This window comes from Blautia argi (assembly GCF_003287895.1).
In the GTDB taxonomy this organism is placed as follows: domain Bacteria; phylum Bacillota; class Clostridia; order Lachnospirales; family Lachnospiraceae; genus Blautia; species Blautia argi.
This window is the reverse complement of sequence record NZ_CP030280.1, coordinates 2,477,844-2,535,121: the sequence shown is the minus strand read 5'-3', so window position 1 is coordinate 2,535,121 and position 57,278 is coordinate 2,477,844. Positions and strand designations below refer to the sequence as shown.

55 protein-coding genes, 1 tRNA gene, 2 pseudogenes and 1 other annotated feature (2 of these 59 cut by a window edge) are annotated in these 57,278 nt (G+C 43.0%); of the genes and pseudogenes, 49 read left to right on the top strand and 9 right to left on the bottom strand.

All coding sequences use genetic code 11. The features are described from left to right. From dnaK to thiI, 7 genes are all read left to right on the top strand, one after another. A protein-coding gene (gene dnaK / locus DQQ01_RS12275; protein WP_111920277.1) for a molecular chaperone DnaK crosses the window boundary here: on the top strand, window positions 1-1,113 show its 3' portion. Its footprint begins 765 nt before the window's first position; the window shows 1,113 of its 1,878 coding nt (coding positions 766-1,878); its start codon lies off the left edge, out of view; it ends in the stop codon at window positions 1,111-1,113. A 98-nt stretch (window positions 1,114-1,211) separates the two neighbouring features. Further along, window positions 1,212-2,381, top strand: coding sequence for a molecular chaperone DnaJ (gene dnaJ / locus DQQ01_RS12270; protein WP_111920276.1), 1,170 nt, complete (start codon window positions 1,212-1,214; stop codon window positions 2,379-2,381). Window positions 2,382-2,539: 158 nt separating this feature from the next. Further along, the gene (locus DQQ01_RS12265; protein ID WP_111920275.1) at window positions 2,540-3,457 is read left to right on the top strand and encodes an AEC family transporter; all 918 of its coding nucleotides are present in this window, start codon (window positions 2,540-2,542) and stop codon (window positions 3,455-3,457) included. A gap of 22 nt (window positions 3,458-3,479) precedes the next feature. Continuing rightward, on the top strand, window positions 3,480-4,466 hold the full coding sequence (gene prmA, locus DQQ01_RS12260; protein WP_111920274.1) for a 50S ribosomal protein L11 methyltransferase: 987 nt from the start codon (window positions 3,480-3,482) through the stop codon (window positions 4,464-4,466). An 8-nt stretch (window positions 4,467-4,474) separates the two neighbouring features. Then, the gene (locus DQQ01_RS12255; protein WP_111920934.1) at window positions 4,475-5,215 is read left to right on the top strand and encodes a 16S rRNA (uracil(1498)-N(3))-methyltransferase; all 741 of its coding nucleotides are present in this window, start codon (window positions 4,475-4,477) and stop codon (window positions 5,213-5,215) included. A gap of 2 nt (window positions 5,216-5,217) precedes the next feature. Beyond that, the gene (locus DQQ01_RS12250; RefSeq protein WP_111920273.1) at window positions 5,218-6,372 is read left to right on the top strand and encodes a cysteine desulfurase family protein; all 1,155 of its coding nucleotides are present in this window, start codon (window positions 5,218-5,220) and stop codon (window positions 6,370-6,372) included. A gap of 16 nt (window positions 6,373-6,388) precedes the next feature. Beyond that, complete coding sequence (gene thiI / locus DQQ01_RS12245; protein WP_111920933.1) at window positions 6,389-7,567, top strand: tRNA uracil 4-sulfurtransferase ThiI; 1,179 nt, start codon at window positions 6,389-6,391, stop codon at window positions 7,565-7,567. Window positions 7,568-7,637: 70 nt separating this feature from the next. Here the strand turns inward: thiI and DQQ01_RS12240 are convergent, their stop codons facing one another. After that, a complete protein-coding gene (locus DQQ01_RS12240; RefSeq protein ID WP_111920272.1) occupies window positions 7,638-7,871 on the bottom strand; it encodes an HPr family phosphocarrier protein in 234 nt (77 codons plus the stop codon). A 166-nt stretch (window positions 7,872-8,037) separates the two neighbouring features. Here DQQ01_RS12240 and mtaB point away from each other — a divergent pair, with 166 nt between their 5' ends. The 9 genes and pseudogenes from mtaB to DQQ01_RS12195 all read left to right on the top strand — a co-directional run bounded on the left by mtaB (window position 8,038) and on the right by DQQ01_RS12195 (window position 14,921). Continuing rightward, a complete protein-coding gene (mtaB, locus tag DQQ01_RS12235; protein ID WP_111920271.1) occupies window positions 8,038-9,342 on the top strand; it encodes a tRNA (N(6)-L-threonylcarbamoyladenosine(37)-C(2))-methylthiotransferase MtaB in 1,305 nt (434 codons plus the stop codon). A 79-nt stretch (window positions 9,343-9,421) separates the two neighbouring features. Further along, entirely contained in the window at window positions 9,422-9,691 is a 270-nt protein-coding gene (locus DQQ01_RS12230; protein WP_111920932.1) for an IreB family regulatory phosphoprotein, read from the top strand. 3 nt (window positions 9,692-9,694) lie between these two features. After that, window positions 9,695-10,129 carry a Holliday junction resolvase RuvX gene (gene ruvX / locus DQQ01_RS12225; protein WP_111920270.1) on the top strand — a complete coding sequence of 145 codons (435 nt, stop codon included), beginning with the start codon at window positions 9,695-9,697 and terminating at the stop codon, window positions 10,127-10,129. A 100-nt stretch (window positions 10,130-10,229) separates the two neighbouring features. Beyond that, window positions 10,230-10,496, top strand: a complete 267-nt coding sequence (locus DQQ01_RS12220; RefSeq protein ID WP_111920269.1) for a DUF1292 domain-containing protein — start codon at window positions 10,230-10,232, stop codon at window positions 10,494-10,496. 27 nt (window positions 10,497-10,523) lie between these two features. Then, on the top strand, window positions 10,524-12,191 hold the full coding sequence (locus DQQ01_RS12215; RefSeq protein WP_111920268.1) for a ribonuclease J: 1,668 nt from the start codon (window positions 10,524-10,526) through the stop codon (window positions 12,189-12,191). A gap of 2 nt (window positions 12,192-12,193) precedes the next feature. After that, on the top strand, window positions 12,194-12,535 hold the full coding sequence (locus DQQ01_RS12210) for a YlbF/YmcA family competence regulator (RefSeq protein ID WP_111920267.1): 342 nt from the start codon (window positions 12,194-12,196) through the stop codon (window positions 12,533-12,535). A 15-nt stretch (window positions 12,536-12,550) separates the two neighbouring features. Then, window positions 12,551-13,033: an endolytic transglycosylase MltG gene (locus tag DQQ01_RS12205; RefSeq protein WP_111920266.1), complete on the top strand. Its 483-nt coding sequence runs from the start codon at window positions 12,551-12,553 to the stop codon at window positions 13,031-13,033. After that, window positions 13,030-13,684 (top strand): annotated as a pseudogene (locus tag DQQ01_RS12200) (O-methyltransferase). The gene DQQ01_RS12205 and the pseudogene DQQ01_RS12200 overlap by 4 nt, the downstream one beginning before the upstream one ends. A 1-nt stretch (window position 13,685) precedes the next feature. Further along, window positions 13,686-14,921 (top strand): peptidase U32 family protein, encoded by a 1,236-nt coding sequence (locus tag DQQ01_RS12195; protein WP_111920265.1) that lies wholly within the window; start codon window positions 13,686-13,688, stop codon window positions 14,919-14,921. On the opposite strand, the gene sigK is transcribed toward DQQ01_RS12195, so the two are convergent. Then, complete coding sequence (gene sigK / locus DQQ01_RS12190; protein WP_111920264.1) at window positions 14,895-15,521, bottom strand: RNA polymerase sporulation sigma factor SigK; 627 nt, start codon at window positions 15,519-15,521, stop codon at window positions 14,895-14,897. The genes DQQ01_RS12195 and sigK overlap by 27 nt on opposite strands. Before the next feature lie 238 nt (window positions 15,522-15,759). Here sigK and DQQ01_RS12185 point away from each other — a divergent pair, with 238 nt between their 5' ends. The 9 genes from DQQ01_RS12185 to DQQ01_RS12145 all read left to right on the top strand — a co-directional run bounded on the left by DQQ01_RS12185 (window position 15,760) and on the right by DQQ01_RS12145 (window position 26,705). Continuing rightward, the gene (locus DQQ01_RS12185; protein ID WP_111920263.1) at window positions 15,760-17,286 is read left to right on the top strand and encodes a YifB family Mg chelatase-like AAA ATPase; all 1,527 of its coding nucleotides are present in this window, start codon (window positions 15,760-15,762) and stop codon (window positions 17,284-17,286) included. 15 nt (window positions 17,287-17,301) lie between these two features. Then, a complete protein-coding gene (gene dprA / locus DQQ01_RS12180; RefSeq protein ID WP_111920262.1) occupies window positions 17,302-18,198 on the top strand; it encodes a DNA-processing protein DprA in 897 nt (298 codons plus the stop codon). 1 nt (window position 18,199) lies between these two features. Continuing rightward, window positions 18,200-20,293 carry a type I DNA topoisomerase gene (gene topA / locus DQQ01_RS12175; RefSeq protein WP_111920261.1) on the top strand — a complete coding sequence of 698 codons (2,094 nt, stop codon included), beginning with the start codon at window positions 18,200-18,202 and terminating at the stop codon, window positions 20,291-20,293. Between the two features lie 247 nt (window positions 20,294-20,540). Then, entirely contained in the window at window positions 20,541-21,329 is a 789-nt protein-coding gene (codY, locus tag DQQ01_RS12170; protein ID WP_111920260.1) for a GTP-sensing pleiotropic transcriptional regulator CodY, read from the top strand. A 376-nt stretch (window positions 21,330-21,705) separates the two neighbouring features. Further along, window positions 21,706-21,990 (top strand): co-chaperone GroES, encoded by a 285-nt coding sequence (gene groES, locus DQQ01_RS12165; protein WP_111920259.1) that lies wholly within the window; start codon window positions 21,706-21,708, stop codon window positions 21,988-21,990. A gap of 34 nt (window positions 21,991-22,024) precedes the next feature. Then, window positions 22,025-23,647: a chaperonin GroEL gene (gene groL / locus DQQ01_RS12160; RefSeq protein ID WP_111920258.1), complete on the top strand. Its 1,623-nt coding sequence runs from the start codon at window positions 22,025-22,027 to the stop codon at window positions 23,645-23,647. Window positions 23,648-23,769: 122 nt separating this feature from the next. Continuing rightward, entirely contained in the window at window positions 23,770-24,270 is a 501-nt protein-coding gene (locus DQQ01_RS12155; protein ID WP_111920257.1) for a DUF6106 family protein, read from the top strand. Window positions 24,271-24,329: 59 nt separating this feature from the next. Beyond that, a complete protein-coding gene (guaB, locus tag DQQ01_RS12150; RefSeq protein ID WP_111920256.1) occupies window positions 24,330-25,784 on the top strand; it encodes an IMP dehydrogenase in 1,455 nt (484 codons plus the stop codon). A gap of 180 nt (window positions 25,785-25,964) precedes the next feature. Then, the gene (locus DQQ01_RS12145; RefSeq protein WP_111920931.1) at window positions 25,965-26,705 is read left to right on the top strand and encodes a peptidoglycan recognition protein family protein; all 741 of its coding nucleotides are present in this window, start codon (window positions 25,965-25,967) and stop codon (window positions 26,703-26,705) included. Window positions 26,706-26,792: 87 nt separating this feature from the next. Here DQQ01_RS12145 and DQQ01_RS12140 read toward each other — a convergent pair whose 3' ends face one another. From DQQ01_RS12140 to DQQ01_RS12130, 3 genes are read right to left on the bottom strand one after another with little or no spacing between them, the layout of a single operon-like run. After that, window positions 26,793-27,653: a hypothetical protein gene (locus DQQ01_RS12140; RefSeq protein WP_111920255.1), complete on the bottom strand. Its 861-nt coding sequence runs from the start codon at window positions 27,651-27,653 to the stop codon at window positions 26,793-26,795. Continuing rightward, the gene (locus DQQ01_RS12135) at window positions 27,647-28,345 is read right to left on the bottom strand and encodes an ABC transporter ATP-binding protein (protein WP_111920254.1); all 699 of its coding nucleotides are present in this window, start codon (window positions 28,343-28,345) and stop codon (window positions 27,647-27,649) included. The genes DQQ01_RS12140 and DQQ01_RS12135 overlap by 7 nt, the downstream gene beginning before the upstream one ends. Continuing rightward, on the bottom strand, window positions 28,342-28,716 hold the full coding sequence (locus tag DQQ01_RS12130; protein WP_111920253.1) for a GntR family transcriptional regulator: 375 nt from the start codon (window positions 28,714-28,716) through the stop codon (window positions 28,342-28,344). The genes DQQ01_RS12135 and DQQ01_RS12130 overlap by 4 nt, the downstream gene beginning before the upstream one ends. A 155-nt stretch (window positions 28,717-28,871) precedes the next feature. Between DQQ01_RS12130 and DQQ01_RS12125 the strand changes: the two genes are divergently transcribed. Further along, entirely contained in the window at window positions 28,872-29,636 is a 765-nt protein-coding gene (locus DQQ01_RS12125; RefSeq protein ID WP_111920252.1) for a nitroreductase family protein, read from the top strand. A 15-nt stretch (window positions 29,637-29,651) separates the two neighbouring features. Here DQQ01_RS12125 and DQQ01_RS12120 read toward each other — a convergent pair whose 3' ends face one another. Beyond that, window positions 29,652-30,986 carry an amidohydrolase gene (locus DQQ01_RS12120; RefSeq protein WP_111920251.1) on the bottom strand — a complete coding sequence of 445 codons (1,335 nt, stop codon included), beginning with the start codon at window positions 30,984-30,986 and terminating at the stop codon, window positions 29,652-29,654. Between the two features lie 157 nt (window positions 30,987-31,143). Here DQQ01_RS12120 and DQQ01_RS12115 point away from each other — a divergent pair. The 9 genes from DQQ01_RS12115 to DQQ01_RS12075 all read left to right on the top strand — a co-directional run bounded on the left by DQQ01_RS12115 (window position 31,144) and on the right by DQQ01_RS12075 (window position 39,353). Next, window positions 31,144-31,216: transfer RNA gene (locus tag DQQ01_RS12115), tRNA-Gly, on the top strand. 199 nt (window positions 31,217-31,415) lie between these two features. Further along, entirely contained in the window at window positions 31,416-31,754 is a 339-nt protein-coding gene (locus tag DQQ01_RS12110) for a cyclic-di-AMP receptor (protein WP_111920250.1), read from the top strand. 142 nt (window positions 31,755-31,896) lie between these two features. After that, entirely contained in the window at window positions 31,897-32,283 is a 387-nt protein-coding gene (locus tag DQQ01_RS12105) for a 4Fe-4S binding protein (RefSeq protein ID WP_111920249.1), read from the top strand. Between the two features lie 109 nt (window positions 32,284-32,392). Further along, window positions 32,393-33,319 carry an alpha/beta fold hydrolase gene (locus DQQ01_RS12100; protein WP_111920248.1) on the top strand — a complete coding sequence of 309 codons (927 nt, stop codon included), beginning with the start codon at window positions 32,393-32,395 and terminating at the stop codon, window positions 33,317-33,319. Window positions 33,320-33,433: 114 nt separating this feature from the next. Next, complete coding sequence (locus DQQ01_RS12095; protein ID WP_111920247.1) at window positions 33,434-34,627, top strand: BMP family ABC transporter substrate-binding protein; 1,194 nt, start codon at window positions 33,434-33,436, stop codon at window positions 34,625-34,627. Window positions 34,628-34,821: 194 nt separating this feature from the next. Continuing rightward, window positions 34,822-36,342: an ABC transporter ATP-binding protein gene (locus DQQ01_RS12090; protein ID WP_111920246.1), complete on the top strand. Its 1,521-nt coding sequence runs from the start codon at window positions 34,822-34,824 to the stop codon at window positions 36,340-36,342. Then, the gene (locus DQQ01_RS12085) at window positions 36,342-37,427 is read left to right on the top strand and encodes an ABC transporter permease (RefSeq protein WP_111920245.1); all 1,086 of its coding nucleotides are present in this window, start codon (window positions 36,342-36,344) and stop codon (window positions 37,425-37,427) included. Before DQQ01_RS12090 ends, DQQ01_RS12085 begins: the two co-directional genes overlap by 1 nt. Further along, window positions 37,427-38,374: an ABC transporter permease gene (locus tag DQQ01_RS12080; protein WP_111920244.1), complete on the top strand. Its 948-nt coding sequence runs from the start codon at window positions 37,427-37,429 to the stop codon at window positions 38,372-38,374. Before DQQ01_RS12085 ends, DQQ01_RS12080 begins: the two co-directional genes overlap by 1 nt. A 16-nt stretch (window positions 38,375-38,390) precedes the next feature. Then, window positions 38,391-39,353 carry a biotin--[acetyl-CoA-carboxylase] ligase gene (locus DQQ01_RS12075; protein WP_111920243.1) on the top strand — a complete coding sequence of 321 codons (963 nt, stop codon included), beginning with the start codon at window positions 38,391-38,393 and terminating at the stop codon, window positions 39,351-39,353. An 87-nt stretch (window positions 39,354-39,440) separates the two neighbouring features. On the opposite strand, the gene DQQ01_RS12070 is transcribed toward DQQ01_RS12075, so the two are convergent. Next, complete coding sequence (locus DQQ01_RS12070; RefSeq protein WP_111920242.1) at window positions 39,441-39,935, bottom strand: VanZ family protein; 495 nt, start codon at window positions 39,933-39,935, stop codon at window positions 39,441-39,443. A gap of 208 nt (window positions 39,936-40,143) precedes the next feature. Next, window positions 40,144-40,426: a binding site (T-box leader), on the top strand. Window positions 40,427-40,474: 48 nt separating this feature from the next. On the opposite strand from DQQ01_RS12070, the gene DQQ01_RS12065 reads away from it, so the two are divergent. The 3 genes and pseudogenes from DQQ01_RS12065 (at window position 40,475) to DQQ01_RS12055 (ending at window position 43,461) form a co-directional block, all read left to right on the top strand. Beyond that, a complete protein-coding gene (locus tag DQQ01_RS12065; protein WP_111920241.1) occupies window positions 40,475-41,815 on the top strand; it encodes a sodium-dependent transporter in 1,341 nt (446 codons plus the stop codon). A 283-nt stretch (window positions 41,816-42,098) separates the two neighbouring features. After that, entirely contained in the window at window positions 42,099-42,950 is an 852-nt protein-coding gene (thyA, locus tag DQQ01_RS12060; protein WP_111920240.1) for a thymidylate synthase, read from the top strand. Window positions 42,951-42,965: 15 nt separating this feature from the next. After that, window positions 42,966-43,461: pseudogene (locus DQQ01_RS12055) on the top strand (dihydrofolate reductase). A 71-nt stretch (window positions 43,462-43,532) separates the two neighbouring features. On the opposite strand, the gene DQQ01_RS16670 reads toward DQQ01_RS12055, so the two are convergent. Beyond that, on the bottom strand, window positions 43,533-43,877 hold the full coding sequence (locus tag DQQ01_RS16670) for a substrate-binding domain-containing protein (protein ID WP_242980371.1): 345 nt from the start codon (window positions 43,875-43,877) through the stop codon (window positions 43,533-43,535). Beyond that, window positions 43,861-44,595 (bottom strand): LacI family DNA-binding transcriptional regulator, encoded by a 735-nt coding sequence (locus DQQ01_RS12050; RefSeq protein WP_242980369.1) that lies wholly within the window; start codon window positions 44,593-44,595, stop codon window positions 43,861-43,863. The genes DQQ01_RS16670 and DQQ01_RS12050 overlap by 17 nt, the downstream gene beginning before the upstream one ends. 220 nt (window positions 44,596-44,815) lie before the next feature. Here DQQ01_RS12050 and DQQ01_RS12045 point away from each other — a divergent pair, with 220 nt between their 5' ends. The 11 genes from DQQ01_RS12045 to DQQ01_RS11995 all read left to right on the top strand — a co-directional run. Further along, window positions 44,816-45,640, top strand: coding sequence for a sugar phosphate isomerase family (locus tag DQQ01_RS12045; RefSeq protein ID WP_111920239.1), 825 nt, complete (start codon window positions 44,816-44,818; stop codon window positions 45,638-45,640). A 2-nt stretch (window positions 45,641-45,642) separates the two neighbouring features. After that, window positions 45,643-46,818 carry an N-acetylglucosamine-6-phosphate deacetylase gene (gene nagA, locus DQQ01_RS12040; RefSeq protein WP_111920238.1) on the top strand — a complete coding sequence of 392 codons (1,176 nt, stop codon included), beginning with the start codon at window positions 45,643-45,645 and terminating at the stop codon, window positions 46,816-46,818. Beyond that, window positions 46,809-47,960, top strand: a complete 1,152-nt coding sequence (locus DQQ01_RS12035; RefSeq protein WP_111920237.1) for a class II fructose-bisphosphate aldolase — start codon at window positions 46,809-46,811, stop codon at window positions 47,958-47,960. Before nagA ends, DQQ01_RS12035 begins: the two co-directional genes overlap by 10 nt. Before the next feature lie 266 nt (window positions 47,961-48,226). Continuing rightward, window positions 48,227-49,024, top strand: a complete 798-nt coding sequence (locus DQQ01_RS12030) for an ABC transporter permease (RefSeq protein ID WP_111920236.1) — start codon at window positions 48,227-48,229, stop codon at window positions 49,022-49,024. Then, window positions 49,000-49,791 carry an ABC transporter ATP-binding protein gene (locus DQQ01_RS12025; RefSeq protein ID WP_111920235.1) on the top strand — a complete coding sequence of 264 codons (792 nt, stop codon included), beginning with the start codon at window positions 49,000-49,002 and terminating at the stop codon, window positions 49,789-49,791. Before DQQ01_RS12030 ends, DQQ01_RS12025 begins: the two co-directional genes overlap by 25 nt. 57 nt (window positions 49,792-49,848) lie before the next feature. Beyond that, window positions 49,849-50,913, top strand: a complete 1,065-nt coding sequence (locus DQQ01_RS12020) for an ABC transporter substrate-binding protein (RefSeq protein ID WP_111920234.1) — start codon at window positions 49,849-49,851, stop codon at window positions 50,911-50,913. A gap of 227 nt (window positions 50,914-51,140) precedes the next feature. Then, complete coding sequence (locus DQQ01_RS12015) at window positions 51,141-52,319, top strand: diphosphate--fructose-6-phosphate 1-phosphotransferase (protein ID WP_111920233.1); 1,179 nt, start codon at window positions 51,141-51,143, stop codon at window positions 52,317-52,319. Window positions 52,320-52,361: 42 nt separating this feature from the next. After that, window positions 52,362-53,216, top strand: coding sequence for a triose-phosphate isomerase family protein (locus DQQ01_RS12010; RefSeq protein WP_111920232.1), 855 nt, complete (start codon window positions 52,362-52,364; stop codon window positions 53,214-53,216). Between the two features lie 4 nt (window positions 53,217-53,220). Further along, window positions 53,221-54,708 carry a lactate racemase domain-containing protein gene (locus DQQ01_RS12005; RefSeq protein ID WP_111920231.1) on the top strand — a complete coding sequence of 496 codons (1,488 nt, stop codon included), beginning with the start codon at window positions 53,221-53,223 and terminating at the stop codon, window positions 54,706-54,708. Window positions 54,709-55,406: 698 nt separating this feature from the next. Then, entirely contained in the window at window positions 55,407-56,135 is a 729-nt protein-coding gene (locus tag DQQ01_RS17710; RefSeq protein WP_330407486.1) for a phosphoglucose isomerase-related protein, read from the top strand. A gap of 97 nt (window positions 56,136-56,232) precedes the next feature. Continuing rightward, window positions 56,233-57,278 carry the start of a glycoside hydrolase family 31 protein gene (locus DQQ01_RS11995; RefSeq protein ID WP_242980368.1) on the top strand. It continues 1,120 nt past the right edge of the window, so the window shows 1,046 of its 2,166 coding nt (coding positions 1-1,046); the start codon lies at window positions 56,233-56,235; its stop codon lies off the right edge, out of view.

Genomic DNA, 57,278 nt, shown 5'->3' with positions numbered 1-57,278 from the left:
TTTATCAGCATGAATGCAAATGGACCGTTGCACTTTGATATGAACCTGACAAGAGCAAAATTCGATGAACTGACACATGACCTGGTAGAGAGAACAGCAGAGCCGGTAAAACGCGCTTTATCTGATGCAGGACTTTCTGCTTCTGAATTAGGTCAGGTATTGTTAGTAGGTGGTTCTACCCGTATCCCGGCTGTACAGGATAAAGTAAAACAGCTGACAGGAAAAGAACCAAGCAAGAGCTTGAACCCTGATGAATGTGTAGCTCTCGGAGCTTCTGTACAGGGCGGTAAGCTTGCAGGTGATGCAGGTGCCGGAGATATCCTTCTTCTGGACGTTACTCCGCTTTCTCTGTCCATTGAAACCATGGGCGGTATTGCAACAAGACTGATTGAGAGAAATACAACTATTCCTACAAAGAAGAGTCAGATTTTCTCTACAGCAGCAGATAACCAGACAGCCGTTGATATTAACGTTGTACAGGGTGAAAGACAGTTTGCAAGAGATAACAAATCTCTTGGACAGTTCCGTCTGGACGGTATTCCGCCAGCAAGAAGAGGTGTTCCTCAGATTGAAGTTACCTTTGATATTGATGCAAACGGTATTGTAAATGTATCTGCAAAGGATTTAGGTACAGGAAAAGAGCAGCATATCACAATCACAGCAGGTTCCAACATGTCTGACGATGAAATCGATAAGGCAGTAAGAGAAGCTGCAGAATACGAAGCACAGGATAAAAAACGTAAAGACGCAGTCGATACAAAGAATGATGCAGACGCTATGGTATTCCAGACAGAAAAAGCTATGGAAGAAGCAGGCGACAAAATTGATGCAAATGACAAGACTGCAGTAGAAGCTGACTTAAACGCATTAAAAGACGTTCTTGCAAAATGTGCAAACGTAGATGAAATCACAGATGCACAGGTAGAAGAAATCAAAGCAGGAAAAGAAAAATTAATGCAGAGCGCTCAGAAACTGTTTGCAAAAATGTATGAACAGGCTCAGGCGCAGGGTGGCGCACAGGCTGGTTCGGATATGGGAGCAGGCGCACAGGGCGGTTCTTCAAATGAAGCATATGGAGATGACGTAGTAGACGGAGATTACAGAGAAGTTTAATCTGCGGCGTATAAAGTAAATCAGCAAAGGCATGGACATGGGGTGTTTTCGGGCAGCCCATGTCTGTGTGCTTCGATATACAGAAAGGGACAAAACCAATGGCAGAAAAAAGAGATTACTACGAAGTCCTGGGCGTAGACCGGGGCGCAGATGACTCTGCAATTAAAAGTGCATATCGTAAGCTTGCCAAAAAATATCACCCCGATGTAAATCCGGGAGATAAAGAAGCCGAAAAGAAGTTTAAAGAGGCGACAGAAGCATATGGTGTTTTAAGCGACCCTCAGAAAAGACAGCAGTATGATCAATTTGGTCACGCAGCATTTGAACAGGGCGGCGGCGGTGCCGGAGGCTTTGGCGGTTTTGGCGGCTTTAACGGCGCAGATATGGGAGATATTTTTGGAGATATCTTCGGTGATTTGTTTGGAGGCGGCGGAAGAAGACGTCCGAACAACGGTCCTATGAAGGGCGCAAATGTTCGAGCTGCTGTTCATATTACTTTTGAAGAAGCGGTTTTTGGCTGTGAGAAAGAATTAGAACTGAATTTAAAAGATACCTGTAATACCTGTCATGGAACCGGTGCAAAGCCGGGGACATCTCCGGAAACCTGTTCCAAATGCCATGGCTCAGGACAGATTGTATACACACAGCAGTCCATGTTCGGAACCATTCAAAATGTGCAGACCTGTCCGGACTGTCAGGGAACCGGTAAGGTCATCAAAGAGAAATGTCCGGATTGCCGCGGCACAGGCTTTATCTCCAGCCGCAAAAAAATCAAAGTTACCATTCCGGCAGGTATTGACAATGGACAGAGCATTCGTATTCGGGATAAAGGCGAGCCCGGCTTAAACGGAGGTCCAAGAGGCGACCTGATGGTAGAAGTGATTGTTGCCCGCCACCCGATTTTCCAACGGCAGGATATGAATATCTTCTCCACAGCTCCGATTACTTATGCACAGGCTGCTTTGGGCGGCGAGGTGCGCATCAGTACTGTAGACGGTGATGTGATGTACGATGTAAAACCGGGAACTCAGACAGATACCAAGGTAAGACTGAAGGGCAAAGGCGTTCCTTCTCTGCGTAATAAAAATATCAGAGGAGATCATTATGTTACTTTAGTTGTTCAGGTTCCAACAAAATTAAATGAAGAGGCAAAAGAAGCTTTGCGGAAATTTGACGAAGCCTGTGGAAACCGTCCTGCAAGTGGAAAGAAAAAGAAAAAATTCGGTGAACAACTGAAACAGGATATTAAAGATATTTTTGAAAATTAAAAGAGAAGAGCAGACTGCTGTTTTGACAGAAAAACTGTCAGGCGGCAGTCTTTTTTCTGTGCCTTTCCATATTGCAATTCGGATTTTTTTCCTCTATAATAAATATCATGCGTTTTTCGTATAAAAAGATACGAAAACAGAGGAGAAAATGAGAATTTATGAGTGGCTTTGTTGTTCTTCAGCAGATGATACTGATTTTTCTTTTGATACTGACAGGCTTTGTTTTGTATAAGAAAGGCATTATTTCTGCATATGCATCAAAGGATTTATCAGCATTGGTTGTGAATATCTGTTCCCCTGGTCTGATTATTGTCAGTATGTTTGAGGACTTGTCCTCTGTATCCAGGGACAGTGTGATTTTAGTGGGAATCATTGGGATTTGTTTCTTTCTGTTTTTGAGTGTTTTGGGATTCTTGTTTGTGAAAATATTTAAGATTCCTGTTCAGGAGAGAGTGTCCTATATTCTCATGACCGTGTTTGGAAACCTGGGATTTATTGGTATCCCCGTAGCTCTGGCAATTATCGGACCGGAGTCCATGGTGTATGTCATTGTATTTAATTTTTTATTTAACGTGTACATTTACACTTTTGGCGTCATGCTTTTGAAAAAGGGAAGCAATGGGGTGAGAACTTCTCTGAAGGATATTTTAAGCCCCGGACTTTTAGCATGTATTGTGGCGTTTTGTATTTATTGGTTTGACATACAGCTTCCAAAAGAAGTGGAAACTGCCGCAGGGTATTATGGAAATGCCTGTACGCTGCTTTCTATGCTGGTAATCGGAATTTCCATGGCAGATATGAAGGTGAAAAGTGTGCTGAGAAATACCAGATTCCTTCTGTTTACAGTGTTGCGCTTCCTGGTATTCCCCATACTTTTGGCTTTGTTTTTAAAACCAGTGCTTCCAGATTTTACCATGCGGGCTACCATTGTTTTAATGGCCGCGCTTCCCGTAGGCAATCTTTCTGCCATGTTGGCAAACCAATACGGAAAAGACTCAAAAGTGATTGCAGAGGGCATTATTGTGACAACCCTGCTTTCTGTAGTTACGATTACTCTTACATTTATGTTTGTTTGAAGAAAGTAAAGGAGATAATGAAATGAAGTGGAAAAAATTCAGAATAAAAACAAGAACAGAGGCAGAAGACATTATTATCAGCTCTCTGTATGACATTGGGCTGGAAGGCGCTCAGATTGAAGATCATGTGCCTCTGACTGCCCTTGAAAAAGAACAGATGTTTGTGGATATTCTCCCGGATATGCAGGAGGACGATGGTATTGCCTATCTCAGTTTTTTCGTGGAAGAGAATGAAGCGGGTGAGCTTTTGATGAACGGAGAGGTCACCAGCCAGGACAGTATTGTAAAAGCTGTGGAGGAAGAACTGGAGAGCCTGAAAGCTTTTATGGACATTGGAGAAGGGTCTATCGAAATAGATGAAACAGAGGATATTGACTGGATTAATAACTGGAAGCAGTATTTTAAACAGTTTTATGTGGACGATATCCTGATTATTCCCTCCTGGGAAAAGGTAAAGGAAGAGGATAAAGGCAGAATGATTATCCACATTGACCCGGGTACTGCCTTTGGAACTGGTATGCATGAAACCACCCAGCTCTGTATTCGACAGTTAAAGAAATATGTGACAGAGGATACAGAACTGCTTGACGTGGGAACCGGAAGCGGAATTCTCTCTATTGCAGCTCTGAAAATGGGAGCAAAGCATGCGGTAGGTACGGATTTGGATCCCTGTGCTGTACCGGCAGTGGAAGAAAATAAAGAAGCAAATGAAATACCAACAGATTCCTTTGACATGATGATTGGAAATATTATTGATGATAAAGAGATTCAGGATACTGTAGGTTATGAAAAGTACGACATTGTAGTGGCAAATATTCTGGCAGATGTACTGGTACCGCTGACGCCGGTTATTGTAAATCAGATGAAAAAAGGTGGTATTTATATTACTTCAGGCATTATTGACAACAAAGAGGAAACTGTGGTGAATGCAGTAAAGGCAGCAGGTCTGGAAGTACTGGAAGTGACTTACCAGGGAGAATGGGTGTCTGTGACAGCCAGAAAGAATTAGGAGAAGCTATGCACCGTTTTTTTGTAGAACCTTGTCAGGTAGGAGAAAAGGAAATCCGTATTCAGGGCAGCGATGTAAATCATATAAAAAATGTGCTTCGCATGAAGCCGAAAGAAGAGATACTTATCAGCAGCGGAGAAAGTACGGAATATACCTGTTATATTGAAAAAATACAGGAAGAGGAAATTGTGGCACATATTATGTATGCCCAGAAAGCAGGATATGAGTTGTCCTCAAAGCTGTATCTGTTTCAGGGACTTCCAAAAAGCGATAAGATGGAGCTGATTATACAAAAGGCTGTAGAACTGGGAGTCTGCGAGATTATTCCTGTGGCATCAAAAAGAGCTGTGGTAAAGCTGGATAAAAAGAAGGAAGAAAAAAAGCTTGCCAGGTGGCAGGCAATTTCAGAAAGCGCTGCCAAGCAGTCAAAGAGAATGTATGTGCCAAAGATTCAAGGAGTGAAAACCTTTGCACAAGCAGCAGAATACGCCAAAACTCTTGACGTGGTGCTGCTTCCTTACGAACTGGCAAAGGGAATGGAACAGACAAAGGAAATTGTAGGGAATATTCAGAAGGGACAGTCTGTGGGCATCTTTATCGGCCCGGAGGGCGGCTTTGAGGAAGCTGAGGTAGAGCTGGCTGTGCAGAAGGCAGATGCCCGTGTGATTACCCTGGGAAAAAGAATTTTGCGGACAGAAACAGCAGGACTTGCGGTGCTGTCTGTGTTGATGTTTGCGTTGGAGGAATAAAAATGGAAGCATATCTGGATAATTCGGCAACTACCAGATGTTATAAGGAAGTAAAAGATATTGTGGTAAAAACCATGCTGGAAGATTATGGAAATCCTTCTGCCATGCATTTAAAGGGGGTAGAGGCAGAAGCTTATGTAAAACAGGCGGTAAAGGAGATTGCAAAGACCTTAAAGGTACAGGAAAAAGAAATCTTCTTTACCTCAGGAGGCACAGAATCTGATAACTGGGCAATTATAGGTACAGCACTGGCAAACAACAGGCAAGGCAGGCATATTATTACAACGCCTTTTGAGCATGCCGCAGTGTCTGCTCCGCTGGCATGGCTTCAGAAGCAGGGTTATGAGGTGACGGAAATTCCCGTGGATGAGAGAGGAAATCTGCTTCTGGATAAGCTTGCAGAGGCGGTTCGTGAGGACACCATTTTAGTGTCAACCATGTATGTAAACAATGAAATGGGTGCAGTGGTTCCGGTAGAGGAAGTGGGCAGAATTGTTCATGAAAAGAATCCGAAAACCCTGTATCATGTAGATGCGGTTCAGGGATATGGAAAATACAGAATCTACCCTAAAAAGATGGGGATTGATTTGCTGGCAGTCAGCAGCCATAAGATTCACGGGCCAAAGGGCGTAGGCTTTTTGTATGTCAGTGAAAAGGCAAAACTGCAGCCTCTGATTTTAGGCGGCGGACAGCAGAAAGGTATGCGTTCAGGAACCGATAATGTGCCGGGTATTGCCGGGCTGGGAGTGGCAGCAAAAAAGATTTATGAGAATCTGGAAGAAGATACTGCCCGTATGAGGGCATTAAAGGAGTATTTTGCGGCAGAGCTGAGAACAATCGACCAGGTGGAAATCAATGGTCCTGAGGTAAGCGATGGTGCGCCCCATATTTTAAATGTCAGCTTTTTGGGGGTGAGAAGCGAAGTTCTTTTGCATACTCTGGAGGATAGGCAGATTTATGTTTCAGCAGGAAGCGCCTGCTCCAGCCATAAAAGGGCAGGAAGCGCGTCTTTGGGAGCACTGAGACTTTCTCCTGAGAGAAAAGAGTCTGCTGTCCGTTTCAGTCTGTGCGAGTTTACCACAAAGGAAGAGCTGGATTATACCCTGGAAGCATTGAGGGAAATACTCCCCATGCTGCGGAGATATGCCAGAAAATAACAGAGAGGAAAAAAGTATGTATAGAGCATTTTTAATTAAATATGCAGAGATTGCCATTAAAGGAAAAAACCGCTATATTTTTGAGGACGCTTTGGTAGAGCAGATAAAATATCAGCTGAGAGAGGTAGAGGGCAAGTTTCGCATTGTAAAAGAAATGGGCCGCATTTTTGTGTATGCGGAGACAGATTTTGACTATGAGGAAACAGTAGAAGCTTTAAAGCGGGTTTTTGGTATTTTCAGTATTTGTCCTGCAGTTGTTCTGGAAGACCAGGGCTTTGACAAATTAGCAGAAGATGTGGCAGACTATGTGAAGAAGCTTTATGGAGATAAGGCACTTACCTTTAAGGTCAATACCAGAAGAAATAAAAAGACATACCCTATGCAGTCCATGGAGGTCAGCAGCGCCCTCGGAGGCGTGATTTTGGACGCCTGCCCAAACATGAAGGTTGATGTGCATAAGCCTGATGTGTTTGTGAATGTAGAAATTCGGAGCAAAATTTACCTGTATTCTGAAAATATTCCGGGACCTGGAGGAATGCCTCTTGGAACAAACGGAAGCGCCATGTTGCTGCTTTCCGGTGGTATTGACAGCCCGGTAGCAGGCTATATGATTGCGAAAAGGGGCGTAAAAATTGACGCTGTGTATTTCCATGCACCGCCGTATACCAGTGAGAGAGCAAAGCAGAAGGTTGTAGATTTGGCAAAGCTGGTGGCAAAATACAGTGGTCCTATCCGTTTGCATGTGGTAAATTTTACGGATATACAGTTGTATATTTATGATAAATGCCCTCATGAAGAGCTGACTATTATCATGCGCCGTTATATGATGAAAATTGCAGAAGAATTTGCGAAAAAGGACGGCTGTCTGGGACTCATTACAGGAGAGAGTATCGGACAGGTGGCAAGTCAGACGATTCATAGTCTGGCGGCAACCAATGAGGTATGTACTTTGCCGGTATTCCGTCCGGTGATTGGCTTTGACAAGCAGGAAATTGTAGATGTGGCTTTAAAAATCAATACCTATGAAACCTCTATTTTGCCTTATGAGGACTGCTGTACTATTTTTGTGGCAAAGCACCCGGTCACAAAGCCGAATCTTCAGGTGATTAAACGTTCAGAGGAAAAGTTGCAGGACAAGATTGAAGAAATGTTAAAAGAAGCTGTGGAAACAGCAGAAACTATTATCTGTGAATAAGTTTTATAGGGAAATAAAAAAGGAGCTGCCGCGAAAGCAGCAGCTCCTTGAAATATGGATACGTACTTAATTAGATTAAGTATGGTTTTAATACTTCCAGGATTTCATCTAAAGCAGCGTCTGTTGCATGAATGTTTAAGTCAATAGCTTTAGATAAATCTAAAGAAAAAATACCCATAATGGATTTAGCATCAATTACATATCTTCCGGATACTAAATCAAAATCGTAATCAAATTTTGTGATTTCATTTACAAAGGATTTAACCTTGTCAATGGAATTGAGTGAAATTTTAACTGTTTTCATTGGAATAAAATCCTCCCTTACATCAGATTTTTTATTTGCATTTTACAAGGATAATGTTACCGTTATTGGCAGGAAAAGTCAATATAAAAAAGGGAGAAATAAAACACAAAGAAAAGGAAAACAATTCGTCAAAACGCTAGATATAAAAAACAGTAAAGGTGGAATTATGAAAAAAAGAGTTGCATTACATAATTTAGGTTGTAAGGTAAACGCATATGAGCTGGAAGCCATGCAGCAGATGCTGGAAACAGCAGGCTACGAAATTGTTCCTTTTGAGCCGGGAGCAGACGTATATATTATCAATACCTGTACAGTTACCAATATTGCGGACAGAAAGTCCAGGCAGATGCTCCACAAGGCAAGAAAGATGAATCCGCAGGCCATTGTGATTGCGGCAGGCTGTTATGTACAGGCACAAAAGGATATGGATAAAATTGATGATGCCATTGATATTGTGCTGGGAAATAACCGGAAGCAGGATTTGTTGTTTATTCTGGAAAACTATGAGAAAAACCGGGGACAGGAAAAAGACGTGATAAATCTGGAAAAGCCTGTAGAATATGAGGATTTGCAGTTGTCCAGAGCAGGAGAGCATACAAGAGCATATTTAAAGGTGCAGGACGGCTGCAATCAGTTTTGCAGTTATTGCATTATTCCCTATGTAAGGGGGAGAGTCCGTAGCAGAAAGAAGGAGGACGTGTTAAATGAGGTGAAACGTCTGACAGAAAATGGATATCAGGAATTTGTTCTGACTGGAATCCATTTAAGTTCTTATGGGGTGGACTGCGAGGATACGCTGTTATCCCTGGTTCAGGCAGTGCATGAGGTGCCTGGGGTAAAAAGAATCCGTCTTGGTTCTTTAGAACCCAGAATCGTCACAGAAGAATTTGCCAGGGCACTGGGCAATATGCCTAAAATCTGTCCCCATTTTCATCTGTCCTTACAAAGTGGGTGCAATGAAACCTTAAAACGTATGAATCGGCGGTATACGGCAGAGGAATATTTAAAGGGCTGTGAGCTTCTCCGGAAATATTTTAAAAATCCGGCACTGACTACAGATGTGATTGTAGGATTTCCGGGAGAAACAGAAGAGGAATTTGCACGGTCAAAGGCAATGATTGAGCAGGCAGATTTTTATGAAACACATATTTTTAAATATTCCAGAAGACAGGGAACCAGAGCAGATAGAATGGAAAATCAGGTGCCGGAGCAGATAAAAACAGAGAGAAGTCATGCACTTATTGCTCTTGGAAAAGAGCATATGAAAAAATATATGGATCAGTTTATGGGACAGGAAGTGGAAATTCTTTTTGAGGAGCCTGCACAAATAAACGGAGAAACCTATTGGACAGGGCACACAAAGGAATATTTAAAGGCAGCGGTAAAGACAAAGGAAAACCTGGAAAACTGCATACGCAGGGGAAAGGTTGTGGATACTGTCAAAGATGGGATTTTTATTTGCACAATATAATAGTTGAATTTCCAAACAAGATATATTAAAATAGTATCATAGTTGCAGTAGTAGAATGAGAGATAAGGGCGTGAATCGTATGGCAAATTTAGAAAACACACAGTATTTTAATGTAAAAACAGCTCCGGAAGTGCGTGTAAAGGAAGTTCTGGATCTGGTTTATAATGCAATGGCAGAAAAGGGCTACAACCCAGTGAACCAGATTGTGGGCTATATTATGTCAGGAGATCCCACTTACATTACCAGCTATAAGGGTGCCAGAAGTACCATTATGAAGGTAGAGCGGGACGAGCTGGTGGAGGAGCTTCTGAAGGAATACATTAAGAACAAATCCTGGAAGCGTGGTTAAATTATGAGAATTATGGGACTGGATTACGGCTCAAAGACCATAGGGGTGGCAGTCAGTGACCCCTTGGGACTTACAGCCCAGGGTGTGGAAATTATCAGAAGAGAAGAGGAGAACAAGCTTCGGAAGTCCCTTCGCAGAGTGGAAGAACTGGTGAAGAAATATGAAGTGGAAAAAATTGTTCTTGGATTTCCGAAAAATATGAACAATACTATTGGAGAACGGGCGGAAAAATCACTGCAGCTAAAAGAAACGTTAGAACGAAGATTGGGGCTGCCCGTTGTCATGTGGGACGAAAGGCTTACGACAGTAGAAGCCAACCGCACACTTATGGAAACCGGTGTGCGAAGAGAGAACAGAGGTAAATATGTGGATATGATAGCGGCTGTATTTATTTTACAGGGCTATTTAGATGCAAAAGCAAACCCGGATACCGTTTGATTGCAGGCCTGAACCATAAGCGGCAGGTTCGGGCAGAAACCAGCGTGTTTCCGGGTTCTGTGTATGCCTGAAAATTAAAAAAAGAGAAAGGACGAAAAAAATGGAAACAGTAATTTTTGATGGAGAAGATGGAACAGAATTAGAGTTTGGAATTTTAGAGCAGACAAGAGTAGGGGGGATTAATTATCTTTTAGTGATTGACCCTGAAGAAAACGATGAAGAAAACGGAAGTGCGGCATACATTTTAAAAGATATTTCCGAAGATGGCGACGAAGAGGGCTGCTATGTGTTCGTAGAAGATGATACGGAATACGAAGCGGTTTACAAGGTCTTTGCTGCTATGTTAGATGATATTGATTTTGAATAGGAACGGAAAATAATTGGAGGAATAAAATTGAAAAAAAATAATAACGGAAAATTGAGAATCATTCCATTGGGCGGACTGGAACAGATTGGAATGAACATCACTGCCTTTGAATACGAAGACAGTATTGTCGTAGTGGATTGCGGACTTTCCTTCCCGGAGGACGATATGCTGGGAATTGATTTGGTAATCCCGGATGTGACTTACTTAAAGGACAATATTGACAAAGTCAAAGGTTTTGTCATTACTCATGGACACGAGGACCATATAGGGGCGCTGCCTTATGTGCTGCGTGAAGTAAACGTACCCATTTATGCAACCAAGTTGACCATAGGACTGATTGACAATAAATTAAAGGAACACAATCTTCTGAGAAATACCAAGAGAAAGGTGATTAAACACGGACAGTCTATTAATCTGGGCTGCTTCCGTATTGAGTTTATAAAGACGAACCACAGCATTCAGGACGCATCAGCCCTTGCTATTTATTCACCGGCTGGAATTGTGATTCATACAGGGGATTTTAAGGTGGATTATACCCCTGTATTCGGAGATGCCATTGACTTGCAGAGATTTGCAGAAATCGGGAAAAAGGGCGTACTGGCCTTGATGTGCGACAGTACCAATGCGGAGAGAAAGGGCTTTACCATGTCAGAGAGAACGGTGGGAAAAACTTTTGACAACATTTTCTCAGAGCATAAGAATACCCGTATTATTATTGCAACCTTTGCTTCCAATGTGGACAGGGTGCAGCAGATTATTAATTCCGCATATAAATACGGAAGAAAGGTAGCCGTAGAAGGCAGAAGTATGGTAAATGTCATTGGTACGGCAGCAGAACTTGGTTATCTGCAAATACCGGATAAGACCCTGGTAGATATTGACCAGATTAAAAACTATCCGGACGACAAGGTCGTGCTGATTACTACAGGAAGCCAGGGAGAATCCATGGCAGCCCTGTCCCGTATGGCAGCCAATATTCATAAAAAAGTGACTATTAAACCAAATGATACCATTATTTTCAGCTCCAATCCTATTCCGGGAAATGAGAAGGCTGTGTCAAGAGTAATTAACGAGTTAAGCCGTAAGGGTGCAGATGTTATTTTCCAGGACGCACATGTGTCCGGTCATGCCTGCCAGGAGGAAATCAAGCTGATTTATTCCCTGGTAAAACCCAAATATGCCATTCCGGTGCATGGAGAGTACCGTCACTTAAAGGCTCAGGCGGGAATTGCCAGAGATTTAGGTATTCCAAAAGAAAATATCTTTATTTTGTCCTCCGGTGATGTTCTGGAACTGAACGAGGAAGAACCGGCAAAGGTGAAGGAAAAAGTAAAAACAGGCGCGATTTTGGTCGATGGTCTGGGTGTAGGCGATGTGGGAAATATTGTACTGAGAGATCGTCAGCATCTGGCAGAAGACGGTATTATGATTGTTGTACTGACTTTGGAGAAGCACAGCAGCCGACTGCTGGCAGGACCGGATATTGTTTCCAGAGGCTTTGTCTATGTGAGGGAGTCTGAGGACTTGATGGACGAGGCAAGAATTGTTGTAGAAGATGCCATTGACATCTGTTTGGATAAACACATCACAGATTGGGGAAAAATTAAAAATATTATTAAGGATTCTCTGGGCGATTTCTTGTGGAAACGGACAAAGAGAAATCCGATGATTCTTCCAATCATTATGGAGGCATAAAAATGAGTTTTGTTGAAACCTGTACAGAGATGCTGGTATCTGCAATCAAAAACGGCAGCGTATACAAGGAGTATTGCGCTGCCCTGAAAGCAGTCCAGCAAATTCCGGGGTTGAAGGATCAGGTAGATGAGATTCGCCGTCTGAATTACCGGGTGCAGAATATAAGCGAGGAAGCAAAGTTGTACGAGGAGATGGATAAGCTGGATAAGAAAATGGAAAGCCTGTCCAAAATATTGGAGGTAAACCGTTTTTTGGACGCAGAGCTGGCTTTGTGCAGACAACTGCAGGATATTGGAACCGCCATTCATCAGGGCATTCATCTGGACGTACCTGATTTGTCATAAAACAAGGAGAACAGTATGGGAAAACAAATCAGAAAACAGAAAAAATCATCAATTATAGCAGGCGGTTTTCTGCGCTTTGGAATTTATTTGTGTGTGGTTATTGGCGTGATTTTTATAGGAAAATCTGCCTATGATTTCGGATATGAAATTTTTAATCAGGAGGCAATGGCAGACAAGGAGAACGGAAGAGATATCACCGTGGTTCTGAAAAAAGGAGATTCTGTATACCAGATTGGAAAAATCCTGAAGAAAAAGGGACTGATTGAGGACGCAAAGATTTTTGTTGTGCAGGAAAAGCTGTCAAATTATAAAGGCAAACTGCAGACAGGTACTTATATTCTCAATACCAGCATGACGCCGGATGAGCTTATGGCAATTCTGGCAAAAGAGGATACAGAGGGGCAGCCGGATCAGACAGATGCAGACGGTGCAGCAAAGGAAGGCAGTTCTGATATTGAAGGAGAATCTGAAAAAGAGCAAGGGGGAGAGGCCCCATGATTGTAGAAGAGAGAATGGTTACTTATATGAATTCTCTGGACAGAGGAAATACTCCCTTTTTAAATGAACTGGAGCAGGAAGCAATTCAAAATCGTGTGCCCATTATCCGAAGAGAAATGCAGAGCTTTTTAAAGGTGCTTTTGCAGATAAAGGCGCCAAAGCGTATTTTAGAGGTAGGAACCGCAGTAGGGTTTTCCACCCTTCTTATGAGTACCTACAATCCGGTAAAATGTGAGATTGTCACCATAGAAAATTATGAGAAGAGAATTCCCATTGCAAGAAAAAATTTCCAGAAATCAGGAAGAGAGGATCAGATTACCCTTCTGGAGGGTGATGCACAGGAGGTATTAAAGACTCTCACAGAGCCTTTTGATTTTATTTTTATGGACGCGGCAAAAGGGCAGTATATCCATTTTTTGCCTGAGGTACTGCGGCTTTTTAAAGGTTGGAGGAATTCTTCTTTCCGACAATGTGCTGCAGGACGGGGATCTTATAGAATCGCATTTTGCAGTAGAGAGGCGCAATCGGACAATTTATAAAAGAATGAGAGAATATCTCTATGTTTTGAAGCACCATGAGTTACTGGAAACCTCCATTCTTCCTCTGGGAGATGGAGTGACCCTGAGTATTAAGAAACAGCAGGAGGAATAAAATGGTTCGCAAACCAGAATTATTAATTCCGGCAAGCAGTCTGGAAGTGCTGAAAATTGCAGTTATGTTTGGGGCAGATGCAGTTTACATCGGCGGTGAGGCTTTTGGACTGAGGGCAAAGGCAAAAAACTTTTCCATGAAGGATATGGAAGAGGGGATTGCTTTTGCTCATGAGCATGGAGTAAAAGTATATGTAACAGCCAATATTCTGGCGCACAATGAAGACCTGAAAGGCGTGCGGGAATATTTTGAAGAATTAAAGAAAATAAAGCCAGATGCACTGATTATTTCAGATCCCGGTGTGTTTATGATTGCAAAAGAAGTCTGTCCGGAAATTGAGCGTCATGTAAGTACACAGGCGAACAATACCAATTACGGAACCTATCGTTTCTGGTGGGAGTTGGGCGCAACGAGAGTTGTGAGCGCAAGGGAGCTGTCCCTGGCAGAAATCAGGGAAATCCGCGCCCATATACCGGAGGAAATGGAAATTGAAAGCTTTATTCACGGGGCAATGTGTATTTCTTATTCCGGCAGATGTCTGCTGTCCAATTTCTTTACCGGCCGTGATGCCAACAGAGGCGCCTGTACGCATCCTTGCCGTTGGAAATATTCTATTGTGGAGGAAACCCGTCCGGGAGAATATATGCCGGTTTATGAAAATGAGCGGGGAACCTATATCTTTAATTCCAAAGATTTGTGCATGATTGAACACATGGACGATGTACTGGAAGCCGGAATTGACAGTCTGAAAATAGAGGGGAGAATGAAAACAGCCCTTTATGTGGCAACGGTGGCAAGAACCTATCGAAAAGCCATTGATGATTATCTGGAGGATCCGGCTCTTTACAGAGAACATATGCCCTGGTACCAGGAACAGATTAAAAGCTGTACTTACCGTCAGTTTACCACTGGCTTCTTTTATGGAAAGCCGGACGAAACAACCCAGATTTACGATAATAATACCTATGAGAAGGGATATACTTATCTGGGTTACATTGAAGAGCAGAGAGAAGACGGACTTTATCGTATCACCCAGAGGAACAAATTCCTGCTGGGCGAAACAATAGAAGTTATGAAGCCTGACGGAAGAAACCTGAGAGCAGTTGTCAAAGGAATTTTTGATGAAGAAGGACAGTCCATGGAAAGTGCACCGCACCCACAGCAGGTGTTGTATGTGGAGTTAGATGCAGAGGTTTCTGTCTATGATATTTTAAGAAGACGGGAAGAAGCTTCTTAATTTCAAAAGGGCATTTTTTTCAATACGGGATACATAAGAGCGGCTGATATTCAGCCGCTTCGCTATTTCCCGCTGGGTTTGTTCTCTTTCTCCATACAAGCCGTAACGCAGCTTTAAAACCTCCTGTTCTCTTGAAGTCAGAACCTGTGGGAGCAACTTGTAGAGCCGGGCAGTATCCTGCTTTAGGGCGTAGTTTTTTACAATGTCTACGGGTTCTGTTTCAATCACATCTAAAAGACTGATTTCGTTCCCTTCCTTGTCTGTGCCGATAGGGTCATAGAGAGAAACCTCCCGATTTGATTTTTTTCTGGAGCGAAAGAGCATGAGAAGCTCATTGTCAATGCATCTGGCTGCATAAGTGGAGAGTTTGCTTGCCCTGGCGTTGTCAAAGGTCTGAACCGCTTTAATCAGACCAATGGTGCCAATGGAAATCAAGTCATCGAGTTCTTCCGAAGCTCCCTGATATTTTTTTACAATATGTGCAACCAGGCGCAGGTTTCGTTCAATCAGGATATTTTTCGCTTTTAGACTGCCCTGTTTGTATTCCTGAAGATAACGATTTTCTTCTTCTGGTGTCAGGGGCTTTAGAAACGTTTTCACACAAGCATACCTCAGAGGAATTTAATTATAGTTTATGTGAAAAGAAAGAAATTAGTGCTTTTCCATTGTAAAAGAAAAGGAAATGTGCTATTATAAGTTTCAATCAATCTGATTTTCAGGCGGTTCCGCCAAAAATTTCCAAAATAAGAATAAATATCAAAGACATAAGCAGACAAAATGTGCAGAGGATTTGCGCCTTTTGTTTTATACGTCGTGTTTTTCAAAGGAGGAATAGGATATGTTCAGCAGTATTCTTTCAGCGGCGATTTCCGGTGTAAACTGTGTACCGGTCAGGGTAGAGGCAGATGTCAGCAATGGGCTTCCTCTGTTTTCCATGGTGGGATATCTGTCCACAAGAGTCAAAGAGGCTCAGGACAGGGTCTGTACAGCACTTAGAAACAGCGGCTTTTCTCTGCCTGCCAAACGTGTTACCGTCAATCTTTCCCCTGCGGATATCCGGAAAGAGGGAACCGGTTTTGATTTGCCTATTGCAGCCGCTCTTTTGTGTTCTTTTGGCTTTCTGGATAAGGAGCAGGTAAGGGGCGTCTGTATGGCAGGGGAATTGAGCCTGAATGGAGAGGTGAAGGGAATACGAGGGATTTTACCCATTGTGGAGGCAGCTATAAAATGCGGGTGTAAGTTATGTGTGATTCCAAAAGAAAATTTAAAGGAAACCGAGTTTTTGGATACGATTCCGATTTTAGGCGTGGAGAGTCTGGACGAAGCTATGGCGTGTGCGAAAAAGCCGGGGTGGGGAGCTAAGAAAAATCCGCCCAGGGTATGGGAAAATCAGGAGGAAGAGCCAGAAGAGGATTTTTCGGATATTTTAGGCCAGGAGGCAGCAAAAAGAGCGGCTGTGATTGCGGCTGCAGGATTTCATAATTTGCTTTTCATAGGAGCAAGAGGATCAGGGAAAACCATGATTGCCAGTCGGATTCCTGGAATTTTTCCCGGCCTTTCCAGAGAAGAAGGGCTGGAGATTTCAGGGATTTACAGTGCAGCAGGTCTTTTATCAGGGGAAAATCCGATTTTGTACAAGCGGCCTTTCCGCCAGCCACACCATACGATTTCACCAAAGGCCATGGCAGGAGGAGGGCGAATTCCGCAGGCGGGAGAAATCACACTGGCACACAGGGGCGTTCTCTTTTTAGATGAGCTTCCGGAGTTTTCAAGAGCTGCGTTGGAGACCTTAAGGCAGCCTTTGGAGGCACATAAAATCTGCATTTCCAGAATAAATGGAACCTATGAGTTCCCGGCAGACTTTTTGCTGGTGGCAGCCATGAATCCCTGCCCCTGCGGCTATTATCCTGACAGGAACCGCTGCTCCTGCACAGACGGGGAGGTATCCAGATATCTGGGGCGCATCAGCGGTCCTCTTTTAGACAGGTTTGACCTTTGCACAGAGGTCAAAGATGTTTCCGCAGATCAGCTCTGGAACAGGAAAAAGGGTTCCACTTCTCTGCAAATCCGAAGAGAGATTTTGCGTGTCCATAATATACAAAAGGAGCGTTACAGAAATTGCGGAGTTTCTTTTAATGGATCGCTGAGCGGAAAGGACGTGGAGGTTTACTGTCAGACAGACAGAGAGGGAGAAAGGCTTTTGAAGAAGGCATATGAAAAGATGAATCTGAGTATGAGAGGCTATCATAAGATTTTAAAGACAGCCAGAACCATAGCGGATTTGGACAATGAAGAGAGGATTCAGGAGAAGCATGTTGCAGAAGCTGTATTTTACAGAAATTTAGATAATAAGTACAGAAAATAAAGAAAGGGATTTTATATGGAAGAAAAAGCTTCAATTTGCTGTTATACACCGTTTGACAGAGAATTTCCCCAAAAGCTGCGGGATTACAGTCAGATGCCGGAGGTGTTGTATGTAAAAGGAAGACTGCCGAACCCGAAGCGGAAGAGTGTGGCTATTGTAGGAGCCAGAGTCTGCAGCCATTACGGGGCTTTTTGGGCGTATGAGTTTGCAAAGGTGCTGGCAGAGCATGGTGTGCAGATTATCAGTGGACTGGCAAAAGGGATTGACAGCTGTGCCCATAAAGGGGCTTTAGAGGCCGGGGGAGATACCTTTGCTGTTCTGGGATGCGGAGTGGATGTCTGTTATCCCCGACAGAACCAGGATTTATACAGGCGCATGGTACAGGGAAAAGGGGGAATTTTGTCGGAATTTGAAGCAGGAACTCCTCCCTATGCGCGGAATTTTCCAAGAAGAAACCGGATTATCAGTGGGCTGTCAGACCTGATTCTGGTGATAGAGGCAAAAAAGAAAAGCGGTTCGCTGATTACTGCAGGGTATGGACTGGAGCAGGGAAAGACGGTCTTTGCCCTTCCGGGGCGGGTAGGAGATGCGTTAAGTGAAGGGTGCAATCAGCTTCTGGCAGACGGGGCAGGAGTGGCAGATTCCGTAGAGGCGGTGTTAAGTGAACTGCAGATTTTTGATAAAAAAACAGGAGCTGGAGAAAAGGATTTTGGGCAGGAAAAAAAGATTGCACTTGCAAGCAGGGAAGAAATGGTGTATAGTTGTCTGGATTTACAACCTAAAAATATAGAAGAGATTTTTCAGGAACTTCCTTTAAAAGCAGACGAAATCATAGGGAGTTTGCTGAAATTACAATTAGATGGGCTTATTGAAGAGCCGGTAAAAAATTATTATGCCAGAGCAGGAGGGTGACATGGCGAAGTATTTAGTGATTGTGGAATCACCGGCAAAAGTAAAGACAATTAAAAAATTTCTTGGTTCCAATTATGAGGTTATGGCATCAAACGGACATGTGCGGGACTTGCCGAAAAGTCAGCTTGGAATAGATGTAGAGCACGATTTTGAACCAAAATATATTACAATCCGGGGAAAAGGAGATATTCTGGCTGCGCTTAGAAAGGCAGCAAAAAAAGCGGACAAGGTTTATCTGGCAACAGACCCTGACCGCGAGGGAGAGGCTATATCCTGGCATTTGTCTAATGCTTTGAAGTTGGAACAGAAAAAAATGCGCAGAATTACCTTTAATGAAATTACAAAAACAGCAGTAAAAGCATCTATCAAACAGGCCAGAGATATTAATATGGATTTGGTTGACGCACAGCAGACCAGACGTATGCTGGATCGTATGGTGGGATATGAAATCAGTCCTGTGCTGTGGGCAAAAGTAAAAAGAGGATTAAGCGCAGGCCGTGTGCAGTCCGTGGCACTGCGGATTATCGGGGACAGAGAAGAGGAAATCAATAATTTTATTCCGGAAGAATACTGGTCCCTGGACGCAGAGTTTTCTGTAGAGGGAGAGAGGAAACCTCTTACAGCAAAGTTTTACGGAAATAAAAATAAGAGGCTGGCAATTCACTCCAGAGAAGAACTGGATAAAATCTTAAAAGAACTGGACGGAGTGGAATACAGGGTGGCAGAGGTGAAAAAAGGAGAGCGAACCAAAAAGGCTCCTCTTCCTTTTACCACCAGTACCTTACAGCAGGAAGCCTCAAAGGTGCTGAATTTTTCTACCCAGAAGACCATGCGGTTAGCACAGCAGTTATACGAAGGGGTGGATATTAAGGGCAGCGGCACCATTGGTATTATTACCTACCTGCGTACAGACTCCACCCGTATTTCAGAAGAGGCAGACGCAGCGGCAAGAGAATACATTGTATCTGAGTATGGGGAGGAGTATGTTGCTACTGCAGAAAAGAAGGGGGACAGCAAAAAGAAGATTCAGGACGCCCACGAGGCCATTCGCCCTACAGATATCCGAAGACTGCCCCTGTCTGTAAAGGAATCTCTGTCCAGAGATCAGTACAGACTGTATCAGCTTATCTGGAAACGGTTTGCTGCCAGCAGAATGCAACAGGCAAAATATGAAACTACCTCTGTGAAAATTCAGGGAGGAGAGTATTATTTTACGGTTTCTGCATCAAAGCTGAAATTTGATGGCTTTATGGCAGTGTATACCCAGGAAGACGACAGCAAAGGGGAAAATCAGCTTTTGGTCAAGAGTCTGGACGAGCAGACAAAAATTGGTCTGAAAGGCTTTAAGGAACAGCAGCATTTTACCCAGCCTCCGGCACATTATACAGAAGCTGCTCTTGTAAAGACCTTAGAGGAACTGGGAATCGGAAGACCCAGTACCTATGCGCCTACCATTACCACTATTATTGCCAGACGCTATGTGGCAAAGGAAAATAAAAATCTGTATATGACGGAACTGGGCGAAGTGGTGAATAAGATTATGAAAGAAGCATTTCCAAGTATTGTAGATGTGAATTTTACAGCTACTATGGAAGAACTTTTAGACTGCGTGGGCGAAGGCAAGGTAGAGTGGAAGACAGTTATCCGGAATTTTTATCCGGATTTGGACGAGGCAGTAAAAACTGCACAAAAAGAGCTGGAGCAGGTCAAAATTGAAGATGAGGTTACAGACGTTATCTGCGAACAGTGTGGTCGCAACATGGTAATCAAATACGGACCTCACGGAAAATTCCTGGCATGTCCCGGCTTTCCGGATTGTAAGAATACGAAGCCGTATCTGGAAAAAATCGGCGTGGCATGTCCAATCTGCGGTAAAGATGTGGTGGTAAAGAGAAGTAAAAAGGGACGTCTATATTATGGGTGCGAAAATAACCCGGAATGTGAATTTATGTCCTGGCAGAAGCCTTCAAAGGATAAGTGTCCTTCCTGCGGTGGTTATATGCTGGAAAAGGGTAACAAGCTGGTATGTGCAGACGAGCACTGTGGTTTTGTGATGATGAAACCAAAAGAAACAGAGGACATGTCAAATAAATAAAGAGTCAAACGGCAGACTGCTGTATAAAGAGCGGTCAGACTATGGTTCTGATGCGTATCTTATACAGCAGTTTTTTGCTTTATGGGAATTGTTAGAAAAACTATATAAAAGACTGAAAATAGAAAAACTACACATTGATTTCTGAAATATTGTATGTTAAAATAAGGAAAAGGGAGAAGTAGTAGGGGTAATTTGTGATTTTGCCACAAGAACGGACATGAGTACAGAAAAGGAGAGGAGGTTCGCTATGAGCGTACAATTATTAGACAAGACAAGAAAAATCAATAAACTTCTTCACAATAATCACGCATCAAAGGTACTTTTTAACGATATCTGTGAGGTGATGGTAGAAACCCTGGATTCCAATATCCTGGTTATGAGCAGAAAAGGAAAAGTGCTGGGTGTGGGAACCTGTCCGGGAGTTGACCGTATCACAGAATTAATTGACAGCGAAGTAGGAGGACACATTGATAAGCTGTTGAATGAAAGACTTTTGGGTGTTCTGTCCACAAAGGAAAATGTAAACCTTCAGACACTGGGGTTTGAAGATCCGCAGATTGGCCGTTATGTAGCAATTATCAGCCCTATTGATATTGCAGGAGAACGTCTGGGAACTTTATTCATGTACCGCAGCGAGAAACCATATGATATTGAAGATATTATTGTAAGCGAATATGGAACAACGGTTGTGGGATTGGAGATGATGCGTTCCGTCCATGAGGAAAATGCAGAGGAGAACCGGAAGATTCAGGTGGTAAAATCAGCATTTAATACCTTATCCTTCTCAGAACTGGAGGCAATCATTCATATTTTTGATGAGCTGAATGGAGATGAGGGAATTCTGGTAGCAAGTAAAATTGCAGACAGAGTGGGAATTACCCGTTCCGTCATTGTCAATGCCCTTCGGAAATTTGAAAGTGCCGGTGTGATTGAATCCCGTTCCTCTGGTATGAAGGGAACTTATATTAAGGTTTTAAATGAAGTGATTTTTGACGAACTGGAAGAAATCAAAAAGAGGAAACTGGTGAAAAAATAACAGTTAGCAGGTTACAGACAGTCCGGACAGAAGAACAGGAATAAAGAAAGGGAAGCTGCCGCAAAAGGAGCAGAGCATGTACTTAATCAAAAGAGAACTACTCAGGAGAGAGTCATGCTCCAAAGTTGCTTTTGCGGCAGTTTTCGTTATTTTTCCTGTTTATAAAATAAATATAAAATCTGCACAAAAAAGAAAAGTTAAAATATAAAGAGAAAAACAGCGTAAAAATGAGATATAAAGAGTAAATGATAAAAAACAGCCACATGGATACGCTTGCGAAAATATCTTAAATTAACTAATATATGACTATCGGTTAGCACTCGATAGAAATGAGTGCTAATAACCAAAGACTGGAATGATTAAGGAGGAAATAGATATGAAGTTAGTACCATTAGGAGACAGAGTTGTATTAAAACAGTTAGTTGCAGAAGAAACAACGAAATCAGGTATTGTACTGCCGGGTCAGGCTCAGGAGAAACCACAGCAGGCAGAAGTTGTTGCAGTTGGTCCTGGCGGAGTTGTAGACGGAAAAGAAGTAAAAATGGAAGTTGCAGCAGGCGACCAGGTTATCTATTCCAAATATGCCGGAACAGAAGTAAAGCTGGACGGAGAAGAATATATCATTGTAAAACAGAACGATATTCTGGCTGTAGTAAAATAAAAATTTCAGAGAATGATTTAGGAGGAATGTCATCATGGCAAAGGAAATTAAATTTGGAGCAGAAGCAAGAGCTGCCCTGGAAGCTGGCGTAAACAAATTAGCAGATACAGTAAGAGTAACTTTAGGACCAAAAGGAAGAAACGTGGTACTGGATAAATCTTTCGGTGCTCCGCTTATTACAAACGATGGTGTTACCATTGCAAAAGAAATTGAACTGGAAGACGGCTTTGAAAACATGGGTGCACAGCTCATCAAAGAAGTTGCAGCAAAAACAAACGATGTAGCAGGTGATGGTACTACAACTGCAACTGTTCTGGCACAGGCTATGGTTCACGAAGGAATGAAGAACCTGGCAGCAGGCGCAAATCCGATTATCCTGAGAAAGGGTATGAAAAAAGCAACAGAAGCAGCTGTAGAAGCAATCCAGAAAATGAGCGCAAATATTGAAGGCAGAGATCAGATTGCAAGAGTTGCAGCAATCTCTGCAGGTGATGATGAAGTGGGCGAAATGGTAGCAGAAGCTATGGAAAAAGTCAGCAAGGACGGCGTTATCACCATTGAAGAATCCAAAACTATGAAAACAGAGCTGGATTTAGTAGAAGGTATGCAGTTTGACCGCGGTTACATTTCTGCGTACATGGCAACAGATATGGATAAAATGGAAACTGTTTTAGACGATCCGTATATTCTGATTACAGATAAAAAAATCTCCAATATCCAGGATTTACTTCCGGTTCTGGAACAGATTGTAAAGACAGGCGCAAAACTTCTGATTATTGCAGAGGATATTGAAGGCGAAGCGCTTACAACCTTAATCGTAAATAAATTAAGAGGAACCTTCTCTGTATGTGCAGTAAAAGCTCCTGGCTACGGTGACAGAAGAAAAGAAATGCTGAAAGATATTGCAGTTCTGACAAACGGTACTGTTATCTCTGATGAAATCGGTCTGGAATTAAAAGATGTAACCATGGAACAGTTAGGACGTGCAAAATCTGTAAAAGTACAGAAAGAAAGCACTGTTATTGTGGATGGTCTTGGTGAAAAAGAAGAAATCGAAGCAAGAGTTGCTCAGATTAAACATCAGATTGCAGAAACAACTTCTGAATTTGACAAAGAAAAATTACAGGAAAGACTTGCAAAACTGGCTGGCGGCGTTGCTGTTATCCGTGTAGGCGCTGCAACAGAAACAGAAATGAAGGAAGCAAAGCTTCGTATGGAAGATGCTTTAAATGCTACAAGAGCTGCAGTAGAAGAAGGAATTATCGCAGGCGGCGGTTCTGCTTATATCCATGTTTCTAAAGAAGTAGCTAAGGTTGTGGATACTTTGGAAGGCGATGAAAAGACAGGTGCAAAGGTTGTTCTGAAAGCTTTGGAAGCTCCATTATTCCACATTGCAGCCAATGCAGGTCTGGAAGGCGCTGTTATTATCAATAAAGTAAGAGAATCTGAAGTAGGAACAGGATTTGACGCTTTACATGAAGAATATGTAGATATGGTGAAAAAAGGAATTCTGGATCCTGCAAAAGTTACAAGAAGTGCACTGCAGAACGCAACAAGCGTAGCAGGTACATTACTGACAACAGAATCTGTTGTTTCTACCATTAAAGAAGAAACTCCGGCTATGCCGGCAGGCGCTCCTGGAATGGGAATGATGTAAGAAAAACGGAAATATATGCCGGTGTTCAAAAGCAGGAACACCGGCTTTTCCTTTCTTGCAACCAGGGGGTATTTGTGCTACACTACTTATCAGAATACATAGGAATATAGGAGGAACGCGAGATGACAGACTTGTATTCAGAACTGCTTGTGAAAAAAGAGCAGACTGTAAAGGACAAGGCCATTAAAATTCTGATGATTGCAGGAATCGCCCTTACAGCAGTGGCAGGGTTGATAATTCCCTTCGCATGGATTTTGACACTGGCACTTGGAATTGCAGCATATTTCATTCTTCCAAAACTGGATTTGGAGTTTGAATATGTGTTTGTAAACGGAGAGCTGGACATTGATAAGATTATGTCCAAGGCAAAAAGAAAACGTGTAAAAAGCTTTGATTTAGCTAAAATGGATATTATGGCGCCTGTGAATTCTCACAGACTGGAATACCAGAACCATAATACAAAAGCTAAAACACTGGACTTTTCCTCAGGAAATGCCAGCCACAAGGTGTTTGCAATGTTTATTCCGGACGAGAAAGAGCTTTACAAAGTCCTCATTGAGCCAGATGCACAGCTGATTGAGAATATTCAGAAAAGCTGTCCGCGCAAAGTTTTTTTAGATTGACAGGCTTGTCGTAATTTGTTATATTACTATACTATAAATGAAACGAAGGGAGAACCGAAATGGGTAAGATTATTGGTGAAGGCATTACTTTTGACGACGTGCTGTTAGTTCCTGCATATTCAGAGGTAATACCGAATCAGGTTGAATTGTCAACATGGCTGACGAAAAAAGTGAAATTGAACATTCCGATGATGAGTGCAGGTATGGATACTGTTACAGAACACAGAATGGCAATCGCTATGGCAAGACAGGGCGGTATTGGTATTATCCACAAGAATATGACAATCGAGGAGCAGGCAGAAGAGGTAGATAAGGTAAAACGTTCTGAAAACGGTGTTATTACAGACCCATTTTATTTATCACCGGAACATACACTGGCAGATGCCAATGACCTTATGGCAAAATTTCGCATTTCAGGTGTTCCTATTACAGAAGGAAAGAAACTGGTTGGTATCATTACAAACCGCGATTTAAAATTCGAAGAAGATTTCTCCAGAAAAATTAAAGAGTGCATGACCTCAGAAGGACTGGTTACAGCAAGAGAAGGCGTGACTTTAGAGGAAGCAAAGAAAATTCTGGCAAAATCCAGAAAAGAGAAGCTTCCAATTGTAGATGAAGACTTTAACTTAAAGGGTCTTATCACAATCAAAGACATTGAAAAACAGATTAAATACCCGCTGTCAGCAAAAGATGAACAGGGACGACTTTTATGTGGTGCAGCAGTTGGTATTACTGCAAATGTTATGGCAAGAGTAGACGCTCTGGTAAATGCGAGAGTAGATGTGATTGTTGTGGACTCTGCTCATGGACATTCTGCGAATATTCTGAAAGCTGTAAGAGAAATCAAAGCCAAATACCCGGATTTACAGTTGATTGCCGGAAATGTGGCAACAGGAGAGGCTACAAGAGCTTTAATTGAAGCTGGCGTAGACGCTGTAAAGGTAGGAATCGGACCTGGTTCTATCTGTACAACCCGTGTGGTTGCAGGTATCGGTGTACCGCAGATTACAGCAGTTATGGATTGTTATGCAGTTGCAAAAGAATATGGAATTCCGATTATCGCAGACGGTGGAATCAAGTATTCCGGAGATATGACAAAAGCCATTGCAGCAGGTGCAAACGTATGTATGATGGGAAGTATCTTTGCAGGCTGTGATGAAAGCCCTGGAGATTTTGAATTGTATCAGGGAAGAAAATATAAGGTTTACAGAGGTATGGGCTCCATTGCTGCTATGGAAAACGGAAGTAAAGACCGTTATTTCCAGCAGGACGCAAAGAAGCTGGTTCCGGAAGGCGTGGAAGGCCGTGTCGCTTACAAGGGCCATGTAGAAGATACAGTATTCCAGCTTATCGGCGGACTTCGTTCCGGTATGGGATATTGTGGAGCAAAAGATATTGAAACTTTGAAGGAAAGCGGACAGTTCGTGAAGATTTCTGCTGCTTCCTTAAAAGAATCACACCCACATGATATTCATATTACAAAGGAAGCTCCTAATTATAGTATAGACGAATAAAAAGAACACCGCATGGACACTGCTTTTTGGCAGGTTCATGCGGTGTTTTTAATTTTATAGGAAATTTTCTTTCACAGGACACATGTTCTGTTGACAGAGTATTCATGTTTGCGTATCATAGGGAGTATAGAAACAGGAAATCCTACGAAGAGCGAAGGATACAGGAGAGAACAGAAGATGATGTTTGGCAGAAAAAGACACAGAGAGTCCGCAGACCTGGAGAGTCGAAGAGAACTGCGGCGTCAGAAGAGAAAGCGGGAAAGACGCCGCCACATACTGTTGTTTCTGGCAGCTGTTTTTACGGTGATACTGATATTTTTTCTGGGAAATAAAGTCAGAGAACAGATACAGGAGAGAAGGCTTTTAAAGGCAAGAAATGAATCCTTTGTAGGAGCGCCTCCCTTTGAAGTGGATTTGCTGGAGCCAAATGAATATTCCAGACCGGGTACGCCTTTAAAGAAGATAAAAGGAATCGTAGTGCATTATACAGCCAATCCGGGAACAACGGCAAAGAATAACCGGGATTATTTCCAGGGATTAAAGGACAGTCATGAAACCAAAGTCAGCAGTCATTTTGTTGTAGGAATTGAGGGAGAAATCGTACAGTGTATTCCCAGCACAGAAATTGCTTATGCGTCAAATTCCAGAAATGAGGACACCTTGTCCATTGAATGCTGCCATTTGGACGAAACGGGGGCTTTTACAGACGCTACCTATATTTCTTTAGTACGGCTCACGGGCTGGCTCTGCTATCGGTTTAATCTGACCTCAGAGGACGTAATCCGGCATTATGATGTAACGGGGAAAAACTGTCCCAAATATTATGTAGAAAATCCCGGGAAATGGGAAAAATTTAAAAAAGATGTGGAAAAACAGATTCGGGAAGTGGAAAAAGAGGCTGAAAAAGCAGAGAATCCCTGAAAGAGAAGAGGCTGTCGCATCAGATGTATATGGAGAATATTTCTCATAGCAATCTGATACGACAGCCTGTTTGTTATGACAAAATTTTTATTGCAGGTTCAGCCTTTTAGAAATAATATACCTGCTTCCCAGGAAAAAGAGAACAGCAAAAATCAAATCCCATAGAAGAGAAAAACCAATTATAGGAAGTCCGGAAAAACTCAGGTCTGAAGAGGTTACCATTTCCTGGGTTGCCATATCTGAAGAGAAAGATATGGTAAAGGGATTCAGGGCAGGAACCAGAAAGAGAATAATGGTTTTTATAATGGAAAGTATAATATTTACACCAAAAAAGGAAAGAACACTTCCCAGAACCTTGTGGTTCTTGAATAAATTGCCAAGACAAAGGGCAAAAAACAGCAGCATGGTATAATAGCCCAAATAAAGCACAATCACATTCAGGACAGTCAGGATTATAGAAAGCTGGTTTTGAAAGCCTGCACTGCCTAAGAAAATATGAAGCAGAAATTGGAAATCCTCTAAAATCCAGGTAAGGGTATCCGGATAAATGACCAGGATTGCAATAGAAATTACAACACACAGTATATCCAGTAAAATCCAGGCGTTAAAAACCAGAATTTTAGACCACAGAAGCTTTACAGGAGATACCGGAAGCGTGTGGGTTAAATAGCCCTCATCTGAAAAAAGATTTTTCTGCATATGTACAGCTAAATAAAGGTATGTAGCAATTATAATGGCAATGATAAAGAATATAAAGCCAAGTACATACAGTGCGCCTGCAATGCCGGAAAATTCAGAGGCAGAAGAGGCAGTCTGTGTATTGCTCTGTGCAGAGCCAATAGAGATAGCAATCCGTCCCAGTATGGTATACAGTAAAAGGATACCATGAAGTATAAAAAGAAGAGGGGAAACAGACTTCCAGTCATATTTAAACAATTTTCTTAACATTTAAACACCTCCCTAAATAACGTATCTACAGATTTGCCCTGCTGGAAGCGAATATTTTCTACACTGTCTGTCAGGCGAATCCGTCCGTTCTGAATGAAAATGACATCGTCCAGAATATTTTCCACATCAGAAATCAGATGAGTGGAGAGGAGAATCGTAGCATTCTCCTCATAATTGTTGAGAATGGTGGAGAGAATGTAATCTCTTGCAGCAGGGTCTACGCCTGCAATGGGTTCGTCCAGACAGTAAAGGTTTGCCCGGCGGCTCATAACGAGAATGAGCTGCACTTTTTCTTTTGTGCCTTTTGACATGGAATGAAGGCGGTCTGAGGGATTGATGTTCAACTTCTGCAACATATCATAGGCCCGGCTTTTATCAAAGTCCTCATAGAAATCATGGAAGAAATCAATGATATCGCAGACTTTTCTCCAGGAGCCAAGATAGGTACGCTCAGGAAGATAGGAAACGATTTTCTTTGTGTCAATTCCCGGTTTCATACCGTTTATCAGAACCTGTCCTTTATCCGGGGTCAGAAGTCCGTTGAGCAGTTTGATAAAAGTGGTTTTTCCGCTGCCGTTGGGACCTAAAAGCCCGATGATTTTCCCCGGTTCTAAAGTCAGATTTAAGTTATCAAGGGCAATCTTGTTGCCATAGTATTTCGTCAGATTTTGACAGTCTAAAATTGGATTCATACTTGCGCCTCCTTTTCCTCTGTTTGTTGGATAAGTTTCAGGGTGGTTTCCCTGTCAAATCCAATACGCTGCATTTTTTCCAGAAATTCTCTGATCTGCTGGGCTGCAAGCTGTGTTTTTGTTTTTTCTATCATAGCTAATTCCTCCGTGACAAAACGTCCGCTGGTTCGCTGACTGAAAAGTAGTCCGGTTCGTTCAAGCTCGGAAAGAGCTTTTTGCATGGTGTTGGGATTTACTCCGGCGTTCTGTGCCAAATCCCTTACTGACGGGAGCCTTGCACCCGGAGCGTAAATTCCGGAAATAATATCCAGAGTGATACGTTCTATAATCTGCGTATAAATAGGACGTTCGGAGTCCAGGTTCCATGACATAACAGCACCTCCTTTTATTTGTACTATTGTACTAATTGACTAATACAATAGTACATGCGAAAATAGAAAATGTCAATAGAAATTTTAGAAAATAATCATTGCAATTCAAATTTTGTATGTTAAAATATTGTTACGAATAAGCTGAAGGTGAGAGTATGAATTTATATGAAGCAATTTTTTTAAGAAAATCTGTACGCAGCTACGAGATGGAGCCTGTGAGTAGTGAGCTTTTGCAGGAATTAAGGGATTTTTATGAACAGATTGAAGGTCTGAATCCGGGGATTCGTACTGAAATTTCCATTCTTGACAATACAAAGGGACAGAATAAGAGAATCCATTTTCTGGGAGTAAAAGCGCCTTATTACATTTCCTTTTATTCTGAAGAAAAGGATTTGGCACAAATGAATGCAGGGTATATTATGGAACAGATTGCGCTGTTTTTGTGTACCAGAGGTCTGGGAACCTGCTTTTTGGGCGGCATAAAACCAAAGCTGGGAAATCCGCATAAGGGCAACCTGAAATTTATGATTACCATGGCTTTTGGAAAAAGCAAGGGAAGCTATACCAGAAAGGCGGTCGATGCAAAGCGCATGGATTTGAAAGAACTGTGTGTCTATAAGGAAGTTCCCCGTCAGTGGATGAAACAGCTTTTAGAGGCAGCGCGTCTGTCCCCGTCCAGTATGAACAGTCAGCCATGGAGATTTGTGGTTTATGACAACCGGATTCATGTATTTGCAAAAAAGCATACCGTAGGGCATATGGGCAAATATGAGGAGATGAATTTTGGTATTATGTTTTCACATCTTATGGTAGTGGCAGAGGAGTTGTGGCTGGACGTGGATTTAATCCGCCTGGAGGATATTACCCATAAGAATTTTCCAAATAATCAATATGTACTCAGTGCGATTTTGCGTACCTGAAACGGGGTGTTGCGGTTAAGCAATATCCCGTTTCACTTTTTCTGTTAAAAAGTCTTTCTGAGCATGTTCCATGATTTCAGGGGAAAGCAGTAGTTCCCAGATACTGGCTGCGAGGATTTTTCCGGCTGTCAGCATGCCTTTGTGTGCAATGGAAGATTTTCCCTGAGCAACAGCTGTCCAATGGTGCAGCGGAGTATCCTTTGCATAACAGGCGGTCATAAAGGCTGTGCAGGGCAGCTTTTGGCTTATATTTCCCACATCAGTGGAAATCCCGGTTTTCCGTGTAAGAGAAAGGTCTGGAAGTGTGCATAAGGGCATGTCGCAGGCGGGGTTTCCAAGAACTTTTTCTGCCTGTGCAGCATAAGAAACCTCTTCGGGTGTGTATATAGCAGGAGAGAAGGTTTTCATATATTTTAACAGCAGTCTGTCCAGAGAAGGATTGGGCAGAAGGCTGTCATAAATACAACGTGTCTGAATGTCCACTTTTGTATCCGTCATCAGAGCAGCGCCTGCAGCAATGCGGTCTACACGCTTTCTAAGCTCTGCGGCTTCCCGGCTTTGGGGAGAACGTATGGCGTACAAAAGCTGGGCTTTGGCAGGAACAATATTGGGAAGTTTGCCTCCGGCATTTAAGTAGGCATAGTGAATCCTGGCATTATCAGGCATGTGTTCTCTTAAATAATTGACCCCGATATTCATTAATTCGCAGGCGTCCAGGGCGCTTCTGCCCAGATGAGGCGCCAGGGAAGCATGGGCGCTGGTGCCGGTAAAGGTGTAGGATACCCGCTGATTTGCCAAAGATTGGTTGAAAATACCGGACTGTGCATGAGGGTGCCAGGAAAAAGCGGCATCGACATCACGGAAAAAGCCCTGTGCGAGCATCTGGCTTTTTCCGGCTTCGTTTTCTTCTGCCGGACAACCGAAGTAGATAATGGTGCCGGGAAGTTGGTATTTGTCCATAAGATCTTTTAAGAACAGGGCAGCGGCCAGAAGCCCGGTTCCAAGAAGATGATGTCCGCAGCCGTGACCAGCAGAAGTCAGGCAGGAAGTTGGTTCTGTGGGTAAAAAGCAGTCCGCCGGGTGTGCCATATCAGGCAGGGCATCGTATTCTCCCAACAGTCCGATAACCGGTCTGCCGCTTCCATACTTTGCCGCGAAAGCTGTGGGGAGCTGCGGGGAAGTGGGAAGAAGGGTGAAACCATGAGAACAGAGGTGTTTTTTTAAAAGGGTGCAGGATTTAATTTCCTGATAGGCAGTTTCTGCATAATCCCAGAGAGTGTCTGCTGTGGAAGTCAGAAGTTCCTCATATTTCTGCACCAGACAATCCAACTCAGATGTATTTATATCCATGAAAATCCGTCCTTTCTTTGAAGAATTTCTTTTAGTATAGCATATCTTTCAAAGGCAGTGCGAAAAAAGGCAAAAAAATTTAAAAATATTGTTGACAAATAAAAAGCTTTATAGTATAGTATTACCTGTGCTTGAGATAACAAATCAAACACAACATGCGCGAGTGGCTCAGTTGGTGGAGCGCGACCTTGCCAAGGTCGAGGCCGCGGGTTCGAGTCCCGTCTCGCGCTTTTTTTATTTCCAGAAACAAAGGACAGACAGAGATGTCTGTCTTTTGTTATTTTATAGGAAAATGCGTCTTATGAAATGAAAACTTTAATGTGATAAAATATTGGCTTTAAACGGGAAGTGTGGTATAATAGGCTTCATAAAAAATGCCTGCTGTTGTATAGGCGGGTAGAAGCCGAGGGGCTGAAGGAGGTATGCTTTATGAAAATGATATTTGCCATTGTACGAAAAGAAGACGAGGGATTTGTAATAGAACGGCTGAATAAGGAGAAAATCAGTGTGACAAAGCTGTCCAGTACAGGCGGATTCCTGAGAAAGGGCAATGCCACATTGATGATTGGTACAGAAGATGAAAAGGTAGATACTGTGCTGAACATTATTAAAGAAGAATGCTCCAGACGAAAAGAGGTTATGATTACACCGGCGTATTCTGCAGGTACCAAAGGACCGGTGCTTGGATATGCAGCGCCTCCTGTTACCATTGACGTAGGAGGGGCAACGGTATTTATTGTAAATGTAGAGCAATTCCTGAAGCTGTAGGAGTATTTTAGGCAGCAAATTACTGGAACTATGAAAATCTGCTTGTGAAATTCAGGATAAAATGGTAAAATTATCAGATGATAACAACCCTGAAATGCGTTATGCGCAGATGAATTTTATCACGAAAGCGGAGGATTTTACCATGAAGAAACTGAAAGTTACAAAAGGTGCAAAATGTATGGCATGTCTGGAGTGTGTAAGAGCATGTTCTGAAAGCTTTTATAAAGAATTTGACCCGGACAAGTCCTGTATTCAGATTATTGAGAAAAAAGGCGATGCGAAGCCTATGGTATGTGTACAGTGCGGTAAATGTGCAAAAGCCTGTCCGGAAGGGGCAATTACACAGAATGCAAAGGGCGTATACATGATAAATAAGAAAAAATGTACAGGCTGCGGCAAATGTGTAGAGGCATGTCCGTTTGGCGTTATGGTAAAAGCAGAAGAATCACCGGTAAGCAGCAAATGTATTGCATGTGGTATTTGTGCAAAAGCCTGTCCGGCAGATGTTTTGGAAATAGTAGAAGATTAAGCAGATTAATCAGAAGACAGCAAAGACTGGCGCTTTAAAGCATATTTTGTGCGTATAAGGCGCCGGTTTTTCCATTTACAGAAAAAGAAACGGCAAAGGAGGCGGTTTGATGATACGAAATATAGCAGAAATCCATTCTGAGCAGGACGGTCTTACCCTGTCTGTACTCTGGACAGAGCCGGAGGGTAGGAAAAAGGGGGTGGTTCAGATTTCTCATGGCATGAGCGAACATAAAGAGCGTTATCTGCCGTTTATGGAATTTCTGGCAGAACATGGATATGCGGCAGTGATTCATGACCATAGAGGACACGGAAAGAGTGTCAGAAGAGAAGAAGACCTGGGCTATTTTTATAACACCGGGGCAAAAGGGATTGTAGAGGATTTGCATCAGGTGACAAAGTGGACAAAGGAAAAGTTTCAGGGGATTCCTTTTTATATGCTGGGACATAGTATGGGAACTTTGGTTGCCAGAAATTACCTGAAGGAGTATGACAGGGAGCTGGACAAGCTGATTCTCACAGGACCGCCAAGCAAAAACCGGGCAGTGGATTTGGGGCTTGCCCTGGCAAAATTGCAGAAAAAACGAAAGGGTGGCGGCTACAGAAGTAAGGAGATTCAGACGCTGGCCTTTGCCCCCTGTGTGGCAAGATTTAAAAAGGAGGACAGCACCTCTGCCTGGATATGCTCAGACAACGAAGTAGTAGAAGCCTATGACGCATCGCCTTTTTGCGGATTTGTATTTACTACAGATGGGTTTGAAAGCCTCTTTAGGCTGATGAAAGGTACTTACAGCAAAAAAGGCTGGAAGGTAAGAAACAAGGAACTTCCTGTTTTGTTTCTGGGAGGAGAAGATGACCCCTGTATTGGAAACGGAAGAAAGTTTGTACAGGAGCTGCAGTTTTTGAAAAAAATGGGATACAGACAGGTAACAGGAAAGAGGTATCCGGGAATGCGCCACGAAATCCTGAATGAAGAGGGAAAAGAAGAGGTTTACAAAAATATTTTGCAGTATCTTGAGAAACAGCGGAATTTGTAAATGATATAAAAAACCAAAAGGCAGTTGAAAAAACAGATATATGGTGCTATGATGTAGTTTCATGGAGAAATTTGTAAAATCTATGATAACATTTAAAACTTTAGGAGGAAAATCATGAAGAAGAAAATCTTAGGTGTGTTACTTTCTATTGCCATGGTCGGAACATTGATGACAGGTTGCGGACAGCAGCAGGCTGTGGAGGAAAAAGAAAATTCTAAAACAGAGGGAAACGCAGAGGCAGGAGAGGACAAAGAAGCTGGTAAAAGCAGCTTTGCACCGGTAGCAAAGGAAGACTTAAAAGTAGGCGTTATCCATATTGGTGACCCTGCAGATGGTTCCGGATATAGCTATGCCCATGACCAGGGGATTGTAGAAATGCAGAAGGAACTGGGTCTTGATGACAGCCAGATTATCAGAAAAAACAACATTCCCGATGAAGATCCTACTATGACAGAGCAGGCAATGAGAGAGTGTATTGAAGAGGGCTGCCAGATTATCTTTGCAACAAGCTTCAACTATATGGATACCTGTGAAGCGCTTGCTGAGGAGTATCCGGAAGTTATTTTTTCACATGGTACAGGCTATAAATCAAACGATACAAACTTCAACAATTATTTCGGAAGAATTTATCAGGCAAGATACTTATCCGGTATTGTGGCAGGTATGAAGACAGAGAGCAACAAAATCGGTTATGTAGCAGCTATGGGCTCTGAAAACTCAGAGGTAACCGGCGGCGCTGATGCATTTGCCATTGGTGTTGCAGAGGTAAACCCTGATGCAGAAGTATATGTAAAGGTTACAAATAGCTGGCTTTCTCCTACAGAGGAGACCAATGCAGCAAAAGCTCTGATTGCAGAGGGTTGTGATGTTATCGGTCAGCACTGCGATACTCCGAACCCACAGACAGAAGCAGAATCCGCAGGTGTCTGGGGCGTTGGATACAACTCTGATATGGAAAAAGATGCACCAAAAGCTACTTTGACATCTGTTGTATGGAACTGGGGTGTATATTATACACAGGCTGTACAGCAGGTAATTGACGGAACCTGGACTGCTGAAAACTACTTCGGCGGTATGGACGATGGCCTGGTGGACATTACTCCTTTAAATGAAGATCTGGTTGCACCGGGAACACAGGAAAAGGTAGATGAGGCAAGAAAGAAAATTGTAGAAGACGGCTTCAATGTATTTGACGGTGTTCTGGAAACAAATGACGGAAAGACCATAGGAGAAGACGGAAAGACTTTAGATGATGCAACCATTACAGGCGGTATTAACTGGTATTATAAGAATATCGTGGTAAAATAGATATTTCAGATAAGTTGAATCAGAAGAAAAAATAAGGCTGCGGCAGCAGGCGCAGGTGGAGAGATTTCCACAGATGCCCGCTGCCGCAGTTTTGATTTTGCAGAAAAGTTCTTGTGCGGCAGTTCTTTCTTATGATACAATAAATCTGTATGCTGTAAAACAGCAGAAACAAAAGAAATGAGAGGTGACACGAGTTGGCTTTGGAGAAGAAGGAGAATGCCATTGAGCTTCAGGGAATTACCAAAACCTTCGGAAGTGTAGTTGCCAATGACCATATTAATCTGGAAGTCCGCAGAGGAGAAATCCTGGCGCTTCTGGGAGAAAATGGATCCGGTAAAACAACGCTGATGAATATGATTTCAGGAATTTATCACCCTGACGAAGGCATTATTAAGGTGAATGGGAAAGAAGTAACCATTAATTCCCCCATGGACGCAGGAAAGCTGGGAATCGGCATGATTCATCAGCATTTTAAGCTGGTAGATGTATTTTCTGCCATGGATAATGTAGCTATGGGAATGGAAGGAAAACGAGTAAAGCCAAAAGAATTAAAAGAACGTATTTTAAAGCTGACAGAAAAATACGGGCTGGAGGTTGAGCCTGAAAAGAAAATTTATAATATGTCTGTCAGTGAAAAGCAGACCGTAGAAATTCTGAAAGTGTTATATCGCAATGCAGATATTTTGATTTTAGATGAACCTACCGCAGTGCTTACCCCACAGGAAACAAAAAAACTTTTTGCAATTCTCAGAAAAATGAGAGAGCAGGGCAGTGCTATTATTATTATTACCCATAAGTTGAACGAGGTTATGGAAATCAGCGATAGGGTAACGATTTTGCGAAAAGGACAGAGTATTGACACAGTCAATACCTGTGAAACTAATGAAAAGCAGTTGACAGAGCTTATGGTAGGCCGTCCGGTTACTCTGGAAATTCAGCGTCCGGAATGTGAAAATGTATTTACCAGGCTGAAAATTGTGGATCTTTCCGTAAAGTCCCCGGACGGAACCATGGCAGTCAAGGATTTGAGTGTGGAAATCAAGGCTGGAGAAATCCTGGGAGTTGCCGGAGTTGCCGGAAGCGGACAGAAGGAATTGTGTGAAAGTATTGCAGGGTTAATTCCGGTGGATAAGGGTGCAATTCTTCATAATAAAGAAAATGTGGTAGGAAAAACACCGAGAGAAATTGCCAATCTGGGCATCAGTCTGGGCTTTGTACCAGAGGATCGTCTGGGTATGGGGCTTGTGGCTTCCATGGGTATGGTGGATAATATTCTTTTGAAAACCTATGATAAGAATAAGGGTATTTTTATAGACAGAAAGCCAGCCAGAAAAATGGCAGAGGATCTGGTGAAAAAGCTAAAGGTGGTAACACCCAGTGTTGACACGCCAGTGCGTCTTATGTCAGGAGGAAATGTGCAGAAGGTGCTTCTGGGAAGAGAAATTGAATCCAATCCCTCTGTTCTGGTAACCGCTTATCCTGTCCGCGGACTAGACATCAATTCTTCTTATACAATTTACGATTTGCTCAATGAGCAGAAGAAAAAAGGAGTTGCAGTTCTCTTTATCGGAGAGGATTTGGACGTGCTTCTGCAGATTTCAGACAGAATCATGGTGATGTGTCATGGAGAGTCTACAGGGGTGGTAGATGCAAAAACCACTACAAAAGAGGAGTTGGGATTGATGATGACTGGTAAGAGGAGGGAAGAGGGCTAATGGAAACTAAGAAGAAAGAACCTCTGATTCGTATTGAAAAGAGAAGCGAAAGACCTCATGGACAGATTATCCGTCTGCGCCTTCTATCTGTGTTATTTGCCATTTTGGCAGGAGGATTGTTTATCCTTTTTATCGGATATAATCCGTTTTCTGTATATGGAACAATTATATCCGGTGCATTTAGAAGTACCATGGCATTTCAGGCAACTATTAAGCTTATGGTGCCTCTTCTGATACCGGCTTTGGGTATTACTCTGGCGTTTAAGATGCGTTTCTGGAACATTGGGGCAGAAGGACAGATTATCATGGGAGCTATCTTCGCAACATATTTTGCGCTGTTTTGCTGGGATTTCCCACACTGGTTGTTGATGATCTGTATGTTTTTGGCAGGTATGTTGGGCGGCGCCCTGTGGGGGCTGATTCCTGCATTTTTCAAGGCAAAATTTGATACAAACGAAACACTGTTTACTTTGATGTTAAACTATGTGGCGCTGTATTTGATTTCCTTTTTGCGCGACGGTCCGTGGAAGGATCCCAATTCTTCCGGCTTCCCGAAGATTGCCAGATTTGGGGAAAGCGCCCAGCTTGACAAAATTTTCGGTGTGCATGCAGGCTGGCTTATTGGTCTGGTGCTGGTTGTCATTGTTTATGTTTATCTGAAATTTACAAAGCAGGGATATGAAATCGGCGTAGTAGGAGAAAGCCGTGCTACTGCTAATTATGCAGGTATGAATTATAAGAAAATTGTGCTTCGTACCATGGCGTTTTCCGGCGGTATTTGCGGTATTGCAGGTATGGTGCAGGCCAGCGGTTCAGACCTGACACTGACAACCTCTGTGGCAGGAGGAGTGGGCTTTACTGCCATTATTGTGGCATGGCTTGCACAGTTAAATCCAGTGGGAATTCTGGTGGTATCCTTCCTTTTTGCAGTTTTGGAAAAGGGAAGTACAGTTATGCAGTCTGCGCACGGCCTGTCTGCCTATTCCGCAGATGTACTTCAGGGTGTTATCCTTTTCTTTGTACTGGGCTGTGAATTCTTTGTACGGTATAAATTTGTGACACGCAGGAAAGGAGGACAGGCATAATGGATTTTTTTGTAAACTTTTTTGTAGCAGCGGTTCTTGCCGGAACGCCACTGCTTTTCGGGATTTTGGGAGAAATTATCAACGAAAAAGCAGGACATCTGAACCTGGGTGTAGAAGGTATGATGTCCATTGGTGCAGTGGGCGGCTTTGTCGTGGGATACTGGACAGACAATCTGGTTCTGGCTCTTGCAGCAGCATTTGTCACAGGTATGCTGGGCGCTTTAATCTACGCAGTGTTAACTGTTACTTTTATGGCAGACCAGAATGTTACGGGTCTGACTCTGACTATTTTTGGTATTGGATTTAGTAACTTTGTGGGAGATTTTGTCCGGGAGAAAAGCGGAAATACTTCTCTGAAACTGCCGGAAGGGATTCTGGACAGTCTGGGAAAGGTGAAGCTTCCTTTCCTTACAGACATTCCGGTGATTGGAAAACTGTTGTTTAACTACAATATTTTTGTATATCTGGGCATTGCAGCAGCAATCTTATGCGCGATTTATCTTCATAGAACAAAGACCGGTCTGAATGTTCGGGCTGTAGGAGAGAATCCGGCAGCAGCAGATGCAGCGGGGATCCCTGTGACAAAGCTGAAATACTTAAATCTGATGTTGGGCGGCGGCCTTTGCGGTATTGGCGGTGCATATTGTTCTATGATTATCTGCAACGGTGTATGGGTAACAAGCTGTGTCAATGGTCTTGGCTGGATTGCAGTGGCATTGGTTATTTTTGCAACCTGGAATCCAAACAGAGCCATTTTGGCTGCCCTGGTATTCGGTGGTTTCAGCGTATTGAAATACTATGTACCTCAGGTAATTCCAAGCTCTATTTTTGATATGATACCGTTTTTAATGACCATTGTAGTATTGATTATGACATCTATTCGTTCTTCAAAAGAAAATTCTCAGCCGAAATCCTGCGGTGTGAATTATTTCCGTGAAGAGCGGTAACAGAAAGGAAAAGGAAATGTCAACAAAATCAAAGCTTCTGGAGCTTCTGGAAAAACAAAAGGGCAGTTATCTGTCAGGGGAAGAGCTGGCACAGCAGCTTGACATATCCAGGACAGCAGTGTGGAAGGCCATGAAAAGCCTCAGGCAGGAGGGGTATCAGATTCAGGCTGTGACAAATAAGGGGTATGCTCTTTGTCAGGAAAATGATATTTTGTCTGGGGAAGCTGTCCGGTGTTTTCTGGAAAATCCGGAGGTGGAGATACAGGTTTTTCAGGAGATTTCGTCCACCAGTCAGGTGATGAAACAGAAAGCCCTGGAGAGCCGGCTGCCCCATGGTTCCTTTGTGGCTGCAAACAGCCAGATAGAGGGCAGAGGGAGAAAGGGGCGCAGCTTTTATTCGCCCAAAGGAAGTGGCTTGTATCTCAGTGTTCTGTTGTATCCGGGAAAAACAGTTCAGGAGAGTCTGGAAATGACAGCGGCAGCAGCTGTTGCTGTGTGCAAAGCTGTAAGGGAATCCTGTGGTGTTTCATTGGACATTAAATGGGTGAATGATCTGTATTTGCAGGGTAAAAAAGTGTGTGGAATTCTCACAGAGGCAGTTACAGATTTTGAAACAGGGGATATTGAATTTGCAGTGGTGGGAATCGGACTGAATCTCTATGAACCGGAAGAGGGCTTTCCCGGGGAACTGCGACAAAAGGCAGGAACTATTCTGCAAAAGGGTCAGCAGGTGGATAGAAACCGTCTGGCTGCCTGTATTGTCAACTGTCTTTTGAAAGAAGTGGAGAAAAAAGGAATTCCCGGAGAATATATAGCGTGGAATATAATTCCGGGGAGAAAAATAAAACTTCACTCTGATTTTAAGAGCCGGATAGTGCTGGCAGAGAGAATTTCAGAGGACGGCAGACTGGTTATCCGAAATGAGCAGGGACAGGAAGAAATCCTGTCAGCAACCGATGTATCTCTGGAACTATGGTAAAAAATAAGAAAACGGTTTTCCTGGAAGGATTGGAGTCCTTTGGGAAAACCGTTTTTGTTTTACAGGAAAATGTTATCCTGTAAGTGTTTATCTTCTTCGTCTGGAAGGTGTAAAACTGTGGCAGAAAATCTGTACCAGAATAATGCCGAATAAAGCGCCTGTGCTGTCTATGGCTACATCACGTTTGGAAGGCCCTCTTCCTGCTACGAAAGATTGATGAAATTCATCTGTACAGGCAAATCCCACACAGAGAAGACCTGCCAGAAGAAACAGCCAGAAGCCCCGGACGCCATATACATAGAGGGGAAAAGACATGCAAATGGCAAGAATGAAGTATTCTGTCATATGTGCCAGTTTGCGTACCGGAAATTCGATTTTATCGGCATAGGCATTTTTCTCTTCTTCAGACAGACCTTTATCCAGAACGCGGTCAGCAACAGAAACAAGGTGATAGCTGATTTCATGGCTTAAATTGCCGGATTCGGTTCCTGTCTGAGCAGAAAAGCTGAAAATGAGATACATCATGGCAATTGCAGGCAGGAAGGAAAAAGGTTTTAGTAAGTAGATGATGAATTTTTTCATAAGGGACTCCTTTCTGAATGTAATTCAGGTTAGTGGGTATTTCCAACAAAAATCAGAGAGTTTTCTTGTATAAAAGGTAAAACTACTTTTGAGGAATTTACTAAGAAAGAGTACCATTTTTTGTAAGATTTGTAAAGTTTTGAAAAACTTTAGAGAAAGGTTTGACAAGAGAGAAATAGGGTTTTATACTGTAAAGCAGAAAAAATAAGAAACGGCAATGAAAAGAAGAGTACATTTTTGGAAACGGCAAAGAGAGCTTCGGTGGGTGAGAAGAAGTGCGGAGAAGAGAATGGAAGATGGTCTTGGAGCTTCGCACCGACTGCATAAGTTGCATAGGCTGCGATGGGAGCGCCCATTACAGCGCCTGGATATAAGGAAGTAAAAGTATAAGCCGAAAGAGAAAAAAGGCAGTTTCCCGTATCCGCAGAGGTTCCTGCAGGACAGGAATGAATTAAGGTGGTACCACGAAGTATATGACCTTCGTCCTTATGTATAATACAGGGGCGGAGGTCTTTTTTCATTGTCAAAAGGAGGGGCATATGAGTCAACAAACAGAAAGCAAGAAAAACACGGACACAGCCAAATGGTCTGGCAGTCTGGGATTTATTATGGCAGCAGCCGGTTCTGCTGTGGGTATGGGGAATCTCTGGAGATTTCCTATGCTGGTAGGAGAAAACGGGGGCGGTGCTTTTGTTCTGGTGTACCTGATTTGTATTTTCCTGGTGGGAATTCCCATGATTATAGCAGAGATTACTATAGGCCGCGCCGGAGGAAAAGATGCATTCGGAAGCTATAAGGCGCTGAATAAAAAGTGGGGCGGTGTGGGAATTCTGGCTGTGATTACCAGTTTTATCGGTTTATCTTATTATGCAGTTTTAGGCGGTTGGGTTATTCGTTATATTTTTGCCTCTGTGACAGGTGCGTCAGATAAGGGAAGCGAATTTTTTCAGACCTTTACAACCAACGCAGGAAGCCAGATTGTATATTATCTGATTTTTATGGTGATTACCATCTTGATTGTAGTAAGAGGTATTCAGAAGGGAATCGAAAGTTCATGCAAAATTATGATGCCGCTTTTAGTGCTTTGTATGCTGGTAATTGTGGTGCGTTCCTGTACACTTCCGGGAGCGGAAAAGGGTATTGAATTTTTCCTGAAGCCTGATTTTTCCAAGTTGACACCAGGGGCATTTCTGGCGGCTTTGGGACAGGTGTTCTTTTCTCTTTCCCTTGGAACAGGGGCAACGATTACCTATGGCGCTTATCTTGGAAAAGACCAGAAAATTGTAAAAAGTGCGGGAAGCATTGCATTCTTTGATACACTGGTTGCCATGATTGCGGGCTTCGCTATTTTACCGGCAGTATTTGCGTTTGGCTTTGACCCGGAGAGCGGTCCGAGTCTGATGTTCCAGACACTTCCCACTGTATTTGGAGAAATGCCGGGAGGTAAAATATTCGGCGTGATTTTCTTTGTGCTGGTATTATTTGCAGCTGTTTCTACCAGTATTGCCTATCTGGAGGTTGTGGTATCCTTTGCAGTCAATACCTTCCATGTGACAAGGACAAAGGCGGCTGTGATTTCAGCAGGATTGATTACCTGCCTTGGAATTCCATGTGCTTTGAGCTTTGGCATGTGGAGTGATATTAAGGTTGCCGGAAAGAGTTTCTTTGATTTGGCGGATTATCTGGTGTCCAATGTGTCCCTGCCTATTGGCGGAATCCTTGCCTGCATCTTTATTGGTTGGGTATGGAAATCTAAAAATGCAGTGCGGGAAATTACTAATGAAGGAAAGGCAGAATTTAAACTGGCAGGCGTGTGGTCTGTGCTGGTTAAATTTGTTCTGCCGGTGCTGATTGCCGCAGTTTTTGTGACTTCTTTATAGAAAGAAATAAGAAGAGAATGGCTTGGAAATACGGGAGGAAATTCTAATTTCTGAGCCGCTCTTTTTTTGTGGTAAAAAGAAGCGGAATGGGGTATAATGATTGCACAACGTGCAATCCAAGCCAATGCTTCGGCTTGCTGCCACAAAGTGGCAGATTATACCCGGAAAGCCACAGCTTGAAAAGAAAATGCCCTGCGGCGCTTCCTTTTCTGCGCGTGTGGTATAATGATTGCACAACGTGCAATCCAAGCGGGCAGTTTTGCAGAACAGAAAGGAAATCAGTATGAGTTTAGCAGATAATTTATTTATTTCTATGTGCCGTGATATTCTGGAGAATGGAACAGATACAAAGGGGGAGAAGGTGCGCCCTAAATGGGAGGATACCGGAGAGAGCGCTTATACCATTAAGCGCTTCGGCGTGGTAAACCGTTATGATTTACGGAAGGAATTTCCGGCGCTGACTCTTAGAAAAACGGCATTGAAAACTTGTATGGACGAGATTTTATGGATATATCAGAGGAAATCCAACAACATTCATGATTTAAATGCACACATCTGGGACGCATGGGCAGATGAGGACGGTTCCATCGGAACCTGTTACGGAGATGTGGTGGGAAAGAAGTTTCTTTACAAGGGAGAAGAAACCGACCAGATGGATTATGTGTTAAAGCAATTAAAGGAAAATCCCTATAGCAGAAGAATTATGACAAATCTGTATCAATTTGAATATCTTCACAGCGGAGCTTTGGATCCCTGCTGCTACAGCATGACCTATAATGTGACAAAGGAGAGAAACAGCGAAAGGCTGGTGTTGAACGGAGTCTTGAATCAGCGCTCCCAGGACGTGCTGGCAGCAAATAACTGGAATGTGTGCCAGTATGCCATTCTTCTCATGATGGTAGCGCAGGTTAATGATATGATTCCCGGAGAACTGGTACATGTGATTGCAGATGCACATATTTATGACCGTCATGTGGAGGCAGTAAAGGAGTTGATTTCCAGAGAAGCTTATCCTGCACCAAAGGTTTCCCTGAATCCGGAAGTGAAGGATTTCTATGCATTTACCACAGCGGATTTGATTGTAGAGGATTATCAGGCAGGTCCGCAGATTAAGAATATACCTATTGCAGTTTAAAAGAGGAGAAAAGATATGAATTTAATTGTAGCGGCAGAACGCGAACTGGGGAATTGGGAAGGACAACAAGCTGCTGGTCAGTATTCCGGCAGATATGAAATTTTTCAGAAATACAACTACCGGAAATGTGGTGATTATGGGAAGAAAAACACTGGAAAGCTTTCCGGGAGGGCTTCCTCTGAAAAACAGAGTGAACATTGTGCTTACAAGAGATAAGAATTATCAGGCAAAGGGTGCAGTTGTGGTTCACAGTGTAGAAGAGGCTTTGGAAGAAGCAAAGAAATATGAGGAAGAGGTTTATGTTATCGGTGGCGACAGCGTATATAAACAGATGCTTCCCTACTGCAGTAAAGCATATGTGACAAAAATAGATTTTGCCTATGAGGCAGACAGCTTTTTCCCGGATTTGGATAAAGAGGGAGAGTGGAAGGTAACAGGAAGAAGCGAAGAGCAGACATACTTTGATATTGAGTATGAATTTAGAACTTATGAGAGGGTAAAAAATAAATAAATATCTGTAATAAAAAAGCTGCACAAAACCCAAGTCAGGCATTTCTGACTGCTGTTTTGTGCGGCTTTTTGTTATCCGACGGGTGCATTCAGAAAGGTTTTTCCGTTCCGCGCCGGCTTTGCACAGGTATCCCTTTTGGCAATGTGGAAGGGAAGCATGACCTTAAGGGGAATCCGATGACCTCCGTTAATCCGGTCAATGAGAATTTTGGAAGCAAGCTGCCCCATTTCTTCCATGGGGATATGTACAGTGGTCAGCATGGGAGATAGATATTGGGCGGTTTCAATGTCATCTACGCCGATAATGGAAATATCCTCCGGAATCCGATAACCTTTTTCACGAATCGCCTTAATGGCTCCAATAGCAGTATTGTCGTTGGCACAGAAAATGGCAGTGACATCAGATTTTGCTTCCATTAAATGATAGGCGCCCTGATAGCCCCCCTTCGTGGGAAAGTTTTACGTTTGCTGTATTTTTCTGCAAAAAGGGAAGGTTTAAGGACTTCAGAGCTTCCTTAAAGGCAGTATAGCGGATTTCGTTGTTCTGCTCTCCGATATAGCCGATTTTGGTGTGTCCCAGCTCATGAAGGTAGGAAATTGCGCTGAAGGTAATTTCTCTTCCGTCGCAGACCACCTGGTCATATTTGGTTCCCATGGGATTTAAGCCTGCGTACACAATGTGCTTGTAATGTTCTGTGAAAAATTTTAATATCTGCTTGTCATAACGCCCCAGAATGACGGCTCCGTCTGCAGGAGAGTTTGCGATACGGGCAGCTACCTCTGTGTTGGCAATATCAAGAGCCGTAAAAGAATGTTTGATGAAAAAATTACTTTTGAAAGCCTCCTGTTCAATGGCTTTTGCAATGTGGGAGAAGAAAAGGTCAGAAACAGCGGCTTCTCCTCTTGCGTAAATACAGGAAATCGTTTTCGGCAAAGCCATGATGGCAGTCGGCGCTTTTGCTCCCATTTTTAATGCCCGTGCAGAAGTATTCGGGGTATAACCGCTTTCCCGGACAATTTCCCAGATGCGCTCCTGCACCTCCGGGCTTGCTGCTTTTGTGTTTTTTTGGTTAATTACACGGGAAACCGTAGAAATAGATACATTTGCTTTTTGTGCAATTTCTTTTAGAGTCATATTCAAACCTCACAATACAAGAGTTAATAGATAAGCATATTATAACTGAAATGACGGATAATGACAATAAAATATAAGATAACGTTTGCTTAAAAAGAATACAAAAACAAGGGCTTTTTGGTGAAGGTTTGTTGAAAATGTATGAGCCTTATCGTATAATCGGAAATAACAAGATGAGCTTTTATGCTAAAATAGAGGTCGTATGGAAAGGAAGAATGATATGAAACATGCATATTACGGTTATACCAAAGAGGAACTTTTAAACAACAATCCAAAACTTCCTGTGTTGGTTATGGAAGACAACGAAGCGGTTTTCCGTTCCATGGCAGAGGAAATGGCAGAGGAAATTAAGGCGCACAATGAAAAGGGCGAAAAAACGGTTTTCATTTGCCCGGTAGGTCCTGTTGGACAGTATCCTTTCTTTGTGGAAAAGGTAAACAAGGAGAGAATCAGCCTGAAAAATGTGTGGTTTATCAATATGGATGAGTATTTGGACGATGAAAAAAAATGGGTTCCTGAAACACACCCCCTCAGCTTCCGTGGTTTTATGAACCGGGTTGTATACGAAAAAATCGACGAAGAACTGGTAATGCCAAAGGAACAGCGCATTTTCCCGGATCCGGAAAATCTGGACTACATACCAAATTTAATTGAAGAGCTGGGCGGCGTGGATATTTGCTTTGGTGGAATCGGCATCAACGGACATGTGGCATTTAACGAAGCAGATCCTTCCCTGAGCAACGAAGAATTTCTGGCGCAGAAAACCAGAGTTCTGGAGATTACAAAGGAAACCAGAACAGCCAACGCAATCGGAGATTTTAACGGGGCTTTAGAGGATATGCCTCATTATTGCGTAACCATTGGTATTTATGAAATTGCCCATGCAAGAAAAATCAGACTGGGCTGCTTCAGAAACTGGCACAGAGCTGTGGTACGCCGTACCGCATATGGAGAAGCAACTTCTGATTTCCCGGTATCTCTTCTTACCGATCATGCAGACATTAACCTGAAAATCACAGAATTTGTAGCTGCATTGGAGGGATAAGTATGAAGACCTGGATTACAGGCGGATATGTATATCGCTATGAAAAGCGTCGTCTGGAGAGAAAAAATCTCTGTATGGAAAACGGTGTGATTACGAAAATTTGCAGTCCGTCCGAAGCAATCACAGACGGAGAGGTTTACGATGTAAAGGGAAAGGCAGTAGTTCCCGGTTTCATTGATATCCATACTCATGGCGGCTGCGGCTTTGATGTAAATGCTGCCTCAAAAGAGGATTTAGAGAAAATTGGACACTTTTTCGCCACACAGGGAACTACAACCTGGCTTTGCTCTATTCTTACAGATACGAAAGAACAGACAGAAAAAGTCATTGGCGAGGTGCTAAAGCATAAAGCAGACCATGAGAACTGTGCAGATTTACTGGGAATTCATCTGGAAGGTCCGTTTTTGTCTGTGGAGTTTAAAGGTGCAATGCCGGAATCTCTTTTAAGAGGTGCTGACCTGGACTTGTTAAAGGAATATCAGGAAAAGGCAGAGGGAAATGTACGTTACATTACAGTTTCACCGGAGGTAGAGGGGATTCCGGAGGCAATTCCAGCTATCAGGGATATGGGAATCACGGTTGCCATTGGACATTCAGGGGCAGATTACGAAACCTCCAGAAAATGTATTGAAAACGGAGCTATGGCATGTACCCATACCTGCAATGCCATGAAATTATTCCACCAGCATTTTCCGGCTATTATGGGAGCCGTTCTGGAAGCAGACGATGTGTACTGTGAAGCTATCTGCGACGGACGGCATCTGCACCCGGGCAGTGTGCGTATGATTCTGAAGGCAAAGGGATATGACCGGGTAGTGGCTGTAACGGATTCCATTATGGCGGCAGGTCTTCCCGATGGCGCTTACAAACTGGGGGTAAACGATGTTATTGTGGAAGAGGGAGATGCCAAACTTCCCAACGGCGTTCGTGCAGGAAGTACACTGACAACAGGAACCGCTTTGAAGCGTCTGGTAGAGTTTACAGGAAAATCCATGGAGGACGTACTTCCTCTGCTTACCATGAATCCTGCAAGACTGATTCGTGCAGAGGAGCATATCGGAAGCCTGGAAGAGGGAAAGGACGCTGATATTCTCATTTTAGACGATGCTTATAATATTACAGATACCTTTGTAAAAGGGAAGAAAATTAAAAAACAGGAGGAAACACCATGCCATTAATACCATTAAGACCATTGCTGGAAACCGTTGACAAATATCACTTTGCACAGGGCGCTTTTAATGTAAATGCAGTTGCACAGGCAAAGGCAGCCATTGAGGTGCATGAAATGTTCCGTTCTGCAGCCATTCTGCAGGGCGCTGACCTTGCAAACGGATTCATGGGCGGACGTACAGACTTTCAGAACGCAACCCTGGAAGATAAAAAAATCGGTGCGAAAAATATTGCTGCAGCAGTAAAGAAATATGCGGAAAATTCTCCGATTCCGGTTGTTCTGCACTTAGATCACGGAAAAAACTTTGATTCCTGCGTTGCAGCCATTGAAGGTGGCTATACTTCTGTTATGATTGACGGTTCTTCTCTTCCTTTTGAAGAAAACGTAGAACTGACAAGAGAGGTTGTAAAGTACGCCCACGAAAGAGGGGTTTCCGTAGAAGGTGAGCTGGGTGTGCTGGCAGGTGTGGAAGACCATGTATTTTCCGCAACTTCTACCTATACCAATCCGTTAAAAGCAGTGGAATTTTTCAAAAAGACAGGCTGCGATGCCCTGGCTATTTCCTACGGAACCATGCACGGGGCTTCTAAGGGAAAAGATGTAAAGCTGAGAAAAGAAATTGCCATTGCCATTAAGGAATGTATGATGCATGAAAACCTTTTTGGCGTTCTGGTATCCCACGGTTCTTCTACTGTGCCGAGATACATTGTAGACGAAATCAATGCGTTAGGCGGAAACATTCAGAATGCATATGGCATTTCAATAGAGGAATTAAAGGCTGCAATTCCATGCGGTATTGGAAAAATCAATGTGGATACAGATATTCGTCTGGCTGTTACAAGAAATATGAAGGAATACTTTGCACAGAATCCGGAAAAGAGAAACAGCCCGTCTATTGGCGGTGTATACAAACTTTTGGAAGAGAAAAAAGACCAGTTTGACCCAAGAGCCTTTCTTCCTCCGATTATGGATACCGTTATGTACGGCATTGTTCCTGATGAAGACAGAGCAGAATTGGTTTCTGTAATTGAAAAAGGTGTGAAAGAGGCCATCGGAACTCTGATTGTAGAGTTTGGTTCTTTTGGAAAAGCGCCGCTGGTAGAGCAGGTTTCTCTGGAAGAGATGGCAGAACGTTATAAAAAAATGTAAAAAGACAGAAGAAAGGTGCAGATTGCACAGAAAAATAAAGAGAGCAGAGAACCGGATAAAAAGGGGACTCTGCTCTCTTTGTTTCTTTTTGCTAAGATATGCAAAAGTATATTCTGAGAATGATAAAAAATACACAAAGTAAATCAAACGTTTGCTTAAAATCAGGTTGAAAACAAACTTTGTATAGGGGATAATGTCAATAGAAAAACAAATAAGAAACATGTTTTGGTGCGAAATGCCGAAACGAAAGAAAGCGGAGGTTTAAAATGGGGAAAAAGAACAAGGGCGGCGCTGATTTTGTCAGCAAAATACCAAAAGGGATATGGCTGTTGATTTCATTCGTTGTTGCGATACTTGTGTGGACACTGTTATCTGTGACACCGCAGACAGCAAGATGTTTTCCTAATGCACTGAAGGTATTGGAATCAATTGGACTTATGCAGGGCGAAAGAGGAATTCTTCTGCAGGATATCGGAAGCAGTTTGATTTCTGTATTCTGGGGCTTCCTTTTGGGATTTGTAATTTCTGTACCGGTGGCATTTTTGATGGCATGGTACAGACCGGTGAGATTTATTCTGGAGCCATGGATTCAGTTTATCAGAAATATCCCACCGTTAGCTTATGTACCGTTGGTTGTTATTGGTGTTGGTGTAGGTCGTACACCTCAGATTATCGTTATCTGCCTGGCAACCTTCCTGATTATGACAGTTACCATTTTCCAGGGTGTTATTAATGTGGACGAAACATTGATTAAGGCAGCAAGAGTACTGGGAGCAAATGACGCACAGTTGTTCGTGAAGGTTATTTTTCCGGCAACTACACCATTTATTATTACAGCAATCAGACTTGGTATCTCCACAGCGCTTACGACTTTGATTGCAGCAGAATCTACAGGTGCTATTGCAGGTCTTGGTATGAGAATCAAGTCTTTGGCAAACTCCTATGAAACAACGCCAATGTTGCTGTACATCATTATTATCGGTGTAATCGGTATGCTGGCTGAGAAAGTTCTTAAATACTTTGAAAGGAAGTTAACATCATGGCAGGAAAAGAGGGAAATATAAAAGTAAGCATTCAGGGTGTAGAGAAAAAATACAATACCCGCAAGGGGGAGGTTGTTGCTCTGAATGGTGTTAATTTTGATATTAAGGAAAATGAGTTTATTTGTGTAATCGGACCGTCCGGTTGTGGAAAATCCACTCTGTTAAATATTATTGCCGGACTTTTAGAGCCTACAGCAGGACAGATTCTGGTAGACGGCAAGCCGATTCAGGGAACCGGAACAGACCGCGGCGTGGTATTCCAGCAGTATGCGCTGTTTCCATGGCTGACAGTAAAGAAAAATGTAGAGTTTGGACTGAAATTAAAGGGGCTTTCCAAAGAAGAATGTGAAAGCATTGCCATGAAGTATTTGAAAATGGTAGAACTTGAAAAATTCGCGGATTCCTATCCAAAAGAATTATCCGGCGGTATGAAACAGAGAGTTGCCATTGCGAGAGCTTATGCAATGAATCCGGAAGTGCTTTTAATGGACGAGCCCTTCGGCGCTTTGGACGCGCAGACAAGAACACAGCTTCAGACAGAACTTCTGAAAGCATGGCAGGAAGAACACAAAACCTGCTTCTTTGTAACACATGATATTGAAGAAGCCATTGTCCTTGCAACCAGAGTTGTGATTATGAGCGCACGTCCTGGACGTATTAAAGAGGTTGTGGACATTGACATTCCTTATCCAAGAGATCAGGAAACAAAAATGAGCGAACGTTTTATTGAACTGAAAAATCATATTTGGGGTCAGGTATACCAGGAATACCTGGAGGTTCGGAAATAGGACTTACAAGGGGCGACCTGTGAGAACATAAAACTATATTTTAAGGAGGATTTTTTCATGAAGAAGAAATTATTAGCAATGGTACTGGCAGCAGCAACTGCAATGACAATGTTGGCTGGCTGCGGCGGCGGAGATGACAAAGCGGCATCTACAGACACAAAGGAAAACAAAGAGGCTTCTGCAGACGCAGGCAAAGAGGAAAAGAAAGAACTGGATAAAGTAAAAGTTGCGTACATGCCAAACTATGCATCTCTCTGGGTTGTAAAAACAGCACAGGAAAAGGGATATTTTGAAGAAGAAGGCATTGAGGTAGAACTGACAAAATTTGACGATGGTCCTACAGAAATCGCAGCAATGGAATCCGGTTCCATGGACGTAGCTTATATCGGACCTGGCGCTCATACACTGGCAATTCAGGGAAATGTAGATATTTTCTGCTTCCAGCAGTTGGGCGATGCAGACTGTGTTATGGGTCTGAAATCACATGGTGTAAACTCTTTGGAGGACTTAAAGGGCAAAAAAGTTGCTTATGCTTCTGGTACATCTTCTGAAACCATTCTGCTTCGTGCATTGGAATCTGTAGGTCTTACAATGAAAGACATTGAACCATACAATATGGAAGTTACAAACATGCCAAGTGCTATGATTTCCGGTTCTATTGACGCATGTGCACCATGGTCACCAAACACAAAGGTTATTACAGACGAGGTTGGAGATGACGCACAGATTTTTGTAAGCAACGCAGACTTCTCTGATATTGCAGCAGACCCTGCAAGTTGGGTATGTATGCCGGAATATGCTGAGAAGAACAAAGACCTTTTGGTAAGATTTACAAAGGCTCTCTACAAAGCAATGGACTTTGGTGCAAATGAAGAAAACTATGAAGAAGTTGCAGGATATGTAGCAGACGAAACAAAAACAGATGTAGAAACAGCAATGGGTCAGACAACAGACGGTGCATGGCTTACTTCTGAAGAACTTTTAACAGAGCTTGAAGAAGGAAAGATTGCAGGCTACTACGAAATCCAGCAGAAGAACTTCATTACAGCAGAAAAAGTAAAAGAAGAAGTTCCTGTTGAAGATTATGTATTATTCGACATCATGGAAGAAGCAGGTAAATAAAGAACAGTATGTCACGAGCATCTGGAATGAAAACTGAGCATTAAAAATGGGGGAGGGGCTGTCGAATCAGATGTAAACGAAAGATTACAAAAAGCGGCAGCCCCTGTTCTTTGTCATATGGAAAACCAGATTTTCCCTATGACAAAGAACTTCTTAAAGCAGAGTCTGTATTTTATATAGAAGAAACTCCAAAGCAGTTCAGAACACAGTGAGAAAGGAAAAGGAACATGGCAGAAAATTTATTAATTGTACATGGAGGCGGTCCTACAGCAGTTTTAAACGCTTCCCTGTACGGGGCAGTAAAAGAAGCGAAAAAATCCGGAAAGCTGGAACACATTTACGGCGCTGAAAACGGAACGGGAGGTGTTCTGGAAGAACGTTTCCTGGAACTTGGAAACATACCGGAGGAAAAATTAAAGTTGCTTTTACAGACACCGGGAACTGCAATCGGAACCTCCAGAGATCCAATCTGGCAGGAAGATTATGAAAAAATGGCAGATATTCTGGTAAAGAAAAAGATTAAGTATGTGTTGTTTAACGGCGGAAACGGAACCATGGATACCTGCGGAAAGCTGCATAAGACATGTCAGGCAAGAAATCTGGACATTCGGGTTATGGGAATTCCAAAGACTACAGATAATGATATTGCTGTGACAGATCATAGCCCGGGCTTCGGAAGTGCAGCCAGATACATTGCTGCCTGCACAGAAGAGCTGTGTGCAGATGTGCGTTCCCTTCCTATTCATGTGGTAGTTATGGAGGCTTCCGGAAGAAATGCAGGCTGGATTACAGCAGCAAGCGCTCTTGCAGGAGAAAAAGGGTATGGACCGGATTTGATTTATCTTCCGGAACGTCCCTTTGATGAGGAACAGTTTATCAAAGATGTAGAAGAAAAACTGAAAGAAAAAAGCGGAATTGTGGTGGTTGCCAGCGAAGGTCTTACTGACAAAGAGGGAAAGCCGGTGGTAAAACCGGTGTTTAAGACAGAAAGAGCAACGTATTTCGGAGATGTGAGTTCTCATCTTGCCAATCTGGTGATTCAAAAGCTGGGATATAAGGCAAGAGGGGAGAAACCGGGACTTTTAGGCAGGGCTTCCATTGGGCTGCAAAGTCCGGTTGACTGTCAGGAAGCACAGCTTGCCGGAGAAAAGGCATGCAGGGCAGCTCTTCAGGGAGAATCCGGAAAAATGGTGGCGTTCAGACGTGTTTCCGAGGCGCCATATAAAGTCGAAGATTTTCTGGTGGATATTGACGAGGTCATGATGTATGAAAGAACCATGCCGGAAGAATTTATCAATGAAAAAGGCAATGGCGTTACCCAGGCATTTCTGGACTGGTGCAGACCTCTGATAGGAGAGGAATTGCCGGATATGGTGTCCTTTAACAGCTTTATGGGAAAAAAATAAAATGTGTTTTTGAAAGTATAAGGCACAGAAAGGAAAAAAAGAATGAAACATATTTATCTGAATTTAAAAAGATTTGATGTACCGGCAGAACTGGGCGGGGTAAACCGCATTGCAGACATCAGAACATGGGGCAGCTATATTGTAAGAGAAACACAGGAAAAGCTGAAAGCATACGCACAGAAAGATGTGGAATTTGCTATGTTTTTCCCAGAGGCACATCTGTTTTCTGCTCTGGAAGCAAAGACAGAGGGAAGCCCGGTACAGGTTGGCTGTCAGGGTGTGTTTAGAACTGATGTGCAGCCGGGAGGAAATTTCGGGGCATTTACCACAGGAAGACCGGCAGCAGCTATGAAGGCAGCGGGCTGTGAGGCAGTTATCATTGGTCATTGCGAGGAGAGAAACAACTTAAACGGGATTCTGGCAGAAGCGGGTTGTAAGGATACTAATGCAGTGAATCGTATTTTGAATCAGGAAATCAAATGTGCCGTAGCACAGGGATTGAAGGTTTTATACTGTATTGGAGAGAGGAGCGAGGAGCAGGAGCAGTGGCAGGATGTTCTGGGCGAGCAGTTGGAAATCGGGCTGCAGGACGTAGACAAAAATATGGTAGCCATTGCCTACGAGCCTGTATGGTCTATCGGACCCGGAAAAACTCCGGCAGATAAGGAATATATTACGAAGATTGCCAGATTTGTCAAAGAGAAGACAGAGGGGATGGATATTGTATACGGCGGCGGCTTAAAACAGGACAATGCAGCCATGCTGGCTTCCATACCGGAGATTGACGGCGGACTCATTGCACTTACCAGATTCCAGGGAGAAATCGGGTACTATCCGGAAGAATATCTGGAAATCATCTCCCTTTATATGAAAGAAGCAGGAAAACAGGAGGACTAAGATTATGAAGTTAGAATTTGAATACGGACAGGGAACCATGGCAGCAGAATTGCCGGATAATACAGACATTTTTATTCCGGGTGAAACCGTAAAAGACCCGGATTACATACCAGAGGATAAATTAAAAGAGGCTTATCTGGAAAGTCTGGCGCACCCCATCGGTATGCCCACACTGACAGAACTGGCACATAAGGGAAGTACCGTTACCTTTGTTGTTCCAGACAGAGTAAAAGGCGGAGAACAGCCAACCAGCCACAGAAAATTAAGTATTAAATACATTCTGGAAGAGCTTTACGCAGCCGGTGTGGAGAAAAAGGATATTTTATTCATTATTTCCAATGGTCTTCACCCAAGAAGCAAGGAATCTGATGCAAAAGCCATTTTCGGAGAAGAGCTGTTCAATGAATTCTGGCATACCGGTCAGATTATCAGCCATGACAGTGAAGATCAGGAACATATGGTAAATCTGGGAACCACCAGAAGAGGTGATCCGGTTTACATGAATAAATATGTTTTTGAATGTGATATTCCGATTTTAATCGGTCATGTACAGGGAAATCCGTACGGGGGATATTCCGGCGGATACAAGCACAGTGCAACCGGTATTACAAACTGGAAGAGCATTGCCAGCCACCACGTTCCTTCTGTTATGCACAGAAAAGACTTTACTCCTGTAAACGGCGGCAGCCTTATGAGAACCAAATTTGATGAGATTTCTATGCATATGGAAGAAAAAATGGGACACCCTTTCTTCTGTTGTGACGCAGTTCTGGACACAAATTCCAGACAGATTGCCATTTATTCCGGTTATGCGAAAGAAATGATGCCGGAAAGCTGGAAGCTGGCGGACAAGAGAACTTATGTACACTGGGCAGAGAAAAAATACGATGTGCTGGTATTTGGTATGCCACAGAAATTCCATTACGGAGATGGCATGGGAACCAATCCCATTATGATGATGCAGGCATTGAGCGCACAGGTACTTCGTTATAAACGTGTGATGAGCGACAACTGCGTGATTATCTGTTCTTCTTTGTGTAACGGCTTTTTCCATGATGAATTATGGCCGTACTTAAGAGAAATGTATGATTTATTCCAGCATGACTATATGAATACTCTGCCGGATATGAACCGTTACGGCGAATACTTTGCAACAAACGAGGAGTATATCCGCAAATACCGCTTTACTAATGCATTCCACCCATTCCATGGTTTCAGTATGATTTCCTGCGGACATATTGCAGAAATGAATACCAGCGCGATTTACATTGTAGGCGCTCAGGAACCGGGATATGCAAGAGGTATGGGTCTTAAGACAAGAGCAACTTTTGAAGAAGCTCTGGAAGATGCAAAGAAGAAATTTGTAGGAGAAAATCCTAATATTCTGGCACTGCCTCTGACCTTTAAAAAGGCAGCGGTTCACCTTTGCATGAAGAATCCTGAAGAGGACTGCATGGACGCATATGGACACTGCCACCCATGCATGGGATAAGAAGAAAGAAAAGATAAAGTGAGAATATGAGGGCTGTCTTTTATGGCTGTGTGGAAAAAACAGAATTTTCCAAAGTCTATGGGGGACAGCCCTGCTTTTCTCTTTAGAGAACTGATAAAATGGGAGAAAATGAGCCGGGGGCTTGCAACTTTGGAAAGGAGAACATATGCTGAGATTAAGAGTAGAAGATAAAAATCCGCAGCTGAACAGAGAATTGGCAGTATACATGGAAGAAAAAAAGGGGATTCTGGAGAAGATTTTAAAAGGACAAAAGGAATATCAAGATGCTCTGGGGTGGTTTCGGACAGAAGAATGGGCGAATCAGGCGAATCTGGACTATTTTTGCGAACTGGCAGAAAAAATCAGAGAGGACGCGGACGTATTTGTGATTATCGGTGTGGGCGGCTCCAATAATGCAGCTCGCAGCGTCATAAAGGCATTGCAGACAGACAGGAAAGTAGAAATCGTATATGCGGGAAACACCCTTTCTCCCCATGCTTTAAATAAAATGCTGGAGAGTCTGGAAGGAAAATCCGTGTACATAGACTGTATTGCCAAGAATTTTGAAACCTTGGAACCGGGGGCGTCTTTCCGCATTTTACGTAAATTTCTGTATGAAAAATATGGAGAAGATGCGGGAAAGAGAATTTTTGCCACAGGTACCAGGGGCAGTTCCCTGGAAAAATTGTGCAGGGATCATGGGGTATACCTTTCTGGAGTTCCCGGAAAATGTAGGAGGCAGGTTTTCCGCTTTTACCAGCGTAGGGCTGCTTCCCATGGCAGTGGCAGGTCTGGATATCCGCAGTTTTGTAAAAGGGGCGGCGAAAATGGAAAGACAGTTAAAGGAGAGTGACTGGAAAAATAATATGGCATATCAGTATGCCTGTCTTCGGAACCTGTATAGGGAAAAAGGCTATGGGATAGAGATGCTGGCAGGTTTTGAACCGCAGTTTCGCTGGTTTTACAAATGGTGGATACAGTTGTTTGCGGAAACGGAGGGCAAGGACGGAAAAGGATTGTTTCCGGTTTCGGCAGAGTTCTGCGAAGAACTGCATGCAGTGGGACAGTTTATTCAGGAGGGAACGCCGCTGCTTTTTGAAACCTTTTTAGATGTGCAGGAACAGAACAGCTCCCTTTCTGCACCAAAAGATTGGGTGGAGGATTTCTTTGATTATTTGAATGGAAAGGATTTCTGGGAAATGAACAAGGCTTCTTTTACGGCTACCGTAAAGGCACATAGAGAAAAACTTCCCTGTCTGGTACTGGAAATAGGAAAAGTCGATGAATATCACTTCGGGGAGTTGTTTTATTTCTTCCTGTTTTCCTGCTATGTTTCTGCGGAAATTTTGGGAGTCAATCCCTTTAACCAGCCGGGGGTAGAGGGATATAAGCGGTATATGTTTGAGGCGCTGGGCAAAGAAAAATAATTGACAGTGCTTTCTCCCGGTGCTATGTTAATGCTGAGTTTTCTTTTATGATTTTTATAAGAGGCTGCAGTATTTTACAGGCGAAAAGGGGATAGAAATGAAAGAGATTTACAGGGTGCAGACCGCGCCGAAGGCATTGGAAGACAATCAAATCAGAGGAGCGCATTATCGTATTACGGTTCTTACAGAACGTTTGCTGCGTCTGGAATATGATCGGGACGAAGTGTTTGAGGATCGCTCTACCCAGGTGGTTTTTGACCGGGACTTTCCAAAAGCAGCATATGAGGCAAAAAGAACGAAGGAAGGACTGGAGATTCGAACCGAATTTCTGCACCTGGTTTACAATGAAAAGGAATTTTCTTCTAATGGGTTGTCTATACAGGTGGGAGGCAGAAACAGTAATTACAGGAGTATCTGGCGTTATGGCGACCAGGGAGAAAATTTAAAGGGAACTGCCAGAACACTGGATGGCGCAGAAGGTGAAATTCCGTTGGATGACGGCGTGATGTCCCAGATGGGATTTGCACTTTTGGATGACAGCAAGTCCCAGGTGCTTCTGGAAAACGGTTGGATAGAGCCAAGGAAAAAGGAAATCCGAGATTTGTATTTTTTCGGATACGGACATGATTACAAGGGAGCTTTACAGGCATTTTATAGACTGTGCAGAAAGCCGCCCATGCTGCCGCGATATGCTTTGGGTAACTGGTGGAGTCGTTATTATCCATACACAGAAGAAAGCTACCTGGAATTAATGGACAGGTTTGAAAGAGAAAATCTGCCTTTTACAGTGGCAGTCATTGATATGGACTGGCATTTGGTGGATATTGAGGAAAAGTACGGAAGCGGGTGGACAGGCTATACCTGGAACAGAGCGTTTTTTCCAAAGCCGATCCGTTTCTTAGAAAGGCTGCATGAAAAGGGTATGCGGACAACTTTAAATCTCCACCCGGCAGACGGGGTGCGGGCATTTGAGGAAATGTACGAGCCTATGGCAAAAGCAATGGGGGTTGACATTGAGAAGCAAGAGCCGGTTCTATGCGATTTGGCAAATCCCGATTTTTTGGAAGCTTATTTTACCTGTCTTCATCACCCAAGAGAAGAGGAAGGGGTGGATTTCTGGTGGATAGACTGGCAGCAGGGAAA

Excerpts from the sequence above, each read along its gene's own strand:
- groL (WP_111920258.1), top strand. The coding sequence starts at position 22,025 with ATGGCAAAGGAAATTAAATTTGGAGCAGAAGCAAGAGCTGCCCTGGAA.
- mtaB (WP_111920271.1), top strand. The coding sequence starts at position 8,038 with ATGAAAAAAAGAGTTGCATTACATAATTTAGGTTGTAAGGTAAACGCA.
- DQQ01_RS12050 (WP_242980369.1), bottom strand. The coding sequence starts at position 44,595 with ATGACTCTAAAAGAAATTGCACAAAAAGCAAATGTATCTATTTCTACG.
- DQQ01_RS12025 (WP_111920235.1), top strand. The coding sequence starts at position 49,000 with ATGGCAGGAAAAGAGGGAAATATAAAAGTAAGCATTCAGGGTGTAGAG.
- DQQ01_RS12045 (WP_111920239.1), top strand. The coding sequence starts at position 44,816 with ATGAAACATGCATATTACGGTTATACCAAAGAGGAACTTTTAAACAAC.
- DQQ01_RS12085 (WP_111920245.1), top strand. The coding sequence starts at position 36,342 with ATGGAAACTAAGAAGAAAGAACCTCTGATTCGTATTGAAAAGAGAAGC.
- DQQ01_RS16670 (WP_242980371.1), bottom strand. The coding sequence starts at position 43,877 with ATGGAAGCAAAATCTGATGTCACTGCCATTTTCTGTGCCAACGACAAT.
- DQQ01_RS12240 (WP_111920272.1), bottom strand. The coding sequence starts at position 7,871 with ATGAAAACAGTTAAAATTTCACTCAATTCCATTGACAAGGTTAAATCC.
- DQQ01_RS12205 (WP_111920266.1), top strand. The coding sequence starts at position 12,551 with ATGGGAAAACAAATCAGAAAACAGAAAAAATCATCAATTATAGCAGGC.
- topA (WP_111920261.1), top strand. The coding sequence starts at position 18,200 with ATGGCGAAGTATTTAGTGATTGTGGAATCACCGGCAAAAGTAAAGACA.
- thiI (WP_111920933.1), top strand. The coding sequence starts at position 6,389 with ATGTATAGAGCATTTTTAATTAAATATGCAGAGATTGCCATTAAAGGA.
- DQQ01_RS12135 (WP_111920254.1), bottom strand. The coding sequence starts at position 28,345 with ATGAATCCAATTTTAGACTGTCAAAATCTGACGAAATACTATGGCAAC.
- DQQ01_RS12145 (WP_111920931.1), top strand. The coding sequence starts at position 25,965 with ATGTTTGGCAGAAAAAGACACAGAGAGTCCGCAGACCTGGAGAGTCGA.
- nagA (WP_111920238.1), top strand. The coding sequence starts at position 45,643 with ATGAAGACCTGGATTACAGGCGGATATGTATATCGCTATGAAAAGCGT.
- DQQ01_RS12185 (WP_111920263.1), top strand. The coding sequence starts at position 15,760 with ATGTTCAGCAGTATTCTTTCAGCGGCGATTTCCGGTGTAAACTGTGTA.
- guaB (WP_111920256.1), top strand. The coding sequence starts at position 24,330 with ATGGGTAAGATTATTGGTGAAGGCATTACTTTTGACGACGTGCTGTTA.
- DQQ01_RS12125 (WP_111920252.1), top strand. The coding sequence starts at position 28,872 with ATGAATTTATATGAAGCAATTTTTTTAAGAAAATCTGTACGCAGCTAC.
- DQQ01_RS12035 (WP_111920237.1), top strand. The coding sequence starts at position 46,809 with ATGCCATTAATACCATTAAGACCATTGCTGGAAACCGTTGACAAATAT.
- DQQ01_RS12195 (WP_111920265.1), top strand. The coding sequence starts at position 13,686 with ATGGTTCGCAAACCAGAATTATTAATTCCGGCAAGCAGTCTGGAAGTG.
- DQQ01_RS12250 (WP_111920273.1), top strand. The coding sequence starts at position 5,218 with ATGGAAGCATATCTGGATAATTCGGCAACTACCAGATGTTATAAGGAA.
- DQQ01_RS12105 (WP_111920249.1), top strand. The coding sequence starts at position 31,897 with ATGAAGAAACTGAAAGTTACAAAAGGTGCAAAATGTATGGCATGTCTG.
- dnaJ (WP_111920276.1), top strand. The coding sequence starts at position 1,212 with ATGGCAGAAAAAAGAGATTACTACGAAGTCCTGGGCGTAGACCGGGGC.
- DQQ01_RS12140 (WP_111920255.1), bottom strand. The coding sequence starts at position 27,653 with ATGTTAAGAAAATTGTTTAAATATGACTGGAAGTCTGTTTCCCCTCTT.
- groES (WP_111920259.1), top strand. The coding sequence starts at position 21,706 with ATGAAGTTAGTACCATTAGGAGACAGAGTTGTATTAAAACAGTTAGTT.
- DQQ01_RS12120 (WP_111920251.1), bottom strand. The coding sequence starts at position 30,986 with ATGGATATAAATACATCTGAGTTGGATTGTCTGGTGCAGAAATATGAG.
- DQQ01_RS12005 (WP_111920231.1), top strand. The coding sequence starts at position 53,221 with ATGAAGTTAGAATTTGAATACGGACAGGGAACCATGGCAGCAGAATTG.
- prmA (WP_111920274.1), top strand. The coding sequence starts at position 3,480 with ATGAAGTGGAAAAAATTCAGAATAAAAACAAGAACAGAGGCAGAAGAC.
- DQQ01_RS12015 (WP_111920233.1), top strand. The coding sequence starts at position 51,141 with ATGGCAGAAAATTTATTAATTGTACATGGAGGCGGTCCTACAGCAGTT.
- ruvX (WP_111920270.1), top strand. The coding sequence starts at position 9,695 with ATGAGAATTATGGGACTGGATTACGGCTCAAAGACCATAGGGGTGGCA.
- DQQ01_RS12065 (WP_111920241.1), top strand. The coding sequence starts at position 40,475 with ATGAGTCAACAAACAGAAAGCAAGAAAAACACGGACACAGCCAAATGG.
- DQQ01_RS12255 (WP_111920934.1), top strand. The coding sequence starts at position 4,475 with ATGCACCGTTTTTTTGTAGAACCTTGTCAGGTAGGAGAAAAGGAAATC.
- DQQ01_RS12100 (WP_111920248.1), top strand. The coding sequence starts at position 32,393 with ATGATACGAAATATAGCAGAAATCCATTCTGAGCAGGACGGTCTTACC.
- DQQ01_RS12070 (WP_111920242.1), bottom strand. The coding sequence starts at position 39,935 with ATGAAAAAATTCATCATCTACTTACTAAAACCTTTTTCCTTCCTGCCT.
- DQQ01_RS12220 (WP_111920269.1), top strand. The coding sequence starts at position 10,230 with ATGGAAACAGTAATTTTTGATGGAGAAGATGGAACAGAATTAGAGTTT.
- DQQ01_RS12155 (WP_111920257.1), top strand. The coding sequence starts at position 23,770 with ATGACAGACTTGTATTCAGAACTGCTTGTGAAAAAAGAGCAGACTGTA.
- DQQ01_RS12080 (WP_111920244.1), top strand. The coding sequence starts at position 37,427 with ATGGATTTTTTTGTAAACTTTTTTGTAGCAGCGGTTCTTGCCGGAACG.
- DQQ01_RS12130 (WP_111920253.1), bottom strand. The coding sequence starts at position 28,716 with ATGTCATGGAACCTGGACTCCGAACGTCCTATTTATACGCAGATTATA.
- DQQ01_RS12210 (WP_111920267.1), top strand. The coding sequence starts at position 12,194 with ATGAGTTTTGTTGAAACCTGTACAGAGATGCTGGTATCTGCAATCAAA.
- dprA (WP_111920262.1), top strand. The coding sequence starts at position 17,302 with ATGGAAGAAAAAGCTTCAATTTGCTGTTATACACCGTTTGACAGAGAA.
- codY (WP_111920260.1), top strand. The coding sequence starts at position 20,541 with ATGAGCGTACAATTATTAGACAAGACAAGAAAAATCAATAAACTTCTT.
- DQQ01_RS12075 (WP_111920243.1), top strand. The coding sequence starts at position 38,391 with ATGTCAACAAAATCAAAGCTTCTGGAGCTTCTGGAAAAACAAAAGGGC.
- DQQ01_RS12110 (WP_111920250.1), top strand. The coding sequence starts at position 31,416 with ATGAAAATGATATTTGCCATTGTACGAAAAGAAGACGAGGGATTTGTA.
- DQQ01_RS12030 (WP_111920236.1), top strand. The coding sequence starts at position 48,227 with ATGGGGAAAAAGAACAAGGGCGGCGCTGATTTTGTCAGCAAAATACCA.
- DQQ01_RS12265 (WP_111920275.1), top strand. The coding sequence starts at position 2,540 with ATGAGTGGCTTTGTTGTTCTTCAGCAGATGATACTGATTTTTCTTTTG.
- DQQ01_RS12095 (WP_111920247.1), top strand. The coding sequence starts at position 33,434 with ATGAAGAAGAAAATCTTAGGTGTGTTACTTTCTATTGCCATGGTCGGA.
- DQQ01_RS12230 (WP_111920932.1), top strand. The coding sequence starts at position 9,422 with ATGGCAAATTTAGAAAACACACAGTATTTTAATGTAAAAACAGCTCCG.
- thyA (WP_111920240.1), top strand. The coding sequence starts at position 42,099 with ATGAGTTTAGCAGATAATTTATTTATTTCTATGTGCCGTGATATTCTG.
- DQQ01_RS17710 (WP_330407486.1), top strand. The coding sequence starts at position 55,407 with ATGGGGTATACCTTTCTGGAGTTCCCGGAAAATGTAGGAGGCAGGTTT.
- DQQ01_RS12020 (WP_111920234.1), top strand. The coding sequence starts at position 49,849 with ATGAAGAAGAAATTATTAGCAATGGTACTGGCAGCAGCAACTGCAATG.
- DQQ01_RS12010 (WP_111920232.1), top strand. The coding sequence starts at position 52,362 with ATGAAACATATTTATCTGAATTTAAAAAGATTTGATGTACCGGCAGAA.